This window comes from Kitasatospora sp. SolWspMP-SS2h, from assembly GCF_003259315.1.
Classification (GTDB): Bacteria; Actinomycetota; Actinomycetes; order Streptomycetales; family Streptomycetaceae; genus Kitasatospora; species Kitasatospora fiedleri.
In genome coordinates, this window is the sequence record NZ_QLLT01000014.1 from 56,585 (window position 1) to 113,036 (window position 56,452).

Genomic DNA, 56,452 nt, shown 5'->3' on the forward strand with positions numbered 1-56,452 from the left:
CGACCGGCGGCTTTGACGCCCCTCTGGTTATACGTATAACTTGAGGCGACGCCCCGCCGCCGGAAGGACACCCATGGGCTACGCCGCACTGCTCCGCGCCCCGCACGTCACCCGGCTGCTGCTCGGCACCCTGCTCGGCCGGCTCCCCGCCGGCATGACCGCCCTGGTCATCGCGCTCGCCCTGCGCGAGGCCGGCACCCCGTACGGCCGGATCGGCCTGGCGACCGCCGCGTACGCGATCGCCGCCGCCGTCGGCGGGCCCGTCCTCGGCCGGATCGTCGACCTCACCGGGCAGCCCCGCGTCCTGCTCGCCTCCGCCGTCCTGGCCGGCACCGGCTACGCGCTGCTCGCCCTCGCCCCCGGCTCCGCCCTCGCCGCCCCGCTCGGCGCGGCGGTCGCCGGGCTCTGCATGCCCCCGCTCGAACCCTGCCTGCGCTCGCTCTGGCCGGACGTCGTCGCCCCCGAACAGCTCGACACCGCCTACGCCTTCGACTCCGCCTCCCAGCAGGTGCTGTACGTCGCCGGGCCGCTCGCCGTGGCCGGGATCGCCGGCGCCCTCTCCCCCACCGCCGCGCTCTGGACCGCCGCCGTGCTCGGCCTGCTCGGCGCCCTGGTGGTGGCCGGCTCCGCCCCCGCCCGGGCCTGGCAGGCCCCGCCGCGCGAGGCCTCCGCCGGGCTGCTCGGGCCGCTGCGCTCCCCCGGGCTGGTCCTGCTGCTGCTCGGCCTGGCCGGCGCCGGCTGGGCGGTCGGCGCGCAGAACGTGCTGTTCATCGCGTACGCCGAACAGCACCCCGGCGGCCTGCCCGGCGGCGCGGGCACCCTGCTCGCGCTGGCCGCCCTGGCCGGGCTGCTCGGCGCACTGGCCTACGGCGGCGCCCGCTGGAAGGCCGACACCGCGACCCGCACCTGGGTGCTCGCCCTCGGCATGGCCGCCTGCTACCTGCCGCTGCTGCTCCTGCCCGGCCCGTGGCCGATGGCCGCGCTGGCCTTCGTCTCCGGCCTGGGCCTGGCCCCGCTGCTGGCCGCCGCCTTCGTGCTGGTCGCCGAACTCGCCCCCGCCGGCACCGTCACCGAGGCGTTCGCCTGGCTGGTCACCCTGTTCGCCACCGGCAACGCGGCCGGCTACGCGGTCTCCGGCGCCCTGGTCGACACCTCCCTGCACGCCGTCGCCCTGTGCTCCGCGGGCGGCATCACCCTCGGCGGCCTGCTGCTGCTCGCCGCCCGCACCCGGCTGCGCCCCGCCGCCCCGGCCCCCGTCCCCGCCCTGACCTGACCTGACCCGGGCCTGACCCGGGCCTGGCCGGGCCGACCCCGGCCGCCTCGCCCGCCCCCGTCCGGGCCGCCGCAAACCGCTCGCCCGCGCCGCCCCGGCCCTGCTTGGATGCGCCCCATGACGAGTTTCGACCTGCCCCCCGGCCACAGCCTCTCCACCGACCCCGCCCGCCTCGACCGGGAGGCCGTGCACCGCTGGCTCTCCGAGGACGCCTACTGGGCGCTCGGCCGCCCCCGCGAGAAGCAGGAGCGGGCCATCGAGAACTCGCTCAACTTCGGCCTGTACGAGGACGCTTCGGGCACCCAGGTCGGCTACGCCCGGGTGGTCACCGACCACGCCACCTTCGCCTGGCTGTGCGACGTGTACATCGACCCGCGGGCCCGCGGCCGGGGCCTGGGCACCGCGCTGGCCGCCGCCGTCCGCGACGAGCTCGCCGACCGCGGCCTGCGCCGCCTGATGCTCGCCACCCGGGACGCGCACGAGGTGTACGCCAAGGTCGGCTTCGCGCCGATGTCGGTGCCGGAGAAGTGGATGGTCCTCGGCGAGCAGTAGCCGCCCGGCCGGAACCCTCGTTCCGGCCGCCCGCTCAGGCCGCCGCGGTGGAGCCGCGCACCACCAGCGTGGTCGCCAACGGCTCGACGGGCGGCGGCAGTTCGCCGTCCAGCAGGGCCGTCAGGGCGGCCAGCCCGGCCCGGCCCAGCCGCTCGCCCGGCAGGTCGACCGTGGTCAGCGGCGGGCTGAGCAGCTCCGCCACCGGGATGTTGTCCATGCCGACCACCGACAGGTCGTCCGGGACGCGCAGCCCCAGCTCCGCCGCCGCCCGGTACAGCCCGGACGCCACCACGTCGTCGTCGCAGACCACCGCGCGCGGCCGCCCCGGCCCGTCCAGCAGCTCCCGGGCCGCCCGGGCCGCCTCCCGGCTGCCCTCGTTCAGGCTGACCGCCAGCTCCCGCACCTCCAGGTGGGCCGAGGCCGCCGCGAACGCCGCCTGCCGGACCCGGAAGGTGTACGCCGAGTGCACCGAGCGCAGGTAGCCGATCCGCCGGTGGCCCAGCCCCGCCAGGTGGTCGACCGCCGCCCGCATGCCCGCCGCCAGGTCCAGCTCCAGGGTCGGCCGGCCCGGGTGGGCGGCCGGGTCGGCGTCCAGGAAGACCGCCGCGGTGTCCGCGGGCAGCGGGCCCAGCTGCTCGTCGTCCGGCGAGCACACCAGCAGCCCGTCGAACCGTCCGGCCGCGGCCGCCTCGGCCAGCGTCGCCGCGTCCCAGCCGCTGGAGACCACCACCGCCAGGCCGTGCCGGGCCGCCTCCTCGTGCACGCCGGTCAGCACCCGGCCGAAGAACGGCCCCAGCAGGTTCGGCACCGCCAGCAGCACCATCCCGCTGCGCCCCAGCCGCAGTTGGCGACCGGCGGCCTGCGGGCGGTAGCCCAGCTCCCGGGCCGCGGCGCGGATGCGCGCGCTGGTCGCCGCCGAGACCCGCTGCCCGGCGCTGCCGGAGAACACCAGCGAGACGGTCGCCTGCGACACCCCCGCCAGCCGGGCCACGTCCCGGCCGGTCGGGCGCCGCCGCGGGCCCTCGCCGCCCGGGCTGCCCGCCAACGCGGTCAGCCGGCCTGCGCCTGCCCGGACGCGGCCGCCCGGGCCGCGTCGTCCGCCGCGTCCTCCGCGGAGTCCCGCGCCGCCGCCCGGGACTTGCGCGCCTCGATCCGCTCCGCGATCTGCGCGGACATCTCGTCGCGCTGCCTGCTCAGCACCACGTAGCTGATCGCCGAGGAGGCGACCGCGGCCAGCACGAACAGCAGCAGCACGCCCATCGCCCCGACCACCGGGATCACCTTGAAGTGGCCCAGGAGCAGCGCGACCAGCAGGCAGGCCAGGAAGATGCTCGCCCGCAGGGATGTGTAGCGGAGCGTGGCGTGGTTCTTGCTGCTCACCGGGTTCGTCCTTCGCTGCCGGGTCGCGCCGCCGAGCGCGCGGGAGTCATGGCCCTCCCAGTGAAGCACGACCTCACACCGTTCAGGTGCGCAGGTCGAGCCACATCGTCACGTCGTCCCGGTCGTCGCCCGGGGCGACCCGGATCGCCCCCGGCACCCGGCCCACCTCGACGTATCCGCCGCGCCCGTAGAACTCCTCCAGCCCGTGCCCGCCGCGCAGGGTCAGCCGCAGCCCGGCCAGGCCCCACCCCCGGGCCACCCGCTCCGCCTCCGCCAGCAGCTGCGCGCCGTAGCCGCGCCCCTGGAACTCCGGGTGCACCATGACCCGCTTCAGCATCCGCCAGTGGTCCATCAGCTCGAAGCGCATGTCCGCGAGGAACAGCACCGCCGCGACCCGGCCGCCCGGCTCGTACCCGACCAGCAGCCGGTCCGCGTCCAGCGCCCCGAACTGCCGCTCCGCGACCGGGCGGACCTGCGCGGCCTCGACCGGGGGCACGAAGCCCACCGCGCCGCCGGCATTGGAGACCTCCGTCCACAGCGCGGTGATCTCCTCCCGCAGCGCGGACGTCGGTTCGGGGTCCAGGACGAATCGCAGGCTCATGCGGCCAGCCTAGGCACCCGCGGCGGCGGCCCGGCCGGGGCCCCGCAGCGCGAGGCAGCAGCCGACCGCCACCGCGCACAGGCCGCCCGCCGCGTACCAGGTGCCGTCGTAGTCGCCGAAGCCGTCCCGGGCGAGCCCGGCCAGGCCCGCGACGACCGCGGCGCCGACCTGGTGGGCGGCCAGCACCCAGCCGAAGACGATCGGGGCGTCCGCGCCGAAGTGGCGGCGGCAGAGGGCGACGGTGGGCGGGACGGTGGCGACCCAGTCGAGGCCGTAGAAGACCACGAAGGCCAGGATCGGCGGGCGCAGGCTCTGCCCGAACAGGGCGGGCAGGAAGGCCAGCGAGAGCCCGCGCAGCGCGTAGTAGGTGATCAGCAGCCGGGTGGAGTCGAAGCGGTCGGTGAACCAGCCGCTGGCGACCGTCCCGGCGATGTCGAAGACGCCGATCAGGGCGAGCAGCGAGGCGCCGGTGGTGACGGGCATGCCGTGGTCGTGGGCGGCCGGGATGAAGTGGGTGCCGACCAGGCCGACGGTAGTGGCGCCGCAGATCGCGAACGACCCGGCGAGCAGCCAGAACGCCCGGGCGCGGGCGGCCAGCCGCAGCACCCGCAGCGAGCGGGCGACCGCCGAGCCGTCGACGGCCGGGGGCGGCGGGGCGGTCGTCGCACCGTAGGGCAACTGGCCGACGTCCGAGGGCCGTTCGCGCATCAGCAGCAGCACGGGGACGGCCACCGCGGTGGCGCACAGCGAGACCACCACGACCGCGGTGCGCCAGCCCTGGTGCTCGACGAGCGCGGCGAGCAGCGGCATGAAGACCAGGTTCCCGGCCGCGCCGGCGGCGGTGAGGACGCCGGTGACCAGGCCCTGCCGGGCCTCGAACCAGCGTCCGGAGACGGTGGTGGCGAAGGCCCCGGCCATCGAGCCGCTGCCGAGCCCGACCAGCACGCCCCAGCACAGGACCAGCTGCCAGGGGCGGGTCATCAGCATGGTGAGGCCGGCGCCGGTGGCGATGGTGAGCAGTGCGCAGACCACCACCAGGCGGACGCCGAAGCGGTCCATCAGGGCGGCGGCGAACGGCGCGGTGAGGCCGTAGAGGGCGAGGTTGACGGAGACCGCGCTGGAGATGGTGGCGCGGGACCAGCCGAACTCGTCGTGCAGGGCGTCCATCATCAGGCTGGGCGTGGAGCGGAACCCGGCCGAGCCGATCAGCACGACCAGCGAGACGGCGACCACGATCCAGCCGTAGTGGACGCGGGGGGTGCGGCGGGACGGTTCGGGGCCCGCGGCGGGGGCGGGGGCCGCGTCCGGTTCGGCGGCCGGGTCGGTGCTGGGTTCCAGTTCCTTCACGCGTCCGAGTCTCCCGGTCCGGCCCCGCCGCGACGACGGGTCCGGCTGCCACGAATGCCCGAATTCCTGACAGCCGGGGGCGGTTCAGTGCCCGCCGGCCACCGCCCCGCCGTCGGGGACCCGGCGCAGGTCGCGGATCGGCGGGCTGAGCAGCAGCGTCGAGGCGACGGCCAGGGTGACGACGCCGCCGATCAGGTACACCCGGGTCGCGCCGAGGGCGTTGACGGCCGGGCCGGCCAGCGCGGAGCCGAGCGGGAACATGCAGACGGAGCCCGCCACCTCGTACGCGTGGATCCGGTTGAGCACCTCGCCGGGGACCTGGGTCTGCACGCTGGTGGCCCACATGACGCCCCAGAAGCTGATGCCGATGCCGGAGACCAGCTGGGCGGTGCCGAGCAGCGGCCAGGGCAGGCCGGCCGCGAACGCGAACTGCTGGGCGGCGAAGGCGAACAGGGCGACCGCGCCGGCCGCGAGCGGGCGGACCGGCTTGACCCGGATCGCCAGCAGGCCGCCGATCACGGTGCCCGCGCCGAACATGCCGTTGATCAGGCCGTAGACGGTGCCGCCCTCGCGCTCGATGATCTGGCCGGCCACCACCGGGCCGAGCGGGCCCCAGGAGAGCACGGTGAAGACCATCCAGATCAGGATGACGCCCCACATCCAGCTGCGGGACCAGAACTCGTGCCAGCCGCCCACCAGGTTGCGCCACAGGCTGTCGCCGGGCGGCGGGGCCGGGACGGGGCCCAGCCGCAGGGCGAGCAGGCAGGAGGCGCTGACCGCGTACGTCACGGCGGCGATCACCATCACCCAGCCGGTGGAGGCGGCGGCCAGCAGGCCGGCCAGCGGCGGGCCGACCAGGGTGGTGAGCGCCTCGGAGATCCGCAGCACGCCGTTGGCGCCCTGCACGTCGGTGGAGACCAGCGGGACGGTGGAGGCGGCGCCGGGCTGGAACATCGCGGCGGCGGTGCCGGCCAGCGCGAGCAGCAGGTAGAGCTGCCAGAGCTGGTCGAAGCCGCGGAAGAAGAGCACCGCGAGCAGGATCCGGGTGGTGAGGTTGAGCAGGTCGGCGAAGATCATCAGCCGTCGGGCGGTGAACCGGTCGGCGAGCACCCCGCCGAACAGCACCAGTCCGGCGAACGGGCCGAGCAGGAAGGCCATCGCGAAGCCGACCGTGGAGGTCGAGTGGTGGGCGGCGATCAGGCCGGCCGAGACGGCGACCGGGAGCATCGCGTCGCTGAGCAGTCCGGCCGAGCGGGCGGTGAAGTAGAGGCGGAAGTTGCCCGACCAGATGGCGGGCGGTCTCACTGCGCTGACCTGCGGGGTGGGAGCGGTGTGCAGTTCGGGTGCGGTCACATCCCACAGTTTTGGTGTAGACCACCGCCGGTTTCCAGCGATTTCCGGTCACGATGCGGCGTCCGCCCGCCGCATGACCGTACGACGGCCCGCCGTGCGCACCCCGAGCACGGCACGGCGGTCCGCCGTCCGGTCGGCGTCCGGGCCCTGAAGCCGTGACGCCCGGGCGGCCCGATCTCGCCGAGGTTCCGGACGGGGACGGCCAACGACCCCCTGAGTGTCGGCACCGCCCGGTCTCCCTCGGCGTCCCCTCGCAACGGGCGCCGCACCCAAGAGTGATCAGTCGGATACGTCACGTCAATGGGTTGTCCGAAATTCAGACGGGATTGTGCGGGGCGCGGGCCGCGCGCGACCGGCGCGCGGGGGCCGTCCCGGCGGGTGCCCGGCGCACCCTCCGACCGCCCGACCGACCCGCCCGACCGCCGCGCCCCGCCGCCCGGTTCAGCGCGCCGAGGCCACCGGGGCGGCCGGCTGGACGGCCAGCGGGCAGCCCGCCGCGTCCGGGCCGCCGATCTCGCACCACACCCGCTTCCCGGAACCGTCCGGGTACCAGCCCCAGCGCTCGCAGAGCAGTTCGACCAGCTCCAGGCCTCGCCCGTTGGTGGCGTCCTGGTCGGGACCGGCGTGCCGGGGCGCGGGGGCGGTGCGGCTGGCGTCGGCGACCTCCACCCGGACGGTGGCCGGCCCGGCGGCCGGGCCGGCCGGCAGCAGCAGTCTGAGCACCGCCGGGCGGCCGGTGTGCACCACCGCGTTGGTGACCAGCTCGGAGACCACCAGCACCAGGGTCTCGGCCACCGTGGAGTCCTGGTCGATCCCGCCCGCCCGCAGCCGGTCGCGGACCCACCGCCGGGCCCGCGACACCTCCGCCGGGTCCGCCTGGACCGCCAGCTGTACCTGGAGTACCTGCACCGTTCCACCACCCGCACTAGGTATTCGGCCCGCTTGATCCCGCCGCTCCGGTCGGCCGCTCGGAGCGGAGGTCACCGACCAGGACTGCCCATGGCATCGACACGAATACGCCCCAGAATGATTCCGCGACCGGGTCGCAGCAAGAGCTTCGGGCATATTCCAGCGTTCGGGGGACGGCTCGGTGCATACTGTCCCGCTCATCCTGCCGGGCTTCGCACGACCGGACGGCGGCACCGCCCGCACGGGCATGCCCGACCGTACCGCCGACGGCGCTCCGACACGGGGGGCGCCACGTGCGAACCACCCTTCCTACAAATGTCCAACGGCACTCGAACGCCGACGGGCGCGCGGGGGCGGACGGAAGCGGGCCGGGGCGGACCGGAGTCGACCGGGGCGGACGGGAGCTGTCCGCGGCGGACGGGAGCGGACGGGAGCGGGTGGGGGCGAGCGGGAAGCCGAGTGGGCGTCAGGCGCGGCCCCCGGTCAGGCGAACACCACCGTGCGGGTGCCGTTCAGCAGCACCCGGCGCTCGCTGTGCCACTTCACGGCGCGGGCCAGCGCCTGGCACTCGACGTCCCGGCCGAGCGCCACCAGTTGCTCGGGGGTGACGTCGTGGGTGACCCGGGCGACCTCCTGCTCGATGATCGGGCCCTCGTCCAGGTCGGCGGTGACGTAGTGCGCGGTCGCGCCGATCAGCTTCACGCCCCGGGCGTGCGCCTGGTGGTAGGGCTTGGCGCCCTTGAAGCTCGGCAGGAAGGAGTGGTGGATGTTGATGACCCGTCCGGACAGCGCCTTGCACAGGTCGTCCGAGAGCACCTGCATGTAGCGGGCCAGCACCACCAGGTCGACCCGCTCCTCGTCGACCAGGTCGAGCAGCCGCTGCTCGGCCGCCGCCTTGGTGTCCCCGGTCACCGGGACGTGGTGGAAGGGGATGCCGTAGGACTCGGTCAGCTCGCGGAAGTCGGTGTGGTTGGAGACCACGCCGGCGATCTCCACCGGCAGCGCGCCGATCCGGGTGCGGAACAGCAGGTCGTTCAGGCAGTGCCCGAACTTGGAGACCATCAGCAGCACCCGCATCCGCTCGGCGGAGGCGTGGATCTGCCACTCCATCCGGAACGAGGCGCCGATCGCCGCGAAGCTCGCCCGGAGCTTCTCCGCGGTCACCGGCTGCTCGGCGGAGAAGTGCACCCGCATGAAGAACAGGCCGGTGCCCGCGTCGCCGAACTGCTGGCTGTCGATGATGTTGCAACCCGTCATGAACAGGTAGCTGGAGACCGCGTGCACGATGCCCTGCTTGTCGGGACAGGACAGCGTCAGGACGTACTGGGAGCGGGCGGTCTCTTCCATCGTGCGGGGCCCCGTTTCTCGGCTCGGGTGGGTGACGGCCCAGCCTGGCACAGATCGCCCCGGCACGTGGAACGCCGACCGGCATCCGGGACCGCCCGGTCAGCCCGCCGTCAGCGCGCCGGGCGGTCAGCCGCGCGCGGTCAGCCGCCGGAGCTCCGCCAGCGGGCGGGGCGGCAGGTCCGGGTCCTCGCCGTCGCCGGCGGCCAGCCGGTGGTGCGCCTCGCGGGCCGCCCGCACCGCCTCCGGCCAGTCCGGGTGGCCCAGGTAGGCCGCGGCCGGGGCGTCCGCGCCGACCCGGTGCACGATCCGCAGCACCCGCAGCACCGCGCCGTCCACCGCGACCGCCTCGGCGGAGTCCCGGAAGATCGAGCCGACGTACTTCTCCGCCGACCAGCGGTCCAGCCAGGTGTCCTCGACCAGCCGGTACACGGCGTCGGTGACGTCGCCGTACCCGCCGCCGTGCCCGCCGGAGCCGTCCAGCCAGGCCGCCCGCTGGAAGACCGGGTCGGAGAACATGTGCAGCGCCGAGCGGATCCGGGCCCGCCAGCGCCACCAGGGCAGATCACTCAGAGGCATGCCGCCCATCGTGCTGGAGCGGCCGCCCGTTCGAGAAGTGTTTCGGGCAGACCGGTGCGGAGAATCGATGCTGTCGGACACGGGAGCCGATCGTACGTTCCCGGCCGGGCCCGGCTCCACACCCGCCCCCGCCGGCGCCTGCGCCACCCCCGCCACGGGCGCCGCCGGGCGGGGGCGCTCCGTGTTACTCCCGCGTTGGCGGTCCGTTCACGCCGCGTCCCTCCCGGCGTGCCCGGTGGCCACCACCCTTGATCCGCCGAGCCTGCGCAACGGAGCACGGGACCACCCGCAGCAGCACGTCCCCGGGAGGAAAGAGCGCCATGACGCGGAACGGAACCCCCCAGCCGCCACCCGCCGTCAGCGGACGCCGCCGCTCCGCCGCCGCCCTCGCGGCCTCGGCCGCGCTGCTGCCCGCCCTGCTCGCCGCCTCCGCCTGCGGCGGACCCGCCGCCGCCGACGCCGCCGGCCAGGACGTCACCGTGATGACCTGGGCCCCGGCCGACACCGGCGCCGCCGACCGCCCCGGGATGACCGCGCTCGCCGAGGCCGTCGGCCGCGAACTCAACGACCACGGCGGCCTGGCCGGCCGCCGGGTCCGCGTCCTGACCTGCAACGAGCACGACACCACCGACGGCGCCACCGCCTGCGCCGAACAGGCCGTCGAGGCCCGCGCGGTCGCCGTGGTCGGCTCCGCCAGCCAGTACGGCAGCACCTTCATGCCGGTCCTCGAACAGGCCGGCATCCCGTTCCTCGGCGGCTACGGCCTCTCCGGCCCCGAGTTCAGCAGCCCGCTCTCCTACCCGGTCAACGGCGGCCTGCCCGCCCTGGTCGCGGGCAGCGGACGCCAGCTGGTCGAGGCCGGCTGCAAGCAGATCGCGCTGATCCGCCCGGACACCCGGGCCGGCGACGGCCTGGTCAACCACCTCGGCGGCGCGGTCGGACGGGCCGGGATCAAGGTGGTCGACATCAAGGCCCCCGAGAAGTCCAACGACTACTCGCAGGAGGCCCGCCGGGCCATCGGCGACGACCGGCCCGGCAACTGCCTGCTCTCCGCGCTCGGCGCCGAGCCCACCGCCAACCTGCTCGACCCGTACCGCCGCGCCAACCCGAAGAACACCCAGCTCGCCTCCGTCATCGGCTCCTTCCAGCAGTCCGTGGTCGACTCCACCGGCGGCGACAACGGCCCGCTGCGCGGCGCGTACGCCACCAGCTGGTTCCCCGCCGAGTCCTCCGCCGTCTGGGACGGCCTGCGCGCCACCGTCCGCGGCTACGGCAACGGCGCCACCATCGACGTCTCCGACCCCGGCGTGCAGACCACCTGGGTCGCCTACGAGGTGCTCCGCCAGGCCGCCGGCCGGATCGGCCCGGGGAAGCCGCTCACCCCCAAGGCCCTCCAGGTGGTCCTCGACAGCGGCGAACCGATCGACACCGCCGGCGCCACCCCGCCGCTCAGCTGGGGCGTCGCCGACATGCTGCCCAGCGCCGACTCCCCCCGCCTGGTGAACACCTCGGTCACCTTCCAGCGGGTCCAGAACGGCCGCCTGACCGAGCAGCACCAGGGCTTCACCGACGTCCGCTGGGTGCTCACCGGCGACACGCCCCCGGCGTAGCGCGCCGGGCGGGACACGCGGGCGGGACGCGCCGGGCATAGCGCGCCGGGCGGGACGTGCGGGAGGGCCGGACCGGGGACTCCCCCGCTCCGGCCCTTCCCGGTGGTCCGGCCCCGCCGGGGGCTCAGAGCTCGCCGGCGCTCTTGTTCGGCAGCCCGGTCTTCGCGGCGATCGTGCCCCACAGCTCCGCGGCCTGCTTCTTCGCCGTGGTGGCGGTGCCGCTCGCCGCGTCGCCGTTGCGGAGGTGGTCGTTGTCCTTGGCCTTGGCCGGGTCGCAGCCGCCGGTCAGGTCGCCCGCCCACTGCGCGTACTCGGAGTCGGCGGTGGCGGACGCCTGCCAGGCCTGCTGGAGCTGGGTGACCAGCTTCGCGCCGTCGGTCAGCTTGTCGACCTTCAGGGCGCCGAGCTTGGTGAGCAGGTCCTGCCGCTGCCCCGCGGCCGCGGTCAGCGCGGCCTGCGAGTCCGGCAGGTTCTGGCACTTGCCGACCGCGGCGACCGCGTTGACCACCGAGGTGCGGCTGGAGCTGGCGGTGCCGAGCAGGTCCGACATGGCCTGCGCCTGGGCCTTCGCCTCGGGGGTGACCCCGGCGTCGCCGCCGTTCGCGCTGGGGGCGGCGCTCTGGGCGGCCGGGGCCCCGCTCTTCGCGGTGTCCTTCGGCTTGTCGTCCCCGCCGCCGGCCAGCACGCCGACCAGCACCGCGACCAGCGCGACGCCGGCCACGCCCGCGCCGATCAGGACCTTCGGGTTCGGCTTGCGGCGGCCGCCGTCCCCGGCGGGCTGCGGCGGGGCGTACGCCGGCTGCGGGGCGCCGTAGCCGCCGTTCCCGCCGTAGGAGGGCTGCGGGGCGTACGCCTGCTGCTGCGGGGCGCCCTGGCCGCCGAAGGTCGCGTCGGAGTGGCCCGGCTGCGGCTGCTGCGGGTAGCCCGGCGGGGGGCCGCCGACGGCCGGGCCGCCGGCCGGGTAGGGCGGCAGGTACTGGGTGGCGCCCTCGTCGCCCGCCGGGGCCTGCGGGGCCGCCTGGGGCTGCTGCCCGGGCGCGCCCCAGTACTCGGGGCTGCCGCTCTGGCCCAGCGGCGGCGCGGACTGCTGCTGCGGGACGGGGGCCTGCGGGGGTGCGGGCGGCTGCGGCTGGGCGTACGGGGGCTGCGCGGCGGCCTGCGCCGGACTGCCCTGGCCGTCTGCGGCGGGCTCCGGGCGGAACAGGTCGTCCAGATTGAACTCGCCGGAGTTGGGGTACGAGCGGCGCTGGCTCAACGCGATTCCTCACCTGTGCACGGCACCGGGATCCCGGGCCTTTCGGTTGCCCCGCCGGATTGCTGACGGCGGACCACAACTGCGAGGCCACGGTACCGGTTCACCGGCACAGGTGACTACGTGGGCTGCTGGTCTGTGCCGTCACCTCACGTTCCGCGGCCCGCCGGGGCGGGCCCGGAGCGCGGGCCTCGCTACGCGGCCTCCCCGTCCATCCGGGCGTGGAACTCCCGCACCGCCCGGTGGCCGCGGTACGGCTCCAGCCGGGTGCGGAAGTCGTCCAGGTACTCCACGCCCCGGTTGGAGCGCAGCCCGCTGAGCAGCCGGACCGCCTCGGTGCCGGTCTCGCAGGCGCGTTCCAGGTCCCGCTGCTGGAGCTGGGCGGTGGCGAGCAGGACCAGGTCGACGGCGCGGCGGCGGACCCGGTGCGCGGGGTGCAGTTCGAGCGCGGTGCGGGCGTAGTGCTCGGCCCGCTCGCCCTGCTGGAGGTCCCGGTGGCAGTGCGCCAACTCGTCGGCCAGGTACGCCTCGTCGAAGTGCACGATCCAGTCGGGGTCGTCGGCGGGGTTGCGCCGCTCCATCGCGGCCAGCGCCTTGGCGGCGACGCTCTCGCAGGCGTACGCGTCGCCCAGCAGGGCGTGGCCGCGGGCCTCGGCGGCGTAGAACATCGCCATCGCGGTCGGGGTGGCCACCGCGCGGGCGCCCTCCTGGGCGGCGCGGGCGAGTTGGGCGATCTCCCGGGGGTTGCCGAGGGTCGCCGCGAGGTGGCTCATCGAGGCGGCCAGCACGTAGCCGCCGTAGCCGCGGTCGTCGGCGGCCTGGGCGAGGCGCAGCGCCTGGATGTAGTACCGCTGGGCGAGGCCGGGCTGGCCGGTGTCGACCGCCATGTAGCCGGCCAGTTCGGTCAGCCGGGCGACCGCGCCGAAGAGTTGACGGCCCGTCTCGTCCCGGTAGGAGCCGCCGAGGAAGCCGGAGACCACGCTGTTGAGGTAGTGCACCACGACCGGGCGGACGTGGCCGCTGCCGAAGCGGTGGTCGAGGTCGACCAGCATCTGGGTGGTGGCCCGGATCGCCGCGACGTCGGCAAGGCCGACCCGGGTGCCGCCGGTGCGGGCGACCACCGGGTCCGGCGGGGTGATCAGCCAGTCCCGGCTGGGCTCGACCAGGGCGGAGGCGGCGACGGTCGTCCCGGCCAGGAAGTCCCGCTTGCCGACGTCGCTGCGCCACAGCTCGCAGATCTGCTCCAGCGCGGCGCCCAGGCTGGGCGCGAACTGGAGGCCGACGGCGGAGCTGAGGCTCTTGCCGTCGGCCATGCCGATCTCGTCCACGGTCACGCCGCGGCCGAGCTTGCGGCCCAGCGCCTCGGCGATCACCGCGGGCGCCTGCCCGCGCGGTTGTTGCCCGCGCAGCCAGCGGGCGACGGAGGTCTTGTCGTAGCGAAGGTCCAGTCCGTGTTCCGCGCCGCAGAGGTTGACCCGGCGGGCCAGGCCCGCGTTGGAGCAGCCCGCCTCCTGGATCAGCTGCTGCAGACGCTCGTTCGGCTCTCGTGCGACGAGTGGTCTCGCGGCCATGGGATTTTTCCGCCTCCCCAACGCCGTCCGGACCCGACCGGAGGGCGACGACTGTGCAACACCATGCGGAATACCCACGGTGACGTACCCGCTCCCCACGCGCCCGGGTGAATGCCCCTGTGCGCCCCCACTGCGCCCGTTACCGCCCCGGTCCGGCCGAGGGTTTCCGACCAGGATCACCGTCCCGGGTGACAGGGCGCGCCCCGTTCGAAGCGTTCGGCCCCGGGCCGTAACCCGCACTCACGGACGGTAGTTGTGCTGCACGTGGACAACACCCCGGGAGCCCCCGAACCGAACCTGCCGCCGCTGCTGATCGAAGCCGTCCGCTACGCCGAGGACCGGCACTGGGAGGTCGCGCCGGGCGCCTGGCTGCTCGACGGCGACGGCGACGGCCCGGCCCGCTGCTCGTGCGGCGAGGAGCGCTGCGCCCTCCCCGGCGCGCACCCCGTCGGCGACGACTGGCGGGGCCGGGCGAGCGCCGGGCCCGGGGTGGTCCGGAAGTGGTGGACGGAGAACCCGTCGGCCTCGATCCTGCTGCCCACCGGCCGGACGTTCGACGTGCTGGACGTGCCGGAGGTGGCGGGCTGCCTGGCGCTGGCCCGGATGGAGCGGATGGGGCTACAACTGGGCCCGGTGGTGGCGGTGCCGGCCGCGCCGGGGCGCAGCGGGCGGCGGCTGCACTTCCTGGTGCTGCCCGGGGTGGTCGGCAAGCTGCCGGACATGCTCCGGCAGATCGGCTGGTCCCCGGACCGCCTCGACCTGGTGGCGCGCGGCGAGGGCGACTGGGTGGTGGCCCCGCCGTCCCGGGTCGGCGGATACGCGTCCGCGCAGTGGGCCCGGCCGCCGTCCGCGCTGAACCGCTGGCTGCCGGACGCGCTGGAGCTGGTCAGCCCGCTCGCGTACGCCTGCGGGCGCGAGGCCGGCGCCCCGCGCTCCGCGCAGCGCCCGGCGGCGGCGGTGCGCTGACCTCCCGAGCGTGCCCCCGGCCGATCCGGTGGGGGGCAGCCCGCGCGGCACCCCGCGCGGCCCTGGCGGGCCCGGCCTCCCGATCCGGAGGCCGGGCCCGCCGTTCGTGCACCGCCGGGCCCGCCGTCCGTCCGTCGCGGCCGCCCGGAGCGCGATCTTCCGGAACCGGTCGTCATACCCGCAGGTCAACGGCGGAAGCCCACCGATCGGGTGACCTCGCCCCAGGGTTGGCCGCGGTTGCCGAGGGGATCATCCTCAGCGTCGGCACGGAACGGACGGAGCGGAAGGAGCGGGCGGGCCGAGAGCGCGGGGGGCTGCCGGGAGGGCGTTCGGACGGGGAAGCCGGATGCGGCAGCGGGAGGGAGAGAGGGGACGGCCGGGCGCGGCCGGGGAGCCGCGCACGACCACCCCTCGACGGGCGGGGACCGGAGGGGAGCAGGGAGGGACCGGAGGGGAACGGGAGGGAACGCGCAGGGCCCGGTGTGGGGACACCGGGCCCTGCCGCCGTGCGCCGTGCCGCGACCCGCGTCGCGCCGTGCGCCCGGCCCTCTCGTCTTCTCGTCTTTTGCCTGCGCCCTACGCCCTACGCCCTACGCCTGGACCACGAACACGTGCGCGGCGATCTCCCTGCCCAGCTCGGCCGCGCTCTCGCCGGTGCCGACCAGCACGCCGCCGGAGGCCGGGGCGACCCGCACCGTCGCCCCCGGGCGGACGCCCGCCCGGCGCAGGGTGCGCATCAGCTCGCCGTCGGTCTGGATCGGCTCGCCGATCCGGCGGACCACCACGTCGGCGCCGTCCGCGCCGTCCGCGACGGCGACCGTCTCCAGCGTCATCAGCCCGGCGTCGTAGCCCTCGCCCTCGGCCTTGGTGTCGCCGAGCTCGTCCAGGCCCGGGATCGGGTTGCCGTACGGGGACTGGGTCGGGTGGCCGAGCATGGCGAGCACCTTGCGCTCGACCGTCTCGCTCATCACGTGCTCCCAGCGGCAGGCCTCCTCGTGGACCTGCTCCCACTCCAGGCCGATCACGTCGACCAGCAGGCACTCGGCGATCCGGTGCTTGCGCATCACCCGGACGGCCAACTTGCGGCCCTCGCCGGTCAGTTCGAGGTGACGGTCCTCGGCGACCTGGAGCAGCCCGTCCCGCTCCATCCGGCCCACCGTCTGGCTCACCGTCGGGCCGGACTGCTCCAGCCGCTCGGCGATCCGGGCGCGCATCGGGGTGATGCCTTCCTCCTCCAGCTCCAGGATGGTGCGGAGGTACATCTCAGTGGTGTCGATCAGCCCTGACATCGCGCCTGGCTCCGTTCTTCGGTGTCCTCACCGCCAATTCTGACGCATGGGAATGACAACCGGCTGCGGCCGCCCGCTATGCCCGTCCCCTTTCCGGCGCTGGTTGACAGCCGGGTCCGGCACGGGCCACCGTGCACGCCGTAGCTTTCTCCACAGTGTGGTCCACACCACTGGGCCACCACCGAGTTCGGACGGAGCAGAGATGAGCGAACTGGTCGGCCGGTACCTGGACGCCGCCGTGGCCCACCTGGAGCGGATCCGCGCCGAGGAGGGGGAGAACGTCGAGGCCGCCGCGGAGCTGCTGGCCGAGGCCGTCGAGCACGGCAGGCGGATCTTCACCTACGGCGCCGGGCACTCCTCGCTGGCCGCCCAGGACGTGGTCTACCGGGCCGGCGGCCTGGTCGTGATGAACCTGCTCAACGTGCCCGGGATGACCGGCGTCAACGTGATGCCCGCGCACCTGGGCAGCGCCCTGGAACGGGTCTCCGGGCTCGCCACCACCACGCTCGACCTCACCCCGGCCCGCAGCGGCGACCTGCTGTTCGTGATCTCGCTCTCCGGCCGCCAGGTGATGCCGGTCGAGCTGGCCCGGCACGCCCGCGACCGCGGCCTGAAGGTGATCGGCGTGACCTCGCTGGCCTATCCCGGCGCGGTCACCTCCAACCACCCGTCCGGCACCTACCTCAAGGACAACTGCGACGTGGTGCTGGACAGCAAGATCGGGATCGGCGACGGCGAACTCGACCACCCCGGCGCGGGCGCCCCGTTCGGCTCGGTGTCCACCATCACCACCAGCGCCCTGATGCAGTCGGTCACGGCCGCCGCGATCGCCAAGCTCGCCGACCGGGGCATCACCCCGCCGCTGTTCCGCTCCGGCAACGTGGACGGCGGCACCGAGTGGAACAATAAGGTGATCGCCGACAACGCGGACCGGATCTTCTACGCCTGGTGACCCGGCGGGGCGGCCCGCCCCGCCCCGCCGTCCTGCCCTGCCCGCCGCCCCGCCCCGCCGCCCGGCCCGCCCCGCTGCCCGGCCGTCCCCGCCGCCCCGTTCGCGGACCTGTCCCATTCGGCCAACTCCGTTGCCGCTCGCGTAAGTTCAACCGGCACGGGGAAGGACTCCCGAGACCGGTGGGACTGCGCTGCGGGGGGCGGGGATGGCGGCTGGTGCGGGGCGTTCGATCGGCTTCGTGCGGGAGCGGGAGCTGCTCCCGGGCGTCTTCTGGGCCGCCGACGGCGCGTCCCTGCAGGGGCAGGCCCGGGCGGTGGCGCTCTCCCGCTGGGAACTGCTCCTGCTGGTCGGCGCCGCCTTCGCCGGCTCCGCCGACGGCCCGGTCTGGGCCTGGGCCGCCGCCCTCGCCTACCTGGGCGCGCTGTTCATCGCCCTCACCGTCGCCCGGCAGAACCCGCAGCGGCTCTGGTACGACGGCCGGGCGGTCGCCGAGTCGGTGAAGACGCTGGTGTGGAAGTACGCGGTGCGCGCCGACTCCTACCAGCCGCCGCCGCGCAAGCTGCCCGACGCCGAGCGCCTCTACGACGTCCAACTCTCCGGCATCCTGGGCGAGTTCGACACCGAACTGGTCTCCCCCGGGGTCACCGAGGAGCTGAGCACCTGGCGCGCCCCGGCCCGCCACCCGCAGATCACCGACACCATGGAGCGGCTGCGCGACCAGCCGCTGCCGGTGCGCCGCGAGGTCTACCTGCGCGAGCGGGTGCAGAGCCAGCGCCAGTGGTACCAGGCCAAGGCGATCCAGTGCCGCAACGCCACCCGCCGGGTCGGCCGGCTCGCCGTGGTGCTGCCCGCGCTCGGCCTGCTGCTGGCCGTGCTGCGCGCGCTCGGCCAGTTCGGCTTCGACGCGCTCGGCGCGATCTCGGCCGTCGCCGCCTCGGTCTCCGCCTGGGCCCAGCTGCGCCAGTACCGTCCGCAGGCCGCCGCCTACACCCTGGCCGCGGCCGAGCTCTCCAAGGTGGAGGCCCTGCTGGCCTCCGCCGACCTGAACGCGGCGGACGCCGAGGAGACCTGGGCCCGGCTCGCCCGGGACGCCGAGGACGCCATCTCCCGGGAGCACACCACCTGGCAGGCGCGCCGCGAGGTGCGCAGCCTCGACATCCCCAGCTGAGCAGGAGGGCCGCCGCGTGGCGACACGGAGGATCGAGACCCCGGACGGTGGCGTCCTCGCCGTCGAGACGTCCGGAGACCCGTCCGGCCGGCCGGTGTTCCTGCTGCACGGCACCCCGGGCAGCCGGGTCGGCCCGGCCCCGCGCAGCGCCGTCCTGGCCCGGATGCGGGTCCGGCTGATCTCCTTCGACCGGCCCGGCTACGGGGACTCCACCCGGCTGCCGGGGCGCGCGGTGGCCGCCGCCGCGACCGACGTGGCCGTCATCGCCGACGCGCTCGGCCTCGACCGCTTCGCCGTGGTCGGCCGCTCCGGCGGCGGCCCGCACGCGCTCGCCTGCGCCGCGCTGCTGCCCGACCGGGTGCGCCGGGCGGCCACCCAGGTCTCGCTCGCCCCGCGCCACGCGGACGGCCTCGACTGGTTCGAGGGCATGACCCCGTCCAACGAGCACGCCTACCGGCAGGCCGAGTTGGGTCGGCCCCGGATCGCCGGCCAGTTCCAGGTCCGCTCCCGGGTGATCCGCCGCGACCCGGCCCAGCTGATCCGCAACCTGGTCCCCGAACTGACCCCGCCGGACCGCACCGTGGTCGCCGACATCGGCATCCGCCGGATGCTGCACTCGACCTACCGGCAGGCGTTCCGCTACGGCGCCGACGGCTGGATCGACGACGTGCTGGCCTTCATCGCCGACTGGGGCTTCGCGGTGGAGGGCATCCGCGCCCCGGTCCGCCTCTGGCACGGCGCCGAGGACAGGTTCTCCCCGGTCGGCCACTCCTCCTGGCTGGCCGACCACATCCCCGGCGCCCAGCTCTACCTGGAACCGGGCGCCGCCCACTTCGGCGCGCTCAAGGAGATGACCGACGCGATCCGCTGGGCCGCCCACGCGTAGGGCGCCCCCACCGGCACCCGGCCGTCCCCGCCCGCACCCGCCCGTCCCCGCCCGTCCTCACAGCGGCTGCGGCTCCAGGTCGCGGTTGCTGCGCTGCCAGCCGCGGGCCGCGACCACCGACGGGTGGTCCTCGCCGAAGAGCTCGACCAGCCCGGCGACCGCCTGCATCCGCAGCGCCTCCGCCTCGCCGCGGCGGCCGGCCTCGCGCAGGGTGATGGCGAGGTTGGCCTGGCAGACCAGGGCGTCGGGGTGGGTGGCGCCGTAGCGGTTGACCAGGCCCTCGTACGCGGTGCGGCCGAGCGCCTCCGCCTCCCGGTGCTCGCCGTTCTCGCCGAGCGCGTTGGCGAGGTTGATCATGGCGTTGAGGACGAACGGGTGGTCGTCGCCCAGCACCCGGGCCAGGCCCGCCGCCGCGGTGCGGCCGTGGGTGACGGCGCCCTCGATGTCGCCGGAGCCGCGCAGGTAGATGGCGAGGTTGTTCTCGCAGGCGAAGGTGAAGGGGTGCTGGTCGCCGAAGAGCCGCCGGTGGCCCTCGTAGGCGTCGGTGGCGATGTCGCGGGCGGTCTCCTTGTCGCCGGCGGCGCTGTGGTCGGCGGCGAGGTTGAGCCGGCAGGCGAGGGCGTCGGCGAAGTCGGGGCCGAACAGGTCGACGTAGCGCTCGTAGGTCCGCTCGGTGAGTTCCCGGGCCTCGGTGTACTGGCCGGCCCGGCGCAGCGAGACGGCCAGCGACTTGGCGTTGCGCAGCTCCTCGGGCAGGTCGGACTGCTGGAGGTCGGCGAAGGCCTCGGTGACCTCCCGCAGGAGTTCCACCGAGCCCTTGTAGTCGCCCATCTCGCGCAGGTCGCGGGCCAGGTTGGACTTGGTGCCCAGGGTGTAGGGGTGGTGCGGGCCGCGGACGGCGGCGTTGCGCTCGACGGTGTCCTGGTCGAGGTCGCGGGCGGCGAGGCTGTTGCCGACCAGGCGGTGGTCGATGGCGAGGTTGTTGGCGACGGTGAGGGTGCGCGGGTCGTCCTCGCCGAAGAGCTCGACGAACTGGTCGTAGGTGTCCTGGTCGAGGGCGAGCGCCTCCTGGAAGCGGTTGAGGTAGCGCAGGTCGGCGGCCATCGAGTTGGCGGTCATCAGGGTGTACGGGTGGTGCTCGCCGAGCAGTTCGCGCTGGCCGAGCAGGGTGGCCTGGTTGAGCGCCAGGGACTCGCCGTAGGAGCCCTGGGAGCGCAGCACGTTGGCGATCTGCAGGCGCAGGCTGAGGATCTGCCGGCGCCAGATCTTCTGCTCGACCGGGTCGGGTTCGTTCTCGGAGCGGCTGGTCCAGGCGGTGTCGAGCTGGTGGCCGAGCTGGAGGGCCTGGTCGAGGTCGACGCGCTTCCACAGGTAGCGGACCCGGTCGATGAGCAGTTCGCGCACCTCGCGCTCGTCGCAGTCCTGGGCCCGGGACGGGGTGAGGTGGGGCCAGATCTTCTCCAGGGTCGGCCAGTTGGCGGGGTCGTCGGTGTCGCCGCGCGGGGGCCGGGCGTTGACCAGGATGCGGTGCACCTGGTGCATGGCGAGGTTGCGTTCGCTCTCGCTCATGCCGCTGCGGACGACGGCCTGGACCAGCCGGTGGACCTGGAAGGAGTCGGAGCCGGCGTCGGTCTTGGCCAGCGCGTAGCGGCTGACGGCGCGCAGCACCTTGCCGAGCAGGAAGGTGTCGGTGAGTTCCTCGTCGTACGGGTGGAGGGCGAGCCGCATCTGCTCGGAGAAGAAGAACTGCCGCAGCGAGATCGGCTCGGGCGCGAAGAACGCGCACAGTTCGAGCAGCCGGACCGCGGCGGGGGACTGCTCGCGCAGCCGGGCGATGGAGACGTTCCAGGTGAGGCCGACGGGGGTGGGGTAGTCGACCGGGGTCTCGCCGGCCGCGAGGACCTTGGTGGCCTCGGCCTTGAGCTGGTTGACGTAGGTCTCCACGGGGGTGCGGGTGGTCTCCAGCCAGGCGGCGGCGACCTCGACGGCCAGCGGCAGGTCGCCGACCGCCTCGGCGACCCGGTCGGCGTCGGCGCGGGCCAGGCCGCGGACCCGGCGGGTGAGGTGGTCGACGGACTCGGTGCGGTCGAAGACGTCGACGTTGAGCACGCCGGCCTGCCCGGACCAGCCCTGGTTGCGGGAGGTGACCAGGATGTGGCCGGGGCCGTCGGGGAAGAACCGGCGGATCTCGGCGGGCTCGTCCGCGTTGTCGAAGATCAGCAGCCAGTTGGGGGTCGGGATGCCCTGCCGGAGCGCGTCGCGGGTGGCCTGGGCGGCCTCGCTGACGTTGTCGCCGACCCGCAGTCCGAGCCGCCCGGCGAGGTCGGCGAGGTCGGAGACGACGTTCTCGCTCTGCTCGGCGTCGATCCACCACACCAGGTCGTAGTGCGACATGTACCGGTGGGCGTACTCCAGCGCCACCTGGGTCTTGCCGACGCCGCCGAGGCCGTACAGGGTCTGCGGCGGGGGCAGCACCGCCGTGGTGCCGCCGGCGAGTTGGGCCCGCAGGTCGTCGAGGACCTTGACCCGGCCGGTGAAGGAGTGGTTGCGCTGCGGCACCTCCCAGTAGGTGGGCTTGGTGCCGGGGAAGCGCGGCGCGCCGGGGCTGCGCTCGGGCAGCTCGGCCTCGGTGCGGCCGAGCGCCCGCAGCAGCGCGGTGGCGGCGGCGGCCTCGTCGCGGCCGATCAGGTCGACCGGGTTGCGGTTGTTGTAGGGCGCGTTGAGCCGGACGTCGGAGACGCGGACCGGGATCAGTTGGCGGCGGGCGCCGGCCGGGTCGGCCAGCACGGTGCGGTCCCACAGCGCCTGGGCCTGCGGGGACTGCAGGTAGGAGGCGGAGAGCAGGGCGACGGTGCGGTACGCGGAGTCGATGCCGCGGCCGGTGGCCTCGCGCGGGTTGGCCCCGGCGCCGACGTCGCGCGGGACGACCCGGTAGCCGGCGTCGGCGAGCAGCGCGGAGATCCAGTCCGCCCAGGCCCGGTCCTCGGGGACGTAGCTGAGGTACAGGTCGGCGGGGGCGGTGGGGCGGCGGCGGGCGAAGCCGTCGAGGAAGCGCAGCCGCAGGTCCTCGGGCATCGGCGGCAGTCCGAGCACCTCGCCGCGGGTGATCTCCTTGGTGAGGCGCTCGTTGGCGGCGAGCATCGAGCCGGGCAGCCCGGTCTGGTCGCCGAACGGGGCGAGGATCTCCTCGTAGGCGTAGAACGGCCGGTAGGGGATCTCCACCCCGGCCCAGTAGCGGGCCAGGTCGGCCTCGCCGCGGTCGGCGGGCAGGCCGGCGAACTTGACCCGGGCCAGCGCCCGGCCGGCGTCGGCCTTCTCCTTCTCGCCCTCGTCGATCCGCATCGGGACGGGCAGGATGCGGATGCCGCGGTCGCCGTAGCGGTCCTCGATCACCCGGGCGACCCGGGAGGCGCCGTCGATCGACTGGTCGCTGAGGGTGAAGCAGACCACCAGGTCGTCGGGCATCTCGACGGTGCAGATGTCGGCGGTGTCGGTGAGGCCGGTGCGGCTGTCGATCAGCACGTAGTCGTAGCGGCGCTTCATGTCGGCGCGCAGCGACTGGATGAAGCGGCGGCCCTCGTAGCGCTCGTAGAGCAGGTCCCAGTCGAGGCGGGCGACGGAGTAGTCGCGGTTCTGCTGCCCGGCGGGGACGAGGTCGATCCGGCCGGTGCCGGGGAAGTGCGGCCAGGCCAGCGAGAGGGCGTGCGGGTGGATCCGGGCGAAGTCCTCGATCCAGTCCGGGTCCCGGTCGACCGGGCGGCGGGCCTCCTCCAGGTAGTCGCCGAACAGGTCCATGATGCCGGTGGTGGCGGCGACCACCTCGGGGTTGAGGAAGGGCCGGAAGAACTGGGCGAGTCCGGGGGCCTCCAGGTCCCAGTCGACGACCAGCACCCGGCGGCCGTTGGCGGCCAGGATCCAGGCGGCGTTGGCCAGCGCCATGGTGCGGCCGGTGCCGCCCTTGTAGGAGTAGAAGGTGACGATCCGGCCCCGCCGGTCCTCGGTGGTGTCGCGGCGGGGCGACTGGTGCTGCGGGCCCCTCGTCGGCCTCTCGGTCATGACGTTCCCTCCCCCGGGCCCTTGGTGCCCGTCGTGGTACCGCACGCCGTGCTCACCGGTCGGAGTCCCGACCGCCCGGTGTCCTGCTGCCGTCGCGGGCCCGGCTCAGGGCCCGATGCCGGGTCTGCGCTCGGCCGGGCCGTCCTCCGGGCGGCTCTGGTACCGCTGCTGCTCGTGGGCGGTGCAGGCGCGCATCACGGCGCGCTCCATCTCGCCGCGGAACTCCTCGATGCTGCCGGGCGTGCCGACCACGGCCTCCTCGCGCAGGGTGGGCCGCCGCCGGGAGCGGCGGCTGACGGTCAGCACGCTGTCGCCGAGTTCGTCGAGCATCCGCTCGTGGTCGAGGTTCTGCTGGTCCCCGCGGTTCCACGGCTCGATGACGGCCACCGAGCCGTGGTTGCGCCGGTCCACCCGGCGCACCGCCTCGGAGCGCCGCCCGTCCAAGAACGCCCACCGGTCGACCAGCAGGACGCAGGGGGCGGCCGGCCGTTCGCCGGTCAGCAGGTGCTCGGCCTCCTCCTCGAACTCCCGCACGGTGGGCTGGAACCCCATCCCGCGGGCGATGTCGGCGGCGTCCTGGGCCAGCGGCCGGGAGGAGTCCGGGCGGTAGGGCTGCCAGTCGGCGCGCTGCTCGCCGTAGCAGAGCGGGCTGCGCTGCGGCGGCAGTTCGCGCTCCCGGTAGGAGAACACCGAGATCCGGACCTGGTCGGCGCTGTCGGGCGGGTCGAAGGCGGACGGCTGGGACTCGAAGTCGAGCACCTGCCCGGCCGGGATGACGGTCTGCTCGGCGACGTCGACGATCCGCCGGGCCAGCCGCCACACCGCGGTGTGGTACTGCGAGCTGAACGCGGCGATCTTCATCAGCGCGTACAGGCCCTCGGTGGCGTACTCGGCGCCGAAGCTGTCGTGGTTGAACTGGAGTTCCCCGGCCACCCGGGGCAGCTGGTAGTGCTCCATCGAGACCCACAGCGCCGGGACGATGCCGGTCATCCGCTCCGCGGTGGGCCGCCGCTGGTAGACCGAGCGGCGGGTGAACAGGTGCCACTCCCGGCCGCACGCCTCGGACTTGAAGTAGCGCGGCGAGTACAGCGGCACGAACACCCGGCAGGTGGCCAGCTCCCGCGACAGCCGCTCGGCCCACTTCTGCCCCTGGTGCATGGAGCGGTCCATGAACCCGACCGGGTGGCCGGACGGTGCGTCGGTGATCTGGAGGATCGCCTCGCACAGGTCCTGGTGGAGCTTGGCCACCCAGAGGTTGGGGTCGGCGGCGCCGCGCGAGTTGATCCGCGGGGTGTGCGCGTAGCTGAGGAAGAAGTACGGCCTGGGCGCGTCCTTGCGCTGGCCCGCACCGCTGCTCACACGCGCCTCCCCCGAGCCCGCCTGTCACTGTCCCCCGAAAGGGTCTCAAGTGTAGGAAGACCGGCGGTCCGAATGGAATAGGGCCTTGATCTGATCCGGTCTCAACTTCGCCTGTTCGAATACCAGTTGGCGGCGAGGTCGACCGCCTCCCGGATCGGCAGCAGGACGCTCGGGGCGGCGCCGACCGGGCCCTGCCGCAGCTCCGCCAGCTCCCGGAGCAGCATCGCGCCCATCTCCTCGAAGTGCCCGTCGTCCAGCCGGGTGGCGGTGAACTCCTCGACCGCGCGCGCGGCGCCGTCGGTGCGCCGGACGCAGGTGTAGAGCTGCTGCGGCCGGTCCGGCTGCCAGTACTCCAGCAGGTGCAGGGGGGTGCAGTGGCGCATCGGCGCGCCCAGCATCAGGTGCTGGGCCCCGGCGCGGTACATCCGGCCGACCGGCGACTCGTCGCCGAGGTGGCAGTCCAGCGGGTGCACCGCGGTGAGCTCCCCGGCGGCGGGGCCGAGCGCGGCGAACGAGGTCTGCGGGTGCGGGCTGCGCAGCGCGCCGGGCCACTGCCGGACCACCTCGGCGAGCCGGCCCACGGTCGGCGAGGCGGGGGTGCGGGGGTGCCAGGCGGGCATCCGGTCGTGGTAGTCGGCCAGTTCGGCGCCGGTCAGGCCGGCGGTCCGGTCCCGGTAGTACGGGGAGGTGCGGGAGTTCTCGGGCGTAGCGGTGTAGACGACCAGCGTGCCGCGCGCCCCCAGCGCCGCGAGGAGCGCCCGCACCACCCCGGGCGCGCCCCCCGCCACCGGCCCGACCGCCCGCAGCGAGGACTGCACCAGCAGCGTCCCGCCCTCCCGGACGCCCAGCTCGCGCAGCTGGCCGGCCAGCTGCCCGACCGACCGGGGCGCGCCCGGTTCCGGCCGGGTGCGCCCCGGTCCGGTCCGGAGCAGCGCGGTACCGGTCACCGCCGCCCCGCGGCGGCCCGTCGGGCGGCCGGGTCCGCGGCGGCGGCCTGCCGGGCGGCCCGCTCGGCGGCGGCGCCGACCGGCACCTCCAGGGCGGGGGCCAGCGCGGCGCGCATCCCGGCGGCGAAGCGCAGCCCGAGCGGGGTGAGCGAGCCGGAGCGCTCCAGCGTCCCGATCGCGTCGGCGGTGTGCGCCCGCCAGGTGGCCAGCTGGAGCCGGGCGGCGGCGTCGTCGCCCCGCAGCCCGTCGTGGGCCCGCACCCGGCCCGCCCAGTACGCGACGACCGCGAGGTGCGCGTAGGTGCCCTGCAGCAGGCCCTCCAGCGGGCGCGGGTCGGGCCGCCAGGGGGCGTGGTAGAGCCGGTCGTCGGCCTGGTCGTGCAGGTCGTACAGGTCGAGCACCGCGCCGAGCTTGACGTGCTGGAACTCGTGGGCGAGCAGCAGCGCCAGCACCGGGGCGGTGGTCGGCCGGGCGATCCCGACCGCCCCGTACGCCTGCCGGGCGGCGGCGCTGACGTCGCGCCCGTCCGGGCCGGGGGCGAGCGGGGTGACGGTGCCCAGGCCGGCCGCGATGCCGGCCGCGTAACCGGGCAGGTCGCGGCCGAGCAGCTCCCAGGCTTCACCCAACGCGCCCGTCCAGTCGAGCAGTTCGGCGTCGGAGAGCCGGTCGGCGGCGGGCCACTGGTGGCTGTCGCGCCGCGGGTCGGTGTCCTCCAGGGCGAGCGTCCAGCCGGGCAGCGCGACCCGGCGGACGGGCTGCCACAGGTGGTCGCCCGGCCGGTCCCAGCGGACGGTGTGCCCGGCGCAGGACAGCCCGTCGGCGTCGCCGCGCAGCACCGCCTCGGTCCGGCCGTCCAGCCGCAGCCGGCCGAGCGTCGGCAGGTGCAGCCAGCCCGCGCGGACCGGCAGCACCAGTTCGAACCCGATCCGCCCGCGGGCCGCGGCGGCGGCCGCCAGCTCGGCCGGCCCGCCCGGGTCGCCGTGCCCGTCCCGGGCCAGGTGGCGCCCCGCCCAGGTCCGGGTGTAGGGGTGGGCGAGCACCGCGTCGAGCGCGCCGGGCGCGGCGCGGTCGACGGTGGTCAGCAGCTGCCAGGCGGCGCTGTTGCCGGGCGCCCCGGCAGCGGTCACCAGCCTTCGGGAGAGCTCCAGTTGGGCCTGGCCGAGGGCGGTGACGGCGTCCGCGCCGCCGAGCCCGTGGGCCAGTTCGTCCAGGTGCCGGTCGGTCAGCGGCTGCCGCTGCTCGGCGGGCGCGGCGGCCCGGGCCGAGACCCGGTCGCGGATGGTGGTGATGAGCTTCAAGAGGTCCCCGCAGTACACCGACGGCTGGTCGAAGCCGCCGCCGGTCCGGTATCGGTGGGCGTAGAGGCCGCCGCCGCAGCTGCGGACCACCGGGCAGGCCCGGCACCGGGCCGCCAGGCCCGCCAGGCCGGACTGCCGCTCCAGCATCCCCGGGTGCCGGGCGACCTCGTCCAGGCTGTGCGCGAACACGTCGAAGCCGGTGGCGGGCGCGCCGTCGTAGGCGGTCTTGAGGCTGTCGGCCTGTTCCAGCGTCCCGTCGGTCTCGACGACCACCAGGTCCGCCGGGTCCAGCCCGAGCGACTCGGTGAGGCTGGAGCGGCCGCGCAGGGTGCGGTGCACCGAGTCGAAGATCCGCACCGGCACCGGGCGGCCCCGCTCGGTCCAGTGCCGGTGGACCGCCAGCAGCCAGTCCGCGTAGGGGGTCGGCCCCGCGCCCTCGGGGCGGGCCGGCGGGTGGTCCCAGGTGGCGTGCGGCAGCAGGAAGTCGATCCGCGGCGGCTGTTCGGCGACCAGCGCCTCGTACACCGCGACCGGGTCGTTGGCCACGTCGACGGTGCACAGCAGCCCGGCGTACAGGTGCCGGAACTCCGGTTCGCGCAGCAGGGCCAGCGCGGCCAGCACCTTGGCGTGGCTGGAGCGGCCGTCCGCGAAGCGGCGGTGCCGGTCGTTGGCGAGCCGGTCGCCGTCCAGCGAGACCCCGACCCTGATGTCCTGCTCGGCGAAGAGTTCGCAGAACCGGCGGTCCAGCAGCACCCCGTTGGTGTGGATCCGCAGGTCCAGCGCGCACCCGGCGGGCAGGGCGGCCCGCAGCAGTCCGGCGGCCCGGCGCAGCCGGTCCGGGCCGGCCAGCAGCGGCTCCCCGCCGTGCAGCACGACGTGCACGGCGGGGAGCCGGTGGGTCCTGGCGTGCTCCGCGATTCGTCCGGCCGTCCGCTCCAGCACCTCGTCCGAGACCGCCCTGGCCTTGCGGCTCCAGCTCGTGTCGGCGTGCTCATACACGTAGCAGTGGTCGCAGGCCAGGTCACAGCGGCTGTGGACCTTCAGCACGAACTGGCTGAACGGCACGGTGGCGGACATCGCGGGGGAACCGATCCGGCTGTTCCCGTACGGTCAGATCGACGACTGGAACGCGGCCACCGCCACCTGGCGGGCCGCCGCGTCCGGCAGCACCCGGGCGATCTGGGCGGTGAGGTCCTCGGCGTCCAGCGCGGCGAGGTCGGCCAGGGCGGCGCGCTCCAGGGCGACCCGGGGCTCGGTCAGGTCTTCGGCGAGGGCAGTGGTCATCGGCGTTGCCTTCTTCACTGAGGCGTGCGGACGGGGGATCGCCGCAGCCGGAAGACAGTGTCGTGAGTCACTGCGGCCTGACACCGATGCACAGCATAGCCCCCGCCGGTTACCGGCAACCCCCGCTCGAAAACCCGCGATCGGCACCGCCGACCGTACCCAGTACGGCAGTTGAGGGAGGGTCAGCCGCCGGGTTTTCGCCCGTTCGGCGGTACCGCCGTTCGACCGCCCGTGCTAGCGGGACTCGAACTGGGGAACCGGCGCCCGTCAGGGGAAGAGCCGCTCGACCTGCCAGCCGTCGGCGGTGGCGACGTAGCGCAGCCGGTCGTGCAGGCGGTTCTCCCGGCCCTGCCAGAACTCCACGCTGCGCGGGACGACCCGGTAGCCGCCCCAGAACGGCGGGACGGGGACGCCCTCGCCCTCCGGGTACCGGGCGGCGAGGTCGGCGTAGCGCTGTTCGAGCACCTCGCGGTCGGCCACCGGGCTGGACTGCTCGCTGGCCCAGGCGCCGAGCTGGGAGCCGTGCGGGCGGGTGCGGAAGTAGGCGGCGGTCTCGTCCCGGCCGACCTTCTCCACCCGGCCGGCGACGATCACCTGGCGGGCCAGCGTGATCCACGGGAAGAGCAGCGCGGCGTTCGGGTTGGCCGCCAGGTCGGTGCCCTTGCGGGAGCCGTAGTTGGTGAAGAACACGAAGCCGCGCCGGTCGTAGCCCTTGAGCAGGACGGTGCGCGCGGAGGGCACCCCCAGGGCGTCGGCGGTGGAGAGCACCATCGCGTTCGGCTCGGCCACGCCCGCCTCGCCCGCCTCCTGGAACCAGCGGGTGAACTGCTGGTAGGGGTCGTCGGCGAGCTGCTCCTCGGCCAGCCCGGCGTGCCGGTAGTGCTCGCGCATCACGGACGGGTCCGGCCCGGGCCGCTCCCCGGCGGGCCCGGTCGGCCCGGCGGGCGCGGCGGGCTCGGCGGGCGCAGTGGGCTCGGCGGGCGCGGCAGCCGCAGGGGGCGCGGCGGAGCCGGCGGGCACGGCGGGGCCGGCGGGCAGGGACGGGGCGCTCGGCTCGGCGTTCGGGTGGCGTTCCGCGGTAGGCACGCCTCCATCATCCCGTACGACAAGCGCCGGGCGCCGCTGCGTCCGGGCGAACGGCTGGGGATAGGGTGGCTCGCCACCGCTCCGCGGCCCACTGCGCGGGAAATCGTCCGGCTAGCGCCCGGGACGTCCCGAAAATCCGTCGAGGAAGCCGGAGACGACAGGGGTTCGAGCGGCCCGTGGGGGAAACATCACCGTCACGGTGTATGGCGCAATGCACTCCGTGCCTGACAATCTGACACCGAGTGCCAACCACCATCGGCCACCGGCGTGCCGCCCCACCATGGCCGCCCGCCGCGTCGGATCACTGAAGGAGCCGTTCTGATGTCGGATTTCGTACCCGGCCTTGAGGGTGTAGTCGCCTTCGAGAGCGAGATCGCCGAACCCGACCGCGAGGGCGGGGCGCTGCGCTACCGCGGGGTGGACATCGAGGACCTGGTCGGCCAGGTCTCCTTCGGGCACGTCTGGGGCCTGCTGGTCGACGGCAGGTTCGCCCCCGGCCTGCCGGCCGCCGAGCCGTTCCCGATCCCGGTCCACTCCGGCGACATCCGGGTCGACGTGCAGTCCGCCCTCGCCATGCTCGCCCCGGTCTGGGGCCTCAAGCCGCTGCTGGACATCTCCGCCGAGCAGGCCCGCGACGACCTGGCCCGGGCCGCCGTGATGGCGCTGTCGTACGTGGCCCAGTCGGCCCGCGGCCAGGGCCTGCCGATGGTCCCGCAGCGCGAGATCGACAAGGCGGAGACGATCGTCGAGCGGTTCATGATCCGCTGGCGCGGCGAGCCGGACCCGAAGCACGTCAAGGCCGTCGACGCGTACTGGACCTCGGCCGCCGAGCACGGCATGAACGCCTCCACGTTCACCGCCCGGGTGATCGCCTCCACCGGCGCGGACGTCGCGGCGGCGCTGTCCGGCGCGGTCGGCGCGATGTCCGGCCCGCTGCACGGCGGCGCGCCCTCCCGGGTGCTCGGCATGATCGAGGAGATCGAGCGCACCGGCGACGCGGCCGCCTACGTGCGGAAGACCCTGGACAAGGGCGAGCGCCTGATGGGCTTCGGCCACCGGGTCTACCGCGCCGAGGACCCGCGCGCCCGGGTGCTGCGCCGCACCGCCAAGGAGCTCGGCGCGCCGCGCTACGAGATCGCCGAGGCGCTGGAGAAGGCCGCGCTGGAGGAGCTGCACAACCGCCGCCCGGACCGCGTGCTGGCCACCAACGTCGAGTTCTGGGCCGCGATCATGCTGGACTTCGCCGAGGTCCCGGCGCACATGTTCACCTCGATGTTCACCTGCGCCCGCACCGCCGGCTGGTCGGCGCACATCCTGGAGCAGAAGCGCACCGGCCGGCTGGTCCGCCCGGCCGCCCGCTACATCGGCCCGAGCTCCCGCAAGCCGCAGGAGATCGAGGGCTGGGACCAGATCGGCGGCTGACCCGCCTCCGGAACCGCTCCCGCGACCGTTCCCGCCGCCGTTCCCGCAGCCACTTCCGGGTGAAAGGCTGACGGGGCGTCAGTTCGGACACGTCCGCCGCCGGGCGCGCGCACGCCCCCTGACCAGGGGTCACGCGCCCCGGTGCGGGCTGTCCGGGGCGGGCAAGATCACGTCTCAGCGGCCGGACGGGCGTTCCGCCGCCGCGCGTCCGGGGGATAGGCTGCGGGGGTGGCTCAGATTCAGATCCCCGCCGACAATCTGCCCAACGACGGCCGCTTCGGCTGCGGCCCCTCCAAGGTGCGCCCCGAGGCCCTGAGTGCCCTCGCCGCCACCGGAACCTCCCTGCTGGGCACCTCCCACCGCCAGGCCCCGGTCAAGAACATCGTCAAGCGCGTCCGCCAGGGCGTCGCCGAGCTGTTCTCGCTGCCGGAGGGCTACGAGGTCGTGCTCGGCAACGGCGGCTCCACCGCGTTCTGGGACATCGCCGCGTTCGGCCTGGTGCGCGAGAAGTCGCAGCACCTGGACTTCGGCGAGTTCTCCTCCAAGTTCGCCTCCTCCGTGAAGGCCGCCCCGTGGCTGGCCGAGCCGACGGTGATCAAGACCGCCCCGGGCACCCACCCGCTGCCGGTCGCCGAGGCGGGCGTGGACGTCTACGGCCTCACCCACAACGAGACCTCCACCGGCGTCGCGATGCCGATCCGCCGCCCCGAGGGCGCGGACGCCGGCTCGCTGGTCCTGGTCGACGCCACCTCCGGCGCCGGCGGCCTGCCGGTCGACATCCGCGAGACGGACGTCTACTACTTCGCCCCGCAGAAGTCCTTCGCCTCCGAGGGCGGCCTCTGGCTGGCCACCTTCTCGCCGGCCGCGCTGGAGCGCGCCGCGGAGATCGCCGGCTCCGGCCGGTACGTCCCGCCGTTCTTCGACCTGCCGACCGCGATCGACAACTCCTCGAAGGACCAGACGTACAACACCCCGTCCATCTCCACCCTCTTCCTGCTGGCCGACCAGCTGGAGTGGCTGAACGGCCAGGGCGGCCTGGACTGGGCGGTGGCCCGCACCGCGGAGTCCTCCTCGATCCTGTACTCCTGGGCCGAGAAGTCCTCCTTCGCGCAGCCCTTCGTGGCCAAGCCGGAGGAGCGCTCCCAGGTCGTCGGCACCATCGACTTCGACGACTCGGTCGACGCCGCCGCGGTCGCCAAGGCACTGCGTGCCAACGGCATCGTGGACACCGAGCCCTACCGCAAGCTGGGCCGCAACCAGTTGCGCATCGCGATGTTCCCGGCCGTCGACCCGGCCGACGTCGAGAAGCTCACCGGCGCTATCGACTACGTGGTCGAGCACCTGAACGACTGACCCGCCCGCCTCCGTCGAGGGCCCCGGTCCACCGGACCGGGGCCCTCGACGCGTCCCGGGGCCGCCCCGGCGGGGCGGGCGGCGGCTACTTCTGCACGAGGGCGCTGACGATCACCACGGCGAGCAGCAGGACGAACGCGCCGGTGACGATCCGCATACGGGTCTTCGGGTCCACCCTTCGAGACTAGCCGGTCGAACGCCCGGCCCCGCGATCAGGGGGCCGGGGAGGAGGCCGGGGAGAGCCCGGGGAGAGCCCGGGGAGGGAGCCGGGGAGAGCCCGGGGAGGGGGCCGGGGAGAGCCCGGGGAGGGGGCCGGGGAGAGCCCGGGGAGGGGGCCGGGAGGCGCGTCCCGGATGTTCCGCATGTCCCGGCGGCTGGAGGCCGTGGCGTTGGGCAGGCTGGGGGCATGCTCACCTACGACTCGACCGGGTTCCGCCTCGACGGGCGGCCGCTGCGCATCCTGTCCGGCGCGGTGCACTACTTCCGCAGCCGCCCCGAGCAGTGGGCCGACCGGCTCGCGGCGGTGCGGGCGATGGGGTTGAACACGGTCGAGACGTACGTGCCGTGGAACCTGCACGAGCCCGCGCCCGGGCGGTACGCGCGGCTGGACGAGCTCGGGGCGTTCCTCGACGAGGCGCACCGGCAGGGGCTGTGGACGATCGTCCGGCCCGGCCCGTACATCTGCGCCGAGTGGGACAACGGCGGGCTGCCCGGCTGGCTCACCGCCCGGCTCGGCCGGCGGGTCCGCAGCAGCGACCCGGAGTACCTGGCCGCCGTCGACGCCTACTTCGACGCGCTGCTCCCGCAGGTGGTCGGGCGGCAGTGGGGCCGCCCCGGCGGCGGCGTGCTGATGGTGCAGGTCGAGAACGAGTACGGGTCGTTCGGCGGCGACGCCGCGTACCTGGACCACCTGGCCCGCGGGCTGCGCGAGCGCGGGATCGCCGTCCCGCTGTTCACCTCCGACGGCCCCGAGGACCACCTGCTCGCGGCCGGCACCGTCCCCGGCGTACTGGCCACCGTCAACTTCGGCTCCGACCCGGAGGGCGCCTTCGCCGTGCTGCGCCGCCACCGCCCCGAGGACCCGCCGTTCTGCATGGAGTTCTGGAACGGCTGGTTCGACCACTGGGGCGAGCCACACCACACCCGGGACGCCGCCGACGCCGCCGACACGCTGCGCCGCCTGCTCGCCGCCGGCGGCTCGGTCAACCTCTACATGGCCCACGGCGGCACCAACTTCGGCACCACCGCCGGCGCCAACCACGCCGACCCGCCGTTCAACTCCACCGACTGGACGCACTCCCCCTACCAGCCGACCACCACCTCCTACGACTACGACGCCCCGCTCGACGAACGCGGCCTGCCCACCATCAAGTTCGACGCCTTCCGGCAGGTCATCGCCGAGTTCGCCGCCGAACAGCCGGAACTCGTCCGCTACCTGGACGAGCGCGAACCCGTGCTGCCCGCACCCGCACCGCTGCTGGCGGCCCGCGAGGTGCTCCTCGACGAGTGCGCCGAGCTGCCGTTCGGGCCCGCCGTCACCGCCCCCGTGCCGCCGTCGTTCGAGGAGCTCGGGCTGGAGCACGGCCTGGTCCGCTACACCGCGACGGTGCCTGCGCTCAGCCCCGAACTCCCGCTCACCGTCGAGGGGTTGTGCGACCGGGCCGCCCTGTGGGTGGACGGCGAGCACGCCGCCTCGCTCGAACGGGGCGTCCCCGCCGAGCCGGTCGCCGCAGGCGGCGGCGCCCGCGTCCGGCTGCTGGTCGAATCGCTCGGCCGGGTCAACTACGGGCCGCAGACCGGCGAGGCCAAGGGCCTCACCGGCGTCCGCCACGAACGCCAGTACCTGCACGGCTGGCAGGCCGAACCGCTCGCCCTCGACCCGCTCCCCGACCCCGCCGCCTGGTCCCCCGGCACCCCCGCCCCGGAACTCCTCGCCCGCGGCACCCTGCACCTCGACGCCCCCGGCGACGCCTTCCTCGCCGTCCCCGAGGGCGGGCACGGCTACCTCTGGGTCAACGGCTTCCTGCTCGGCCGCTACGACGCCCGCGGCCCCCAGCACGCCCTGTACTGCCCCTGGCCCCTCCTCCGCCCGGGCCCCAACACCCTCGCCCTGCTGGAACTCGGCACCACCGCCCCCGCCCGCGTCGTCCTCCGCGACGCCCCGGACCTGGGCTGAGACCCGCCGCGCGGCCCCGCCTTCCGGCCGCCGTTCACGTGCCCAGCGGCCAGTCCCCCACCACCGTGTAGCGGGCCGGGCCATAGCCCGTCCCGCTGCGCATCAGCTGGATCCGGGCGGCCGTCCACGGCGTACCCCGGAAGTCCCGCAGGGGGGCGGCCAGCGCCCGCGGCCCGCCCGGGCCGTCGGGTCCGCGGCCGCGGGTGGTCGCGGCCCGGGCCAGGGTCAGGTGGGGGTGGAAGCCGCGTTCCTCGTCGGTGGCGTCGAGCGCCGTCCGCACGTCCGCCGCCAGCCGGCGCAGGGCCTGGACGTCCCCCTCGACGCCCGCCCAGAGCGCCCGTTCGCCGAAGGTGCCGGCCCCGGCCAGGCGCAGCCGGTGCGCCGGGTGGGTGCTCGCGAGCCGGGCCAGCTCCCGTTCCAGCGCGGCCACCTCCTCGGCCGGGACCTCGCCCAGGAAGGCCAGCGTGAGGTGCCATCCGGCGGGTTCGGTCCAGCGCAGCCGGTCCGCGCCGGGGAGGGCGCGCAGGGGCTGTACGGCGTCGACGAGTTCCTGCTTGACGCGGGCCGGCGGGTTCACGGCGACGAAGAGCCTCATCCCGTCATCCTGCCGCACCCCTCACCCCGGACCGGCCGGAGCGTCGGATGGAAAGGTCGGATAGAAAGAAGGCCATGCGCATCCGTACCGGAGGACCGGAATCCGCCGCCGTCCTGCTCTCCCTGCTCGACGGCGCGGTCGACTGGCTGGCCGCCCGGGGCCGCACCGACCAGTGGGGCCCGGTGCCCTGGTCGCGGCGTCCGGGCGCGGTGGAGCGGGCCGAGCGGGTCACGGCGGAGCACCTGGTCCGGATCGCCTGGCCCGGCGGCGGTGGCGGCGCGGGCGGTAACGGCGAGGACGGTAACGGCGAGGACGGTAACGGCGAGGACGGTAACGGCGCGGGCGGTAGCGGCGCGGGCGGTAGCGGCGCGGGCGGTAGCGGCGCGGGCGGTAGCGGCGCGGGCGGTAGCGGTGGCGGTGGCCCGCTCGGCATCTGCGTGCTGGCCGACCGCGCCCCCGCGGGCCTCCCGGCGGCGGGCGAGCCGGAGCTGTTCGTCCGCTGGCTGGTGACCGGCCCGGCCCACCGCGGGGCGGGCGTCGGGGCCGCCCTGATCGCCGACGCCCGCCGCCTGGCCCGCGAGCGCGGCGCCGACCTGCTGCGGGTGGACTGCTACGCGGGCGGTGACGGCGGGCTGGTCGCCCGGTACGAGCGGCTGGGGTTCACCCGCACCACCGCGTTCACCGAGGACCGGCCGACCGGCCCGTGGCCCGGGCAGCTACTGGAGCTGCGCGTCCACCCGGGCCGGCGGGCCGATCCACTGACGGACTGACCTGCCCGGGGCCTAGGCCCTGTCCGGCCGGTCTTGCCGGGCGCGCGGCGTCGGGCGCCGATCCGACAAGACCGACCGGACCGGGCCTAGGGCCCGTCTTCACACCCCCGTCTGCCCCACGACGCCTGGCACGCCCTCTCGCCGCACCGGGCGAAAGGCCGAGTACATCCAGGACGCGACCTTCCACCCGGCACGCCGAGAGCACCCACCAGACGCCGCGGGGCTGCGACGGGGGTGTGAAGACGGGCCCTAGCAGGCGGTCGCCAGGTCGTCCTTCTGCACCACCGAGAACACCCGGCCCCGGGTCCGCACCGGGTGCGGGTCCAGGCGCAGGCGCAGGCCGCTGATCCGGCCGAGCACCAGGGCGACCACACCGGCCGCCGCGGCGGAGACCAGGCCGCAGGCGAGCAGGCCGAAGCGCGGGCCGTACTGGGCGGTGATCCAGCCGACCAGCGGGGCGCCGATCGGGGTGCCGCCGGTGAAGACCAGGACCAGCAGGCCCATGACGCGGCCGCGCATCTCGGGGTCGGTGCCGAGCTGGAGGGCCGAGTTGACCGAGGTGTTGAAGGTCAGGCCGAACACGCCGATCAGGGTGAGCAGCAGGGCGAAGGTCCAGTAGCCCGGGGCGAACGCGGCCAGCACCTCCAGCGCGCCGAAGGCGCACGCGGCGGAGACCAGGCGGCGCAGCCGGGGCGCGCCGCGGCGGGCGGCGAGCAGGGCGCCGGTCAGTGAGCCGACCGCCATCGCGGTGTTGAGCAGGCCGTACGCGCCCGCGCCGACGTGGAAGGTGTCGTGCGCGAAGCCGGAGAGCAGGGTCGGGAAGTTGAAGCCGAAGGTCCCGATGAAACCGGCGAGCACCATCGGCCAGAGCAGCTCGGGGCGCTCCTTGACGTACCGCAGGCCCTCGCGGAGCTGTCCGCGCTCGCGGGCGATCCGCTCGACGGGGCGCAGTTCGCTGCTGCGCATGGCGAGCAGGCCGCCGATGACCGCGACGAAGGAGAACGCGTTCACGGCGAACGCCCAGCCGCTGCCGACCGCGGCGATCAGCGCGCCGGCGACGGCGGGGCCGACCAGGCGGGCGGTCTGGAAGTTGGCGGCGTTCAGGCTGACCGCGTTGGCCAGGTCCTTGGCGGGCACCATCTCGCTGACGAACGCCTGCCGGGTCGGGTTGTCGACGACCGTGACCAGGCCGAGCAGCAGCGCGAACAGGTACACCACGACGGGCGTGACGGCACCGGTGACGGTGAGCACGGCGAGGACGGCGGCGAGCAGGCCCATCGCGCCCTGGGTCGCCATCAGCAGGCGGCGCTTGGGCAGCCGGTCGGCGAGGACGCCGCCCCACAGGCCGAGCAGCAGCATCGGCAGGAACTGCATGGCGGTGGTGATGCCGACCGCGAACGGGCTGCCGGTGAGGCTGAGCACCAGCCAGTCCTGGGCGATGCGCTGCATCCAGGTGCCGGTGTTGGAGACCACCTGGCCGGCGAAGTAGTACCGGTAGTTGCGGATGCGCAGGGACGAGAACATCCCTCCCGGGCGGGTGAACCGGCCCGGCGAAGCGGCGGGGGTCACCGCCGCGGTGCGTTCGTCGGGGTCGTCGTCGCCGCTGCCCGGTAGGCCCGCGGAGGCGGGTGCCTGGCTCTGCGCGGCGGGGGCGCCGGCGGGCGCCGCCCCGGTGGTGGCGGCCGCTTCGTCGACGAGCGGTTCTTCGTGGCGCGGGCCCGCGGGGCGGGTGACCGGGCGCCGGGTGTCGGTGCGGAGGTCGGTGCGGATGGTCGCGGTGCGGATCGCGGCGGCGCGGGCGGCCGGCGGTGTCAAGATGGTCTCCCCTCGGCGCACCGCGACCGGTCGGGCGGTCGCGGTGCGGTCTGTGGCACTGGTGGGTCCTGCGGTGATGCGGTTCTCCTTCGTTCGCCCGGGACGGGGTCGGACGGGACCGGACGGATCGGTGGGATCGGGGCGGTGCTACAGGTTGGCCAGCTTGTAGAGCACGGGCGCGGCGGCCTTGAGCCGCTCCCATTCCTCCGCGTCGAGGCCCTCGGCCAGCCCGGCCAGCCAGGCGTTGCGCCGGCGGCGGGACTCGTTGAGGATCTCCTCGGCCTGCTCCGTACTGCTGACCACCACCTGTCGGCGGTCCTCCGGGTGCGGCTCGCGCCGCACCAGGCCCTTCTCCTCCAGCATCGCGATGATCCTGGTCATGGACGGCGGCTGGACGTGCTCCTTGCGGGCCAGCTCGCCCGGCGTCGCCTTGCCGCAGCGGGCGAGCGTGCCGAGCACCCCCATCTCGGTGGGGCTCAGCGACTCCTCGACCCGCTGGTGTCGCAACCGGCGGGCCAGGCGCATCGCGGCCGACCGCAGCTGGCTGATCGCCGGCAGGTCGTCCTCGTACATCTCGGGCATGTCCTTAGCCTATGTCATTACCGAGTCTAAGGAAAATTGATTTCGACCACACACGCGCGAGGCATCCGTCCGTTCGACTCGATGCCGGCCGCCCGGCTGCCCGGCTGCCCGGCCGCCCGACCGCCCGGCCGACCGCCCCGCCCCGTCCGGTGCGCGCGCTCGGTCCGCGGTGCTCAGTCCGCGGTGAGGTGGAAGCCCAGCCGTCCGAAGCGCAGCCGGTCGCCGGCCCGGACCACGGTGCCGCCTGCCACCCGGCGGTCGTTGACGTAGGTGCCATTGCTGGAGCCCAGGTCGTAGAGGACCCAGTCGCCGGCCTCGAAGCGCAGCTCGGCGTGGCGCCGGGAGACGGTCGAGTCGCCCAGCCGGAGGTCGGAGCCGGTCATCCGGCCGATCCGCAGCCGCCGCACGCCCGGGTCGGGCAGCCGCAGCCTGGTCAGCTGCTCGGCGTGCCAGGTCTGCCGCAGCCGGACCTGGAGCGCGGAGACCCTGGCGACGGTGCGCAGCAGCGCCCGGGAGACCGGTCCGTAGGTGCGCAGGTCGCCGACCACCTCGGCGAGTTCGGCGCGGCTACGGGCGGTCAGGACCAGTTCCATCCGGCGGATGAAGGTGTCGTGCGAGAGCCGGCCGCTGCCGACCCCGTCCCGCAGCAGTTCCAGCGCGCTGTCCCGCTCGGCCTGCGAGGGGCGGGCGAGCTGGGTGCTGAACTCCTGAGCGGCCATAGCGTGATTGTCGGGCGGGCGACCCGCACTGTCCAGCACGCGGCGGGCCCCGCTCCGGAGGACGGGCCCGACTCCCGTACGGCCGGACGGTTTTCGGCCCGATCCGGGCCAACTCCCGCCCACCGGGCCGCCGTCCTGGCAGGATCCGGCACAGCACCGACGTCCAGCCCGGGGAGCGCCCGCCATGCCCGTGATCGCCGTGACCGGGCACCTCGACCTTGCCCCGGACACCGCCCGCGCCGTCCGCACCGCCCTGGACGCCCTCCTCGCGCCGTACCCCGCCGCGGAGTTGACCGGCGTCTCCTGCCTCGCCCCGGGCGCCGACACCCTGTTCGCGGAGGCCGTCCTGGCCCGCGGCGCCCGCCTGCTCGCCGTCCTGCCCGGCCCCGACTACCCGCCCCCACCGACCGACCCGGCCGACCGCGCCGCCTTCGACCGCCTCCGGGCCGCCGCCCACCGGGTCCTGGTCCTGCCCGCCACCCGGCTCGACCCGGCCGCGTACGCCGCCGCCAACGACCGACTGCTCCACCTCGCCGACCGCCTGATCGCCGTCTGGGACGGCCGCCCCGGCAACGGCCCGGGCGGAACGGCCGACATGGTCGCCGCCGCCCGAGCCGCCGGCCTGCCGGTCGACGTCCTGTGGCCCCCCGGCTCCTCCCGCACCGGCCGCCTCCCCTGACCGGCCGCCGGACAAGCCTCCCCGGCCTCGCCGAGGAGGCCGAACTCTCCCCCGGCCACAGCGCCCGCGAACGCTGCCCGACCGCCCGGCCCGGCATCCCTTGTCCCGGCTGTCGCCCGCGGGCGGTGGAAAGACGTCTTTCCGGACGTTCCCACCGCGTTCGCAGGACGTTCGGGACGCTCCGCCGGTACGTTTCGTCTCGACCCACACAGGCTCAGGGGATGAACTGCGCACCACGCTCTTCGCCGGAGGAGGAAGCCGCGTCATGGCCCACAGCCCTTCGTCCGGCGCTCAGGACCGGACCGGACACGTCGGCCTCTCGGTCCTCCGCTTCGACGACGAGATGATCGTGACGCCGGTCCTGGCCCGCCGGGTCGGTCACGATTCGCCGACGGTGCACCTCCGGCGCGCGCAGGACGACGGCATGTTCGACCGGTTCGCCGAGCACGTGGAGGAACTCCGGGGCCGTGGGCGCGACATCCGGGAGGAGGCACCGCGTGGCCAGGCGTGACTACGAGGACGACCCGCGCGCGCCGAAGGCCAACAGCCTCGTCCCGGCCGCCGATGAAGCCGAAGCCGATGCCGTGGGTGGGGGAAGGCGTCAGTCGCTCGGGCAGGGCATCAGTCGGCCGTCCCCGCCGGTACGACCCAGCGAGTGGGCTGCCCGGTGATGGCCGCGATCATGTCGTAGTCGCCGTCGTAGTGCAGGACGGTGACGCCGTGCCGCTCCGCCGTGGCCGCGATGAGCAGGTCCGCCATCGACAGTGCCCGGTGGTTCCCGCGGAACAACGCCTGCTGCTGCACTTGCTTCGCCCGGTCCCACACCTCGTCGGGGCACGGCAGGTAGTCGAAGCCGCGGAGCAGGTGGCGCAGCCGCTCGGCCTCGGCCGGGGTGCGGGCGCTGTACAGCACCTCCATCTCCACCGTGGCGCTGACGGCGAGCAGCGCCCGCTGGGAGAGGTCGTCCAGCACCGGGCGCACGCTCGGTTTCCCCCACCGGGCCAGGGCTGACTTGTCGATCAGGAAGCGCTCCCGACTCACGCCACCGCCCGGTCGCCGGGCTCGCCGAGGAGGTCGAACTCCCCGCTGGCCACGGCGTCCGCGAACTCTATCCGGCGGGCGAGCTTGACGGCTTCGAGCAGGGCGGCGTTCACCGTGGCGACCTTGGTGGACGTCCCGAAGAGCCGCTGCGCCTCTGCGAGGAGCTCGTCGTCGAGGTCGATGACCGTGCGCGTCATGATCGTCCTTCCGTCAGCCACCGGGCTCCCATGATATCGAGACCGCCCTCCGTCCGATATCGAACAGCACGACGGCCCTCCCCCGGAGCGGGGAGGGCCGTCATGGCCGGGGCCCGGGTCAGAGCAGGCCGAGGGCCGGCATCAGGTAGTAGAAGGCGAAGACGGCGGCGACGCCGTACATCGCGATCGGGACGGTGCGGGCGCGGCCGGCGACGATGCGCAGGAGGCAGAAGGTGATGAAGCCGAAGCCGATGCCGTTGGTGATGGAGTAGGTGAACGGCATCATCACGATGGTGAGGAAGGCCGGCATCGCGATGGTGAAGTCGGACCAGTCGATCTCCTTGATGGAGTTCGCCAGGATCAGGAAGCCGACGGTGACCAGGGCGGGGGTGGCGGCCTGGGCGGGGACCATGGTCGCCAGGGGGGTGAGGAAGAGGGCGAGCAGGAAGAGCGCGCCGGTGACGATCGAGGCGAGGCCGGTGCGGGCGCCCTCGCCGACGCCGGCCGTGGACTCGACGAAGCAGGTGTTCGCGGAGGAGGAGGTCGCGCCGCCGGCGGCGGTGGCGATGCCGTCAACCATCAGGATCTTGTTGATGCCCGGGAGGTCGCCCTTCTCGTCGAGCAGGTGGGCCTCGTCGGCGACGCCGAGGATGGTGCCCATCGCGTCGAAGAAGCAGCTCATCAGCACGGTGAAGACGAACAGGATGCCGGTCAGGACGCTGACGTGCTGGAAGCCGCCGAACAGGCTGAAGTGGCCGACCAGGCCGAAGTCGGGGGTGGCGACCGGGTTGCCGGGCCAGGCGGGGACGGTGAGGCCCCAGGTCTCGGCGGAGAGGTCGGCGAACTGCTGGATGATCACCGCGAGGGCGGTCATCACGGCGATCGAGATCAGGATCGCGCCGGGCACCTTGCGGATGACCAGGGCCATGGTGAGCAGCAGGCCGAGGATGAAGATCAGCACGGGCCAGCCGTGCAGGTGGCCGCCGCTGCCGAGCTGGAGCGGGACGGTGGTGTGGGCGGCGTCCGGGATGCGGGAGACGAAGCCGGAGTCGACCAGGCCGACCAGGGTGATGAACAGGCCGATGCCGATCGCGATGGCCTTGCGCAGGCCGAGCGGGACGGCGTTCATGACCCGCTCGCGCAGGCCGGTGGCGACCAGCAGCATGATCGCGAAGCCGGCCAGGACGACCATGCCCATCGCGTCCGGCCAGGTCATCTGAGGGGCGAGCTGGAGCGCCACGATGGTGTTGACGCCCAGGCCGGCGGCGAGGCCGATCGGGACGTTACCGATGACACCCATCAGCAGGGTGGTCAGACCGGCGGTGAGCGCGGTCGCGGTGACCAGCTGGCCGCCGTTGAGGTGGGTGCCGTTCATGTCCGTGGCCGAGGCCAGGATGATCGGGTTGAGCACCAGGATGTACGCCATCGTGAAGAAGGTGGCGACACCACCGCGGATCTCGCGGGGCAGGGTGGAGCCCCGCTGCGAGATCTTGAAGAAGCGGTCCAGGGCGCCGGACGGGGGCTGCGGCGGGTTCTGGGAGGGCTCGGGCGACGCGGTGGTCGACTGGGCCTGCGGAGACATGTCGGGGGTCCTCGATCGGGAGAGGCCGGGGAGGCCAGGGGGGGGGAAGCCAGGGTGGGGGCATTTCAGTATGTCGACGCCGGTCGCGTACGCGCCATCTTCGCGCGTAGAGCGAGGCCATTACGGTCACGCTCGATCACGTTCGGACGACTCCGGGTGGCGGCGGCGGACCGGACCGCCTCTCCCGGAGCGCCGGGCCCGCCCCGTAGGCTAGGGCCCATGCCCAAGACCGCGCTGCGCTCCGCTCCCCCGCCCCTCGAGGGGAACGACGTCGCCATCGTCGGCACCGGCACGGCGCTGTGGTTCGCCGGCTTCGTGGCGCTGGTGCCGTTCCAGGGCCGGCTGTCCGACCACGGCCACGGCACCTGGCCGTGGATCTGTCTGTCCGGCGGCCTGCTCGGCCTGATCGGCCTCAAGTACTGCACCGCCCGCCGCGCCGCGATCCGCCGCGCCCGCGCCGCCGAGGCGACCGAGGCGACCGAGGCCGGAACCGACGGCGACGGCGGCAGCGGCAGCGGCAGCGGCACCGACGCCGGGAGCGGCACCGGAGCCGCCCGCTGAGGCCCCGCCCCGCGCCACCCGTCCGGCCCGACACCGCCCCGAGGCGGGACGCACCGGACAAATCGCCCACCTAGAGTCGGTGCCATGACGCACTCAGCGGAAGGCACCGCCGCGCACGGCCCCGGCCCGGACCCCGATCCGGCCCCGGGTCAGGCCCCGGCCCCCGGCGCGCACCCCACCGGCGCGGGCGGCGCGTACCAGCCCGGGCTGAGCGCGGCCGAGGTCGCCGAGCGGGTCGCCCGCGGCCAGGTGAACGATGTCCCGGTGCGTTCCAGCCGGTCGGTGCGGGAGATCGTCCGGGCCAACGTGTTCACCCGGTTCAACGCGCTCATCGGGGTGATGTTCGGCATCATCCTGGTCGTCGGGCCGATCCAGGACGGCCTGTTCGGCCTGGTCATCGTGGCCAACACGGCGATCGGCATCATCCAGGAGACCCGCGCCAAGAAGACCCTGGACAGCCTCGCGCTGATCGGCGAGGCCCGCCCCCAGGTCCGCCGGGACGGCGCCGCCGTGCAGGTCGGCACCGGCGAGGTCGTGCTGGACGACACCGTGCTGCTCGGCATCGGCGACAAGGCCGTGGTGGACGGCACCGTCACCGAGGCGGACGGCCTGGAGATCGACGAGTCGCTGCTGACCGGCGAGCCCGACCCCGTCCTCAAGCACCCGGGCGACCGCGTGATGTCCGGTTCCTTCGTGGTGGCCGGGGCGGGCGCGTTCACCGCCACCAAGGTCGGCCGGGACGCCTACGCCGCCAGGCTCGCCGAGGAGGCCAGCAGGTTCACCCTGGTCAAGTCCGAGCTGCGCACCGGCATCGACCTGATCCTGCGGTTCATCACCTACCTGCTGATCCCCACCGCGCTCGGCCTGGTGATCAGCCAGCTCGCGGTGGAGCGCAACGACTGGAAGGAGGCCGTCCGCCGGATGGTGGCCGGCATCGTGCCGATGGTGCCCGAGGGCCTGGTGCTGCTCACCTCGGTGGCCTTCGCGATCGGCGTGGTCCGGCTGGGCCGCAAGCAGTGCCTGGTGCAGGAGCTGCCCGCGATCGAGGGGCTGGCCCGGGTCGACACCGTCTGCCTCGACAAGACCGGCACCCTCACCGAGGGCGGCATGGACCTGGTCGACCTCCGCCCGCTGGCCGCCCCCCGGCAGGCCCCGCAGGCCGACCCGGCGGTGCTGGCCGAGGCGCTCGGCGCGATCGGCGCCGCCGACACCCGCCCCAACCCCAGCATGCGGGCCGTCATCGACGCGTACGGGCCGCCGCCGGAGGGCCGCTGGCGGGTGCTGGAGGCGATCCCGTTCTCCTCCGCCCGCAAGTGGAGCGGCGTCCAGCTGCTCGAACCGGGCGGCACCGAGGGCAGTTGGCTGCTCGGCGCCCCGGACGTGCTGCTGCCGGCCGGTTCGGACGCGCTCGCCGAGGTCGACGAGCTGGGCGCGCAGGGGCTGCGCGTCCTGCTGCTGGGCCGCAGCCCGCTGCCGCTGGACGCCCCCGACCCGGCCGCCGAGCTGCGACCGCTCGCCCTGCTGGTGCTCCGGCAGCGGCTGCGCGAGGACGCCGCGGACACCCTGCGCTACTTCCGCTCCCAGGACGTCCGGGCCAAGGTCATCTCCGGCGACAGCGCCGTCTCGGTGGGCGCCGTCGCCGCCCACCTCGGCCTGCCCGGCGCCGGGACCGCGACCGACGCCCGCACCCTGCCCACCGACCCCGCCGAGCTGGCCGAGGCCGCCGACCGCACCGCCGTCTTCGGCCGGGTCACCCCGCAGCAGAAGCGCGCCCTGGTCGGCGCCCTGCAGTCCAGGGGCCACACCGTCGCGATGACCGGCGACGGCGTCAACGACGTCCTCGCCCTCAAGGACGCCGACATCGGCGTCGCGATGGGCACCGGCTCGGACGCCACCCGGGCCGTCGCCCAGATCGTCCTGCTCGACGACCGCTTCGCGACCCTGCCCTCGGTGGTCGCCGAGGGCCGCCGGGTGATCGGCAACATCGAGCGGGTCGCCGGGCTGTTCCTGGTCAAGACCGTCTACTCGGTGCTGCTGGCCCTGCTGGTGGTGTTCACCCAGGTCCCGTACCCGTTCCTGCCCCGGCACTCGACGGTGCTGTCCTCGCTGACCATCGGCATCCCGGCGTTCTTCCTGGCCCTCGCCCCCAACAACGAGCGCGCCCGCACCGGCTTCGTCCGCCGGGTCCTGCGGCTGGCCGTCCCCGGCGGGATCGTCTGCGGCGCGGCGACCTTCACCGCCTACGCGCTGGCCCGCGGCGACGACGAGACCACCCTGAAGGCCGACACCTCGGTCGCGACGCTCACCCTCTTCATCGTGGCCGTCTGGGTGCTCGCCATCGTCGCCCGCCCCTACACCTGGTGGCGCCTGCTGCTGATCGGCACCATGTCCGGCGCCTTCGCGCTGGTCCTGGTGGTGCCCTGGCTCGCCGACTTCTTCCAGCTCCAGCTGGTCGGCTGGCGCGACCCGCTGACCGGCGTGGCGATCGCCCTGCTCGCGGGCGGCCTGCTGGAGGTCAGCGCCCGGGTCTTCGCCGAGAAGAGCCGCTGAGCGGCCGGCGGGGAACGGGCCGGGGCCGGGGAACGGCGGGCCCGGCCCCGGACCGCTACTCGTAGTCGCGGGCCGCCAGCAGCTCGTACGCCCGGTCGGGTTCGGTGAGGGCGGCCAGGACCTCGAAGCGGCGGTGCCACTGGTGGACGGACCAGGCCAGGCCGGCGGCGAGGCCCTCGGGGGTGGCGGCGTGCAGCAGGCCGGGGACGGGCGGGACGTCGAACTCGTCGTCCTCGTCGGCGGCTTCGGCCTCGTCGGGGTCGTAGGGCAGTTCGGGGGCGGTCGCGGCGGTGTCCCAGCGCCAGGCGACGCGGGCCTCCTCGCCGTCGGGGCCGACGACCAGGAGTTCGTCGTGCTCCTCGTAGACGGCGGGGCAGCCGGGCAGCAGTTCGCGGACCACCGCGGGGACGCGGTGCAGGGTGCCCTCGGAGAGCACCCGGCCGCCGGCCACCTCGCTGGCCAGCGAGACGTGCAGGCGCTCGGCCAGGGCCGGGGCGAGCAGCGGGTGGACGGGCAGCACGGCGTGGTCGTGGAGGAGTTCGACCAGGTCGGGGGCGTCGGCGACGACCGCGGTGGCGGCGTCCGCGATGACGGTGCGGTCGTCGCGGCGGCCGGTGGCGTCGTCCAGCGGGGCCAGCGCCCGGACCACGTCGAGCGGTTCGACGCGTTCGGCCGGGAGGGCGGCCAACAGGCTGTAGATGCCGTGCAGTTGGCGGTGGCTGACCTCGGAGAGCGGGTCGGTGAGGCGGTCGATCAGCTCGTCGGGGCCGTGCGGTTCGGCGAGCAGCGCGTTCAGCGTGGTGCGCACGCCGAGCGCGTGCAGGAACTGCGGGTCGAGCGTGGTGCGGGCCTCGTCGTAGAGGCCGCGCAGCAGCGGGTCGGCCCCGGCGGCGCGCAGGCCGGCCGGTTCGCGGCCGTCCAGGACGGGGTGGTCGCGCAGCCACCAGGCGGTGTACGGGGGCAGGTCGGTGTAGCTGCCGTCGGGCAGCAGGGTGCGCACCGGTACCACCACGGCGTCCCGGTACGGGGGCCGGGCGAGCAGGGCGAGCGCCTCGGGCCAGGCGTCGTCGGCGACCAGGTCGAGGTCGCGGACGGCGAGCAGTTCGGCGGCGACCGGCGGGACGCCCAACTCCCCGGCGTCGTCGGCGTGCAGGGCCTCCAGGGCGTCCTCGCACCACTCGGCGAGGCCGTCGGGGGCCTCGTCGATCAGGCCGGTGGGGCGGCCGCCGGCGGCCCGGTCGGCGGGGGCGGTGGGGTCGAGGCGCTCCAGGTCGTCGGGGTCGAGGACGACGTCCTCGGCGCGCACCAGGGCGAAGGCGGTGAGCGCGCCGGCCGCGGCGAGGACCTCGGGGCCCCAGCGCTCCAGCAGGTCCTCGTCGACGAAGGCGGCCTCGTCCTCGTCGACCAGGCGGGCCAGCGGGCTCCCGGGGAGCAGGAGTTCACCGGCCCGGGCGAGTTCGCCCTCGTCGTCGGGCAGGGCCAGGCGGGCCAGCCAGGGGTGCTCGCCGGGGGCGGGGGCGGCGGCCCGGACCAGGGCGAGGACGGCGTCGGCGAGGTCGACGGCGGCGTCGTAGTCGTCCTCGCCGACCTCCAGCGAGCGGGCGACGGCGGCCCGGACCTCGGGGGTGTCCAGGACGCCGGCCGGGGTGGCGGTGGCGGCGCCGAGCTTGGCGAGCAGCGGGTGGGCGGCGTCGGGGTGGGCCAGGCGCAGGTCGAGCAGGTCGAGCGCCTCGGCGAGCGCGCCGGGGTAGCCCTCGTAGCCGGCCCAGTCGGCGGCGTCGGAGGGCAGCAGGACGCGGCGCGGGCCGGTGACCGTGCGGCCGTCGGCGAGCGGGACGGGCAGCGCGCCCAGTGACTCCGGGTCGGCCCCGGCCAGGGCCGCGTACAGGCCGCGCCACCAGGCGGGTTCGCGCTCCAGGCCGCCGAGCTGGTCGACCACCTCGGCGAGCGGGACGCGGCGCACCCGCAGGGTGCGCAGTTCGGTGCGGCGCTCCAGGCCGGCCGGGAGCAGGCCGGGGAAGATCGGGGCGAGCGCCTCGACCACCTCGTGGTCGGCGCCCTCCAGCAGGACGGCGTCGCGCGGGCGCAGCGCGGGGGTGCCCGCCTCGGTGCCGGGCGGGTGCGGCAGGAAGGGCGTCTCGGGCAGCCGTTCCAGCACGGCGGTGCGTAGCGCGCTGTCCAGGGCGCCCTGGCCGAGCGGGGCGGGGACGAGGTCCAGCGAGCCCGGGTCGGCGCCGCGGGCGCGCAGCAGTTCGGCGTAGGCGTCGGCGGCGCGCTCGGTGAGGAAGTCGGTGAGCGGGCCGGGCGCGACGTGCCGCCGGGTCGGGTCGAGCGGGTAGGAGGCGATCAGCAGGGCGGGCAGGCCGAGCGGTTCGTCGCTGGGGGTGGGCGCGTGCACCACGGCGGCGGTGCCCGGGCGCTGCGGGCGGCCCCGCTCGTCGACCGGGACGGCCCAGGTGAGCGTCCAGTACGGGCGGGCGCGTTCCTCGGTGGTGCGGTCGGCCAGCAGTTCGGGGGCGGCGGTGCCGGCGGCGCTGACGGTCTGCCAGGTGGTGCTGCGCTCCCCGTCGGTGACGGTGACGGCGGGCAGTTGCTCGGGGTGCGGCGGGTGCGCGGTGCGGGTCAGGGTGCGCACGCCCTCCGCGGTGTCGACCACCACCTCGGCGAGGCCGGGCAGGGTCAGCAGCAGGGCGTCGTCGATCCCGGCGAGCAGGCGGCGGGTGAGGTCCTCGGCGGCGGCGTCGCGCAGCGGCAGGACGACCACGGTGTCGTAGCCCGCGGGGGGCTCGCCCTCGGCCGCGAACGGCACCCGGAGCACCGGCAGGTGGCCCTCGCGGCGGGTCAACTCCTCGGTGAGCTGCGGGATTCCGGCGACCAGCGCGCGGGCGTCGGTGAGCGACCAGCGCACCCCGCCGGGGTGGCCGAGCACGGCGGGTTCGTCGCTGACGGCCAGCACGGCGGCGAAGCCGACGCCGAACCGGCCGACCACCTCCCGCTCGTCCCCGCGCTTGGCGGAGGCCCGCAGGGTGGAGAGCGACTCGACCGCGGCGGCGTCCAGCGGGGCGCCGGTGTTGGCGGCGGCCAGCACGCCGTCGCGCAGGGTCAGCCGGAGCCGGCCGGTGACTCCGGCCCGGGCGGCCGCGTCGGCGGCGTTCTGGGCGAGTTCGACGATCAGCCGGTCCCGGTAGCCGCCGAGCGCCAGCTCCTCCTCGGCGTTGGCGTCCTCCCGGAACCGGGCGGGCGCGGCCGTCCAGGCCGCGAGCACGGTGTGCCGCAGCCGGGCCGTGTCGAAGACGTCCGATTCCTCGGGGGACGCCGCGCTGCCGATGATCCGAGACTCCACGTGCCGAGCCGCCCTTCGTGTGGTCCGCGTACGAGTCGGCATTCTGCCAGTCGTCCCCGACGGCGCCGTACGGGACGGACGCGCGGCCGGGACGCGCACGACGGGAGCGCGGGGAACGGCGGAACCGCGCGAACGGGCCCGCCCGCACCGCGAGGTGGCGCGGTGGCGTCAGGTCGTTCCCGTCGCCGCGGCCTCGCCGGCGTCCGTCCTCCGCCGCGCGCGGTTCGCCGCGCCCCGGTTCCGCCCGCCCCGTTCGGCGCGCGGCGTCACGCGTGGCCGAGCTCCTCGGCGGGCGCGTCCGGTTCGACGGAGCCGGAGGCGCGGTCGGGGTGCAGCGGGAGGGGTTCGACGACCGTCTCGTCGAGGATCAGCTCGCTGGGGACGGGCGGGGCCGGCAGGACGGCGGCCTCGGAGTGCGCGCCGCAGCCGTAGGCGAGCGAGACGACCTGGCCGTCGGCCGGGCCGAACTCGTTGCCGCAGACGCCGAACGCCTGGCCGAGCGAGCCGCCGATCGGGACGAGGAAGCCGCAGGTGTCGCAGGAGGCGGGGGCGGACTGCGCCATCGGGGTCTGCGGGCCGTACGCGGTCTCCCAGCGCTCGGCGGCCTGGTGCAGGCCGTGCCGGGACAGCACCCGGGGGCGGACCAGGCCGAGTTCCTCGGCGATCGCGCCGATCTTGGCGCGGGCGGGCGCCGGCTGGATGTCCTCGGCCGGGGCGTCGTCCTCGGCAGCCTCGACGAGCACCGAGTTGGGGGCGGGCTCGTCCTCGCCGGTCCAGCCGGGTTCCAGCCGCAGGTCGTCGGCTCCGGTGGGGAGCAGGTCGCCGGGGCCGAGGTCGCCGGGGAGCAGGCGCTCGCTCCACGGCACCCACTGCGGGGCGAGGACGGCGCCCTCGCCGGGCAGCAGGGCGACCTCGTCGAGGGTGACGTTCTTGGCCCGCGGGGCGCGGGCCACGGTGACCGCCCAGCGCCAGCCCCGGTAGGCCGGGTCGAGGCATTCGAAGGTGTGGGTGACGACGCGCTCGGCGTCCGCGCTCGCCTTCACGTGGGGGCCGACGACGGCCTCCCCGACGCTGTCCACCACTGCCTGGCGGGCGAGGTCGACGGCCTCTGCACAGAGCCGGTCAGGGGTACGGCTTCGCATCGCAGCACTCACGGCGTCGGTTCTCTCCCAGTCCTGTCATCCTGCGGTCCCGCGGCAGCACCCGGTGGGCGGGCCCGCGTCGGCTCCCGCTGCCACGTCTCGGGGGCGACCCCCGCGAGCACGGGGCCGGTCCATTCTGCTAGACCCGGGGGCGGTCCGTGGCCGGGCCGCGCCGCCCGGGTCGGCCGCCCCCCTGTGGGAGGCCGGGCATGCGCGTAGTGCAGGCTACCCGCCGGTCGGTGGTGCAGCACAGTCCGGGCCGTGGGGACGGGCGCGCCGACGCCCGGACAATCACTCGTTAGGTCGGCGATTCTCGGGCAGGATGGGTGTGTGGCGGAGGAGAACCCGCTGCGGCACGGGCCGCGTCCCGAGCAGGCCGAGAGCCGTTCGGGGGCGTCCGCCGTGTCGCGGCAGCAACCCGTGGCCCCCGGTGAGCCGGAGGCCGATGCCCCCTGCCCGACGCCCCGTCAGCCGGGCCCGGACCTCTCGAAGGACCCCGGGCCCGCCGCGTGCGCCGACCGCACCGCCGGCGGGAGCACCCTCGCCGCGGAGACCGGCTCCGAGGACGTCGGTTCCGAGCACCCCGACCGGCCGACGGTGAAGGCCCGCGGCTTCTGGGCCCGCGGCGCGTCCGCGGTGGGCGCCCGCACCGGCCGGGTGGTGAACGGGACGGGCCGGCGGATCCGGCGGGCGACCTCGGCGGAGGGCGCCGGCGAGTCCGGCCTGGCGAAGCTGATCGAACTGCACGCGCTGAACTCGTTCGGCGACATGCTGATCACGGTGGCGCTGGCGTCCACCATCTTCTTCTCGGTGCCGACCGGCGAGGCCCGCGGCCGGGTCGCGCTGTACCTGCTGATCACGATGGCCCCGTTCGCGCTGCTCGCCCCGGTGATCGGCCCGCTGCTGGACCGGCTGCCCAACGGCCGCCGTTCCGCGATGGCGATGTCGATGCTGGCCCGGGCGGCGCTGGCCTGGGTGATGGCGGGGGTGGTGACCGGCGGGGGGCTGGCGCTGTACCCGGAGGCGCTGGGCGTGCTGGTCGCGTCGAAGGCGTACGGGGTGGTGCGCAGCGTGGTGGTGCCGCGGCTGCTGCCCGCCCAGCTGTCGCTGGTGAAGGCGAACTCGCGGGTGACGCTGGCGGGTCTGCTGACCACGCTGGTGGCCGGCGGGGTGGGCGGGCTGCTCCAGCTGCTCGGGCCGGGGTGGCCGCTGCGCGGGGCGTTCGTGGTGTTCGTGATCGGCACCCTGATGGCCTTCCACCTGCCGCACCAGGTGGATTCGGCGCGGGGCGAGCAGCGGGCGCAGCTGCTGGCCGGGCCGCAGGAGGAGCCGCGGCCGAAGGGCGTGCTGCGGGCGGTCGGCCCGTCGGTGGTGATGGCGCTGCGCGGGGTGGCGGCGCTGCGCTGGCTGGTCGGGTTCCTGGTGATGTTCCTGGCGTTCCTGATCCGCAAGGACCCGCCGGGCGGCCTGCCCGGGACGGTGGCGCTGGGGCTGGTCGCGGCGGCGGCCGGGCTGGGCAACGCGCTGGGGTCGGTGCTGGGGTCGTGGCTGCGCACCCGCGGCTCGGAGGTGACGGTGACGGCGGTGCTGGCGCTGGCGACGGCGGCGGCGGGCGCGTCGGCGCTCTGGTACGGGGCGGTGACGGTGACGGTGGTGGCGGCCGTCGCGGGGATGTCGGCCTCGCTGGGCAAGCTGGCGCTGGACGCGCTGATCCAGCGGGACGTGCCGGAGGCGGTGCGGACCTCGGCGTTCGCCCGTTCCGAGACGGCGTTGCAGCTGAGCTGGGTGGCGGGCGGCGCGGTGGGCATCTCGCTGCCGCTGAACCCGGTGCTGGGGCTGACGGTGGCGGCGGCGGTGATGACGCTGATGCTGCTGTGGACGTTCCGCTCGCTGCTGCGGGTCGGGTCGCACCGGTCGGCGGCCCGGCCCCGGGTGGCCTGAGCGGCGGGCCGGCGGCCCGGCCCGGCCTCCCGGCGGTGCGCGGCGCGCCAGCGCACGGCCCAACCTCGGGCGACTCGGGCACCCCGGCGTCATGTGATCACGGAAGGCGAGTAGCCTCTTGCGCATGAGCCTCAGCACCCGTGCCATCGCCGGTATCGCCGGCGTCGTCGTCGTCGGCGCCGCCTCCCTCGGTACCGGTATCTACTGGGCGAACGACGCCGGCAAGCCCCGTGAGAACGTGGCGACGATGGTCGTCGGCACCTCGACCACCACCGCCGCCCCCTTCTGCTACAACGACGGCAAGCCGCTCGACGAGGACTACCTCACCAAGTGCCTGTCGGACATCAAGCAGGCCCGCAAGGACGACAAGCTGCCGAAGCTGGACGTCCGCGCGAGCGACCGGATCGGCGTCGGCGTGCCCAGGGAGCTGGCCGACAAGGGCTGGTTCGCGCTGACCAACGGCGGCTCCAGCGGCCAGGTGCCGCTGGCCGGCGGCGCCGAGGGCGAGGTCCTCACCGGGGTGACCTACTCGGGTTCGAAGAGCGCCGGCGCCCTGATGTCGAGCAACGACGTCACCTCGGTGACGGTGGTCTCGCAGGACAAGGCGTCCCAGGAGTACTACGCGGTCTGGGCCTTCGACCTGGACAACAAGAGCAGCTGAACCGCCGGTCGATGACCGCTGAGCGCACCGACGAGCAGCCCGGCCCCGCCGCCGGGCTGCTCGTCGTCGTCGCCGTGGAGGCGGAGGCCGAGGCGGTGCGGCGCGGGCTCGGACCGGGCTCGGGGACCGTGGTGCTGGCGGCCGGGGTCGGCCCGGCGGCCGCGGCGGCGGGCACGGCGGCGGCGCTGGCCCGCGGCCGGTACCGGCTGGTGCTGTCGGCGGGCATCGCGGGCGGGTTCGCGCCCGGGGCGCCGGTCGGGTCGCTGGTGGTGGCGGACGCCGTGCTGGCGGCCGACCTGGGCGCCGAGACGCCGGACGGCTTCGCGGACGTCACCGAGCTGGGCTTCGGCACCGTCCGGCACCCGGTGCCGCCCGCGCTGGTGGCGGCGCTGGCCGGGGCCACCGGCGGGGCGGTCGGCGAGGTGCTGACGGTGTCCACGGTGACCGGCTCGGCCGAGCGGGCCGCCGCGCTGAGGGGGCGCCACCCGCGGGCGCTGGCCGAGGCGATGGAGGGTTTCGGGGTGGCCGAGGCGGCCGCCCGGTCCGGGCTCGCGGCCGGTGAGCTGCGGGCCGTGTCCAACGCCGTCGGGCCGCGCGACCGCGCGGCCTGGCGGATCGGCGAGGCGCTGGCGGCCCTGGAGCGGGCCTTCGCGGCGCTGCCGCCGCTGTCCCGTCTGCTCCAGGAGGTCTGAGATGGCCGAGCCGCTCACCGTCGCGTACTCGCCCTGCCCGAACGACACGTTCGTCTTCCACGCCTGGGCGCACGGCCTGGTGCCGGGCGCGGACGCGCCCGAGGTGCGGTTCGCGGACATCGACGTCACCAACGGGCTGGCCGAGCGCGGCGAGCTGGACGTCCTGAAGATCTCCTACGGGCAGCTGCCCTGGGTGCTGGACGAGTACGCGCTGCTGCCGTGCGGCGGGGCGCTGGGCCGGGGCTGCGGGCCGCTGGTGCTGACGGCCGGTCCGCTGGAGGCGGCGGCGCTGGCCGGGCGGCGGGTGGCGGTGCCCAGCGAGCGCTCCACGGCGTACCTGCTGTTCCGGCTGTGGGCGGCCGGGGCGGTGCCGGGCGGGTTCGGTGAGATCGTGGTGCTGCCGTTCCACGAGATCATGCCGGCCGTCCGGGCCGGGGAGGTGGACGCCGGACTGGTGATCCACGAGGCCCGGTTCACGTACCAGGAGTACGGCCTGCACCGCCTGGCCGACATGGGCGAGGCGTGGGAGGCGGCCACCGGGCTGCCGATCCCGCTGGGCGCGATCGTGGCCCGCCGCTCGCTGGGCGCCGAGCGGCTGCGCGAACTGGCCGACACCGTACGGGCGTCGGTGCGCGCGGCCTGGGCGGACCCGGCGGCGTCCCGGGCGTACGTGCTGGCGCACGCCCAGGAGATGGACCCGGCCGTCGCCGAGCAGCACATCGGGCTGTACGTCAACGAGTTCACCGCGGACCTCGGCGAGGAGGGCTACGCGGCGGTGCGCGGCCTGCTCACCCGGGCCGCCGGGCAGGGACTCGTCCCCGCCGTCGACCCGGGCGCGCTGGCCTTCCCCTGAGCCCGGGTCAGACGTCGAACTGGTCGGCGATGGCGCGCAGCACCATGGCGATCTTCTGGCCCTCCGGCTTGCTCGGGTAGCGGCCGCGCTGCAGGCCCGGCAGCACGCTGTCCAGCTTGGTGATCAGGTCCTGGACGATCGGGGCCATGTCGTCGGCGCTCTTGCGCTGGGCGGCGGCCACCGAGGGCAGCGCGTCCAGCAGCGTCACGCTCATCGCCTGGTCGCCGCGGTGGCCCGCGGCGATGCCGAACTCGACCCGCTGGCCCGGCCGCAGCGTGGTGACGCCCGCGGGCAGCGCCTTGGTGTGGACGAAGACCTCGCCGCCGTCGTCGCGCGACAGGAAGCCGTAGCCCTTCGTCTCGTTGAACCACTTGACCTGGCCGGTGGGCATCTCGAACAGTCCTCGGTATCGGGTGCGTGCGGCCCCCGTCGGGCCGCGGGTGGATGTGCGGCGGGCGCCCTGGGCGGGCGGCCGGTTTCGCTCAGTCGAGCAATGATCCCTCAGCGTTCACCGGAACGGCGACGGGATTCCGGACCGGGGTGCGGCCGTGCCCCGCGTCTGCTGCGCCCTCCACTGGCTCACACCCCCGATCGCTGCCGGGCGGGCGTTCGTGGACCATCCGTCGGGTCCGCCCGCGCGATGGCTGCATACCCGGGGCCGGCGCGGGTCGAAACTCCTTGCGCGCACGGAGTTGCGCGCTGTGACGCCGGGCCGGTCAGGCGGGGTCGGCCAGGTGGTCGGAGAGCCAGCCGAGCGAGGCCGGGAGCATCCGGGACCAGGTGGTGAAGTTGTGGCCGCCGCTGTCCAGGGTGATCGCCGAGACCCTGGTCGCGGTGCCCTTCGCGGCGGCCAGGAACCGCTCGGTCTGGGCGTGGTAGTCGCCGTCGCCCTCCCGGCTGCCGCCGACCAGCAGCGCGGTGGCCGGGGCCGGCAGGTGGGCCAGCCGCCACTCCAGGTCGGCCTGGTCGCGGCGGGCCCGGTCGCCGCCGAACAGGTCCCCGGTGGTCGGGTCCTCGGCGGCCCGGTAGTAGCCGGACAGCGACACCGCGGCGGCGAACACGCCGGGGTGACGCATCGCCAGCTTCAACGCGCAGTACCCGCCGGTGGAGTTGCCGATCACGCCGAGGCTGCCCGGCCCGTCCGCGATCCGGTACGAGGTGCGCAGCGCGGCGGGCACGTCGGCGCTGAAGTACCGGTCGGCCTGCGGGCCGCCCGGCACGTCCTCGCACTCGGTGTCGCGGGGCATCGCCGGGGAGGGCCGCATCAGCACCAGCACGGTCGGCCTGGCCCGGCCCTGCTCGGTGAGCTTCAGCTGCACGGACGGGTAGTTGAGCTTGGTGACCAGGTTCCTGGCGTCCCCCGGGAAGCCGGTGATGGCGATCACCGCCGGGAAGCGCCTGTCCCGGTACTCGGGCCGGAAGTACTGCGGCGGCAGGTAGACGTAGCCCTCGGTGGCCAGCCCGGTGCTCGCCCCGGGCAGCCGGACCCGCTCCAGCCGGCCGGCCTGCTCGGGGGCGCGGCCGGTCGCGCCGGTGTCGCGGACGTTCTCGACGGCCAGCCGCTGCACGCCGGGGGCGCGGCCGAGCAGTTGGTTCTGGATGGTCACCGGGCCGTCCTCGCCGGTGCCTAGCAGGTCGTCCCAACTGCTGTAGAAAGCGAAGGAGTTGTTCGCCAGCAGGGCCAGCGTGCAGAGCACCGTCAGCTGGGTGCCGACGATGGTGGCGAGCCGCCCGAGCACCGCCCGCCAGCCGCGCCCGGCCAGCCGGGGCCAGAGCCGCACCGTGCCGGCCACCGCCAGCGCCGACAGCAGCGCGGACAGCGCCAGCACCTTGTGACTGGTCAGACCCATGTGCCCGCACGCCCCCGCTCGCCCGTTCCGGATGCCGTTTCCCTCAGCATGCCTGAGGGATTCCTGGGAATCCTGAGCGTTCAGTCGGAACGTGTGTCGCCGCGCCCCCGCCGATCGGAGGGGGCGCGCGGTGGGACAATCGGGGGGAGTGGTCCGCGCGAAGGAGTGGTGAGAGTGAGCGACCGTCCTGGTGTCCGTCCCGGCGACCGTCCGGGCGACCCCGGTGACCTGCTGGTCCGGATCGGCGGCGTGGTGTTCGGCGTCGGCATGCTGGCCACCGTCGCCACCTTCGTGCCGCTCTTCCTCGACCTGACCAGGCTGCCCACGTTCGCGTACTGGCTGTCGATGCTGATGCCGCTGGGCCTGCTGGTGGCCCTGGTCGGCCTGTTCGTCACCGCCCGGGCCAACACCCGGCGGCGGCGCGCCCGGGAGGCCGCCACCGCGGGGTAGCGCCCCCGGGCCCCGGGCTCCCGTCCCTCCCCGGCCGCTCAGCCCGGGTGCCCGGCCGTTCGGCCCAGGTGCCCGGCCAGCCAGGCCGGGAACTCGGTGAGGTCGCCCAGCACCGCGTCCGCCCCGGCGGCGGCCAGCTCGGCGGCGCCGTACGGGCCGGTGGCCACGCCGACCGCGACGGCTCCGGCGGCCAGGGCCCCGCGGACGTCCCCCAGGTGGTCCCCGACGTAGACGTCCGCGCCGTGCGCCCGCAGCGCCTCGCCCTTGGTCTCCGCCCACAGGTCGCCGACCAGCGCGTCCACCTCCAGCCCGATGCCGTCCAGGTGCCGCCGGGCGTTCGGCTCCCACTTGCCGGTGATCACCAGCACCCGCCCGCCCGCCGCCCGCACCGCGGCCACCGCGGCCAGCGCCCCCGG

The 56,452-nt window shown here is 75.2% G+C and carries 48 protein-coding genes and 1 pseudogene (1 of these 49 only partly in view); 20 read left to right on the top strand and 29 right to left on the bottom strand.

Annotation, left to right across the window (positions count from 1 at the left end):
- Positions 1–73: 73 nt before the first annotated feature.
- Complete coding sequence (locus tag K353_RS35750) at positions 74–1,273, top strand: MFS transporter (RefSeq protein ID WP_111554742.1); 1,200 nt, start codon at positions 74–76, stop codon at positions 1,271–1,273.
- A 117-nt stretch (positions 1,274–1,390) separates the two neighbouring features.
- Positions 1,391–1,825, top strand: coding sequence for a GNAT family N-acetyltransferase (locus tag K353_RS18625; protein WP_111554743.1), 435 nt, complete (start codon positions 1,391–1,393; stop codon positions 1,823–1,825).
- A 34-nt stretch (positions 1,826–1,859) separates the two neighbouring features.
- Here the strand turns inward: K353_RS18625 and K353_RS18630 are convergent, their stop codons facing one another.
- From K353_RS18630 to K353_RS18665, 8 genes are all read right to left on the bottom strand, one after another.
- Positions 1,860–2,870 (bottom strand): LacI family DNA-binding transcriptional regulator, encoded by a 1,011-nt coding sequence (locus K353_RS18630; RefSeq protein ID WP_111554744.1) that lies wholly within the window; start codon positions 2,868–2,870, stop codon positions 1,860–1,862.
- Between the two features lie 5 nt (positions 2,871–2,875).
- A complete protein-coding gene (locus K353_RS36890; RefSeq protein ID WP_111554745.1) occupies positions 2,876–3,205 on the bottom strand; it encodes a DUF4229 domain-containing protein in 330 nt (109 codons plus the stop codon).
- 82 nt (positions 3,206–3,287) lie between these two features.
- A complete protein-coding gene (locus tag K353_RS18640) occupies positions 3,288–3,806 on the bottom strand; it encodes a GNAT family N-acetyltransferase (RefSeq protein ID WP_111554746.1) in 519 nt (172 codons plus the stop codon).
- A 9-nt stretch (positions 3,807–3,815) separates the two neighbouring features.
- Positions 3,816–5,144, bottom strand: a complete 1,329-nt coding sequence (locus K353_RS18645; protein WP_111554851.1) for an MFS transporter — start codon at positions 5,142–5,144, stop codon at positions 3,816–3,818.
- Between the two features lie 93 nt (positions 5,145–5,237).
- Complete coding sequence (locus K353_RS18650; protein ID WP_233533672.1) at positions 5,238–6,506, bottom strand: MFS transporter; 1,269 nt, start codon at positions 6,504–6,506, stop codon at positions 5,238–5,240.
- A gap of 441 nt (positions 6,507–6,947) precedes the next feature.
- Positions 6,948–7,415, bottom strand: a complete 468-nt coding sequence (locus K353_RS18655; protein ID WP_111554748.1) for an anti-sigma regulatory factor — start codon at positions 7,413–7,415, stop codon at positions 6,948–6,950.
- 483 nt (positions 7,416–7,898) lie between these two features.
- The gene (gene purU, locus K353_RS18660; RefSeq protein WP_100836756.1) at positions 7,899–8,762 is read right to left on the bottom strand and encodes a formyltetrahydrofolate deformylase; all 864 of its coding nucleotides are present in this window, start codon (positions 8,760–8,762) and stop codon (positions 7,899–7,901) included.
- A gap of 126 nt (positions 8,763–8,888) precedes the next feature.
- A complete protein-coding gene (locus K353_RS18665) occupies positions 8,889–9,338 on the bottom strand; it encodes a hypothetical protein (protein ID WP_233533673.1) in 450 nt (149 codons plus the stop codon).
- 320 nt (positions 9,339–9,658) lie between these two features.
- On the opposite strand from K353_RS18665, the gene K353_RS18670 reads away from it, so the two are divergent.
- A complete protein-coding gene (locus K353_RS18670; RefSeq protein ID WP_111554750.1) occupies positions 9,659–10,948 on the top strand; it encodes an ABC transporter substrate-binding protein in 1,290 nt (429 codons plus the stop codon).
- A gap of 124 nt (positions 10,949–11,072) precedes the next feature.
- Here the strand turns inward: K353_RS18670 and K353_RS18675 are convergent, their stop codons facing one another.
- Positions 11,073–12,203, bottom strand: a complete 1,131-nt coding sequence (locus tag K353_RS18675; RefSeq protein WP_111554751.1) for a hypothetical protein — start codon at positions 12,201–12,203, stop codon at positions 11,073–11,075.
- 191 nt (positions 12,204–12,394) lie between these two features.
- Positions 12,395–13,771 (bottom strand): transcriptional regulator, encoded by a 1,377-nt coding sequence (locus tag K353_RS18680; protein WP_111554752.1) that lies wholly within the window; start codon positions 13,769–13,771, stop codon positions 12,395–12,397.
- A gap of 255 nt (positions 13,772–14,026) precedes the next feature.
- Between K353_RS18680 and K353_RS18685 the strand changes: the two genes are divergently transcribed.
- Entirely contained in the window at positions 14,027–14,737 is a 711-nt protein-coding gene (locus K353_RS18685; RefSeq protein WP_111554753.1) for a bifunctional DNA primase/polymerase, read from the top strand.
- Between the two features lie 590 nt (positions 14,738–15,327).
- On the opposite strand, the gene K353_RS18690 is transcribed toward K353_RS18685, so the two are convergent.
- Complete coding sequence (locus tag K353_RS18690; RefSeq protein ID WP_111554754.1) at positions 15,328–16,026, bottom strand: metal-dependent transcriptional regulator; 699 nt, start codon at positions 16,024–16,026, stop codon at positions 15,328–15,330.
- Positions 16,027–16,228: 202 nt separating this feature from the next.
- On the opposite strand from K353_RS18690, the gene K353_RS18695 reads away from it, so the two are divergent.
- The 3 genes from K353_RS18695 (at position 16,229) to K353_RS18705 (ending at position 19,032) form a co-directional block, all read left to right on the top strand.
- A complete protein-coding gene (locus K353_RS18695; RefSeq protein ID WP_111554755.1) occupies positions 16,229–16,978 on the top strand; it encodes a sugar isomerase domain-containing protein in 750 nt (249 codons plus the stop codon).
- Between the two features lie 205 nt (positions 16,979–17,183).
- Positions 17,184–18,146, top strand: a complete 963-nt coding sequence (locus K353_RS18700; protein ID WP_111554756.1) for a DUF4231 domain-containing protein — start codon at positions 17,184–17,186, stop codon at positions 18,144–18,146.
- Between the two features lie 16 nt (positions 18,147–18,162).
- Positions 18,163–19,032 (top strand): alpha/beta fold hydrolase, encoded by an 870-nt coding sequence (locus K353_RS18705; protein ID WP_233533674.1) that lies wholly within the window; start codon positions 18,163–18,165, stop codon positions 19,030–19,032.
- Positions 19,033–19,089: 57 nt separating this feature from the next.
- On the opposite strand, the gene fxsT is transcribed toward K353_RS18705, so the two are convergent.
- From fxsT to pdxH, 6 genes are all read right to left on the bottom strand, one after another.
- A complete protein-coding gene (gene fxsT, locus K353_RS18730; protein ID WP_233533675.1) occupies positions 19,090–23,088 on the bottom strand; it encodes an FxSxx-COOH system tetratricopeptide repeat protein in 3,999 nt (1,332 codons plus the stop codon).
- Between the two features lie 105 nt (positions 23,089–23,193).
- A complete protein-coding gene (locus K353_RS18735) occupies positions 23,194–24,447 on the bottom strand; it encodes a TIR-like protein FxsC (RefSeq protein WP_111554758.1) in 1,254 nt (417 codons plus the stop codon).
- 101 nt (positions 24,448–24,548) lie between these two features.
- Positions 24,549–25,394, bottom strand: a complete 846-nt coding sequence (locus K353_RS18740; RefSeq protein WP_233533676.1) for an aminoglycoside N(3)-acetyltransferase — start codon at positions 25,392–25,394, stop codon at positions 24,549–24,551.
- Positions 25,391–27,769 (bottom strand): FxsB family cyclophane-forming radical SAM/SPASM peptide maturase, encoded by a 2,379-nt coding sequence (locus K353_RS18745; protein ID WP_111554759.1) that lies wholly within the window; start codon positions 27,767–27,769, stop codon positions 25,391–25,393. The genes K353_RS18740 and K353_RS18745 overlap by 4 nt, the downstream gene beginning before the upstream one ends.
- A 33-nt stretch (positions 27,770–27,802) precedes the next feature.
- Complete coding sequence (fxsA, locus tag K353_RS18750; RefSeq protein ID WP_100836767.1) at positions 27,803–27,976, bottom strand: FxSxx-COOH cyclophane-containing RiPP peptide; 174 nt, start codon at positions 27,974–27,976, stop codon at positions 27,803–27,805.
- Positions 27,977–28,243: 267 nt separating this feature from the next.
- Entirely contained in the window at positions 28,244–29,062 is an 819-nt protein-coding gene (gene pdxH, locus K353_RS18755; protein WP_370447621.1) for a pyridoxamine 5'-phosphate oxidase, read from the bottom strand.
- A 321-nt stretch (positions 29,063–29,383) separates the two neighbouring features.
- Between pdxH and K353_RS18765 the strand changes: the two genes are divergently transcribed.
- The 3 genes from K353_RS18765 (at position 29,384) to K353_RS18775 (ending at position 34,013) form a co-directional block, all read left to right on the top strand.
- Positions 29,384–30,484: a citrate synthase 2 gene (locus K353_RS18765; protein WP_111554762.1), complete on the top strand. Its 1,101-nt coding sequence runs from the start codon at positions 29,384–29,386 to the stop codon at positions 30,482–30,484.
- Between the two features lie 228 nt (positions 30,485–30,712).
- Entirely contained in the window at positions 30,713–31,837 is a 1,125-nt protein-coding gene (gene serC, locus K353_RS18770) for a phosphoserine transaminase (protein WP_100836769.1), read from the top strand.
- A gap of 406 nt (positions 31,838–32,243) precedes the next feature.
- Positions 32,244–34,013, top strand: coding sequence for a beta-galactosidase family protein (locus tag K353_RS18775; protein ID WP_111554763.1), 1,770 nt, complete (start codon positions 32,244–32,246; stop codon positions 34,011–34,013).
- Positions 34,014–34,047: 34 nt separating this feature from the next.
- On the opposite strand, the gene thpR is transcribed toward K353_RS18775, so the two are convergent.
- Entirely contained in the window at positions 34,048–34,608 is a 561-nt protein-coding gene (gene thpR, locus K353_RS18780; RefSeq protein WP_111554764.1) for an RNA 2',3'-cyclic phosphodiesterase, read from the bottom strand.
- Positions 34,609–34,682: 74 nt separating this feature from the next.
- On the opposite strand from thpR, the gene K353_RS36895 reads away from it, so the two are divergent.
- On the top strand, positions 34,683–35,378 hold the full coding sequence (locus tag K353_RS36895; RefSeq protein WP_111554765.1) for a GNAT family N-acetyltransferase: 696 nt from the start codon (positions 34,683–34,685) through the stop codon (positions 35,376–35,378).
- 249 nt (positions 35,379–35,627) lie between these two features.
- Here the strand turns inward: K353_RS36895 and K353_RS18790 are convergent, their stop codons facing one another.
- From K353_RS18790 to K353_RS18800, 3 genes are all read right to left on the bottom strand, one after another.
- Positions 35,628–36,902: an MFS transporter gene (locus tag K353_RS18790; protein ID WP_146616514.1), complete on the bottom strand. Its 1,275-nt coding sequence runs from the start codon at positions 36,900–36,902 to the stop codon at positions 35,628–35,630.
- 438 nt (positions 36,903–37,340) lie between these two features.
- Complete coding sequence (locus K353_RS18795; protein WP_111554767.1) at positions 37,341–37,775, bottom strand: MarR family winged helix-turn-helix transcriptional regulator; 435 nt, start codon at positions 37,773–37,775, stop codon at positions 37,341–37,343.
- Positions 37,776–37,948: 173 nt separating this feature from the next.
- On the bottom strand, positions 37,949–38,494 hold the full coding sequence (locus K353_RS18800; protein WP_111554768.1) for a DUF1707 and FHA domain-containing protein: 546 nt from the start codon (positions 38,492–38,494) through the stop codon (positions 37,949–37,951).
- Positions 38,495–38,678: 184 nt separating this feature from the next.
- Between K353_RS18800 and K353_RS18805 the strand changes: the two genes are divergently transcribed.
- A complete protein-coding gene (locus tag K353_RS18805; RefSeq protein ID WP_111554769.1) occupies positions 38,679–39,173 on the top strand; it encodes a hypothetical protein in 495 nt (164 codons plus the stop codon).
- 301 nt (positions 39,174–39,474) lie between these two features.
- Positions 39,475–39,684: pseudogene (locus tag K353_RS18810) on the top strand (XRE family transcriptional regulator); the annotation flags it as partial.
- Between the two features lie 110 nt (positions 39,685–39,794).
- Here the strand turns inward: K353_RS18810 and K353_RS18820 are convergent.
- From K353_RS18820 to K353_RS18830, 3 genes are all read right to left on the bottom strand, one after another.
- Complete coding sequence (locus K353_RS18820; RefSeq protein WP_111554770.1) at positions 39,795–40,214, bottom strand: PIN domain nuclease; 420 nt, start codon at positions 40,212–40,214, stop codon at positions 39,795–39,797.
- Positions 40,211–40,411 (bottom strand): type II toxin-antitoxin system VapB family antitoxin, encoded by a 201-nt coding sequence (locus tag K353_RS18825; protein ID WP_111554771.1) that lies wholly within the window; start codon positions 40,409–40,411, stop codon positions 40,211–40,213. Before K353_RS18825 ends, K353_RS18820 begins: the two co-directional genes overlap by 4 nt.
- Positions 40,412–40,529: 118 nt before the next feature.
- Entirely contained in the window at positions 40,530–41,993 is a 1,464-nt protein-coding gene (locus K353_RS18830; RefSeq protein WP_111554772.1) for an NCS2 family permease, read from the bottom strand.
- Between the two features lie 219 nt (positions 41,994–42,212).
- Here K353_RS18830 and K353_RS18835 point away from each other — a divergent pair, with 219 nt between their 5' ends.
- Together K353_RS18835 and K353_RS18845 are read left to right on the top strand one after the other, a co-directional pair.
- Positions 42,213–42,554, top strand: coding sequence for a DUF2530 domain-containing protein (locus K353_RS18835; RefSeq protein WP_199528163.1), 342 nt, complete (start codon positions 42,213–42,215; stop codon positions 42,552–42,554).
- An 84-nt stretch (positions 42,555–42,638) separates the two neighbouring features.
- Positions 42,639–45,104: an HAD-IC family P-type ATPase gene (locus tag K353_RS18845; protein WP_111554773.1), complete on the top strand. Its 2,466-nt coding sequence runs from the start codon at positions 42,639–42,641 to the stop codon at positions 45,102–45,104.
- Between the two features lie 55 nt (positions 45,105–45,159).
- Here the strand turns inward: K353_RS18845 and K353_RS18850 are convergent, their stop codons facing one another.
- Positions 45,160–48,447: a sacsin N-terminal ATP-binding-like domain-containing protein gene (locus K353_RS18850; RefSeq protein WP_111554774.1), complete on the bottom strand. Its 3,288-nt coding sequence runs from the start codon at positions 48,445–48,447 to the stop codon at positions 45,160–45,162.
- A gap of 266 nt (positions 48,448–48,713) precedes the next feature.
- Positions 48,714–49,589: a DUF3027 domain-containing protein gene (locus K353_RS18855; RefSeq protein ID WP_111554775.1), complete on the bottom strand. Its 876-nt coding sequence runs from the start codon at positions 49,587–49,589 to the stop codon at positions 48,714–48,716.
- Between the two features lie 597 nt (positions 49,590–50,186).
- On the opposite strand from K353_RS18855, the gene K353_RS18860 reads away from it, so the two are divergent.
- From K353_RS18860 to K353_RS18875, 4 genes are all read left to right on the top strand, one after another.
- Positions 50,187–51,530 carry an MFS transporter gene (locus K353_RS18860; RefSeq protein ID WP_370447624.1) on the top strand — a complete coding sequence of 448 codons (1,344 nt, stop codon included), beginning with the start codon at positions 50,187–50,189 and terminating at the stop codon, positions 51,528–51,530.
- 124 nt (positions 51,531–51,654) lie between these two features.
- Positions 51,655–52,191: a DUF2771 family protein gene (locus tag K353_RS18865; RefSeq protein ID WP_111554776.1), complete on the top strand. Its 537-nt coding sequence runs from the start codon at positions 51,655–51,657 to the stop codon at positions 52,189–52,191.
- Positions 52,192–52,202: 11 nt separating this feature from the next.
- A complete protein-coding gene (locus K353_RS18870) occupies positions 52,203–52,883 on the top strand; it encodes a futalosine hydrolase (protein ID WP_111554777.1) in 681 nt (226 codons plus the stop codon).
- A 1-nt stretch (position 52,884) separates the two neighbouring features.
- A complete protein-coding gene (locus K353_RS18875) occupies positions 52,885–53,736 on the top strand; it encodes a 1,4-dihydroxy-6-naphthoate synthase (RefSeq protein ID WP_111554778.1) in 852 nt (283 codons plus the stop codon).
- 7 nt (positions 53,737–53,743) lie between these two features.
- On the opposite strand, the gene K353_RS18880 is transcribed toward K353_RS18875, so the two are convergent.
- Positions 53,744–54,127, bottom strand: a complete 384-nt coding sequence (locus K353_RS18880; protein ID WP_100836787.1) for a cold-shock protein — start codon at positions 54,125–54,127, stop codon at positions 53,744–53,746.
- Positions 54,128–54,452: 325 nt separating this feature from the next.
- Positions 54,453–55,586: an alpha/beta hydrolase family protein gene (locus K353_RS18885; RefSeq protein WP_111554779.1), complete on the bottom strand. Its 1,134-nt coding sequence runs from the start codon at positions 55,584–55,586 to the stop codon at positions 54,453–54,455.
- A gap of 174 nt (positions 55,587–55,760) precedes the next feature.
- Between K353_RS18885 and K353_RS18890 the strand changes: the two genes are divergently transcribed.
- A complete protein-coding gene (locus K353_RS18890) occupies positions 55,761–56,036 on the top strand; it encodes a hypothetical protein (RefSeq protein WP_111554780.1) in 276 nt (91 codons plus the stop codon).
- Positions 56,037–56,074: 38 nt separating this feature from the next.
- Here K353_RS18890 and K353_RS18895 read toward each other — a convergent pair whose 3' ends face one another.
- Positions 56,075–56,452 carry the 3' portion of an HAD family hydrolase gene (locus K353_RS18895; protein WP_111554781.1) on the bottom strand. 249 nt of this gene lie beyond the right edge of the window, so 378 of the gene's 627 nt are visible here — the last part of the coding sequence; its start codon lies beyond the right edge, outside the window — the gene reads right to left on this strand; it ends in the stop codon at positions 56,075–56,077.

What these genes read in the sequence shown, in the direction of transcription:
- K353_RS18835 (WP_199528163.1), top strand. Translation starts at nt 42,213, where the DNA reads ATGCCCAAGACCGCGCTGCGCTCCGCTCCCCCGCCCCTCGAGGGGAAC.
- K353_RS18700 (WP_111554756.1), top strand. Translation starts at nt 17,184, where the DNA reads ATGGCGGCTGGTGCGGGGCGTTCGATCGGCTTCGTGCGGGAGCGGGAG.
- K353_RS18865 (WP_111554776.1), top strand. Translation starts at nt 51,655, where the DNA reads ATGAGCCTCAGCACCCGTGCCATCGCCGGTATCGCCGGCGTCGTCGTC.
- K353_RS18880 (WP_100836787.1), bottom strand. Translation starts at nt 54,127, where the DNA reads ATGCCCACCGGCCAGGTCAAGTGGTTCAACGAGACGAAGGGCTACGGC.
- K353_RS18795 (WP_111554767.1), bottom strand. Translation starts at nt 37,775, where the DNA reads ATGCCCGAGATGTACGAGGACGACCTGCCGGCGATCAGCCAGCTGCGG.
- K353_RS18665 (WP_233533673.1), bottom strand. Translation starts at nt 9,338, where the DNA reads ATGCCTCTGAGTGATCTGCCCTGGTGGCGCTGGCGGGCCCGGATCCGC.
- K353_RS18640 (WP_111554746.1), bottom strand. Translation starts at nt 3,806, where the DNA reads ATGAGCCTGCGATTCGTCCTGGACCCCGAACCGACGTCCGCGCTGCGG.
- K353_RS18765 (WP_111554762.1), top strand. Translation starts at nt 29,384, where the DNA reads ATGTCGGATTTCGTACCCGGCCTTGAGGGTGTAGTCGCCTTCGAGAGC.
- K353_RS18830 (WP_111554772.1), bottom strand. Translation starts at nt 41,993, where the DNA reads ATGTCTCCGCAGGCCCAGTCGACCACCGCGTCGCCCGAGCCCTCCCAG.
- fxsA (WP_100836767.1), bottom strand. Translation starts at nt 27,976, where the DNA reads ATGACCACTGCCCTCGCCGAAGACCTGACCGAGCCCCGGGTCGCCCTG.
- K353_RS18695 (WP_111554755.1), top strand. Translation starts at nt 16,229, where the DNA reads ATGAGCGAACTGGTCGGCCGGTACCTGGACGCCGCCGTGGCCCACCTG.
- K353_RS18680 (WP_111554752.1), bottom strand. Translation starts at nt 13,771, where the DNA reads ATGGCCGCGAGACCACTCGTCGCACGAGAGCCGAACGAGCGTCTGCAG.
- K353_RS36895 (WP_111554765.1), top strand. Translation starts at nt 34,683, where the DNA reads ATGCGCATCCGTACCGGAGGACCGGAATCCGCCGCCGTCCTGCTCTCC.
- K353_RS18870 (WP_111554777.1), top strand. Translation starts at nt 52,203, where the DNA reads ATGACCGCTGAGCGCACCGACGAGCAGCCCGGCCCCGCCGCCGGGCTG.
- K353_RS18845 (WP_111554773.1), top strand. Translation starts at nt 42,639, where the DNA reads ATGACGCACTCAGCGGAAGGCACCGCCGCGCACGGCCCCGGCCCGGAC.
- thpR (WP_111554764.1), bottom strand. Translation starts at nt 34,608, where the DNA reads ATGAGGCTCTTCGTCGCCGTGAACCCGCCGGCCCGCGTCAAGCAGGAA.
- K353_RS18670 (WP_111554750.1), top strand. Translation starts at nt 9,659, where the DNA reads ATGACGCGGAACGGAACCCCCCAGCCGCCACCCGCCGTCAGCGGACGC.
- K353_RS18885 (WP_111554779.1), bottom strand. Translation starts at nt 55,586, where the DNA reads ATGGGTCTGACCAGTCACAAGGTGCTGGCGCTGTCCGCGCTGCTGTCG.
- K353_RS18825 (WP_111554771.1), bottom strand. Translation starts at nt 40,411, where the DNA reads ATGACGCGCACGGTCATCGACCTCGACGACGAGCTCCTCGCAGAGGCG.
- K353_RS18800 (WP_111554768.1), bottom strand. Translation starts at nt 38,494, where the DNA reads ATGGCCGCTCAGGAGTTCAGCACCCAGCTCGCCCGCCCCTCGCAGGCC.
- fxsT (WP_233533675.1), bottom strand. Translation starts at nt 23,088, where the DNA reads ATGACCGAGAGGCCGACGAGGGGCCCGCAGCACCAGTCGCCCCGCCGC.
- K353_RS18775 (WP_111554763.1), top strand. Translation starts at nt 32,244, where the DNA reads ATGCTCACCTACGACTCGACCGGGTTCCGCCTCGACGGGCGGCCGCTG.
- K353_RS18855 (WP_111554775.1), bottom strand. Translation starts at nt 49,589, where the DNA reads ATGCGAAGCCGTACCCCTGACCGGCTCTGTGCAGAGGCCGTCGACCTC.
- purU (WP_100836756.1), bottom strand. Translation starts at nt 8,762, where the DNA reads ATGGAAGAGACCGCCCGCTCCCAGTACGTCCTGACGCTGTCCTGTCCC.
- K353_RS18625 (WP_111554743.1), top strand. Translation starts at nt 1,391, where the DNA reads ATGACGAGTTTCGACCTGCCCCCCGGCCACAGCCTCTCCACCGACCCC.
- K353_RS18805 (WP_111554769.1), top strand. Translation starts at nt 38,679, where the DNA reads ATGCCCGTGATCGCCGTGACCGGGCACCTCGACCTTGCCCCGGACACC.
- K353_RS18690 (WP_111554754.1), bottom strand. Translation starts at nt 16,026, where the DNA reads ATGTCAGGGCTGATCGACACCACTGAGATGTACCTCCGCACCATCCTG.
- K353_RS35750 (WP_111554742.1), top strand. Translation starts at nt 74, where the DNA reads ATGGGCTACGCCGCACTGCTCCGCGCCCCGCACGTCACCCGGCTGCTG.
- K353_RS18745 (WP_111554759.1), bottom strand. Translation starts at nt 27,769, where the DNA reads ATGTCCGCCACCGTGCCGTTCAGCCAGTTCGTGCTGAAGGTCCACAGC.
- K353_RS18790 (WP_146616514.1), bottom strand. Translation starts at nt 36,902, where the DNA reads ATGTTCTCGTCCCTGCGCATCCGCAACTACCGGTACTACTTCGCCGGC.
- K353_RS18875 (WP_111554778.1), top strand. Translation starts at nt 52,885, where the DNA reads ATGGCCGAGCCGCTCACCGTCGCGTACTCGCCCTGCCCGAACGACACG.